This is a genomic window from Propioniferax innocua, from assembly GCF_006716235.1.
Taxonomy (GTDB): Bacteria; Actinomycetota; Actinomycetes; order Propionibacteriales; family Propionibacteriaceae; genus Propioniferax; species Propioniferax innocua.
The window spans coordinates 922,744-980,414 of sequence record NZ_VFOR01000002.1 but is presented as its reverse complement, the minus strand read 5'-3'; the positions used below and the strand labels follow the sequence as shown (position 1 = coordinate 980,414).

The following is a 57,671-nucleotide window of genomic DNA, read 5'->3' as shown; positions in this document are numbered from 1 at the left end:
GCCGAGTTCACCATGAGCAGCAGCAGGAAGATGACGACGAGGAACAGGTTACGTCCGCGTCCGCCGATGTAGCGGCCCGACAGGGTGCCGATGGACTGGCCCTTGTTACGGGCCGAGGCCCAGAGCGCACCGACGTCGTGTGCGCCGGCGAAGAAGATGGTGCCGAGCGTGACCCACAGGAAGGCCGGGAGCCAGCCCCAGATCACCGCGATCGCGGGGCCGACGATGGGTGCGGCACCGGCCACGGAGGTGAAATGGTGCCCCCACAGCACGTACTTGTTGGTCGGTACGTAGTCGACGCCGTCCTCGAATTCGTGTGCGGGGGTTTCGAAGTCCGGGTCCAGTCGGAAGACCCGGTTCGCGATGTAGTGCGAATACAGCAGGTATCCGAGCGCGACCATCGCGATGCCGATGAGGGTCAACATCACCGAGTTCATGGGTCCTCCGAGCGTCGTTGCAAAAATGTCTAGCCAATATCACCAGAGCCTCCGATTTTTGTCATCACCGTGGGGGAGTGCTGTCGGAGTCTGTTATGGAGTGGTGATCAACCCGGCCGCGAGAGACGCTGTGACGGGGCCGAGGGCGTTTCGGGTGGGACACCACTGCTGACGGGCTCGCGGGCGTGTGAGCGGCATCGGGCGGCTTGGTCGACTAAGATCGACACGTTGATCTTCGATGGGAGACGAATGAGCGAGCAGGCCGGTACTCCGGAGGTGCCTGAAGATCAGGTGCGTGAACCCAAGCATCCTGATGCGGACCCGGGTATCACCCCCGAGGCCTCTGCCGAGGTGGAGGCCAAGGCCGAGCAGACCAAGCAGCAGCTTGTGGAGGCGGGCGTGTACGACGCGTCGGCCATCACAGTGCTCGAGGGCCTGGAGGCGGTGCGCAAGCGCCCGGGCATGTATATCGGGTCCACCGGTGAACGGGGCCTGCACCATCTTGTCTACGAGATCGTCGACAATGCCGTGGATGAAGCCCTGGCCGGGTACTGCGACACGATCGATGTGCGCCTCCTTCCCGAGGGCGGGATCTCGGTATCGGACAACGGCCGCGGTATTCCGGTGGAGATGCATCCCACCAAGGGCATCCCGACCGTGACGCTGGTGCTCACCGAGCTCCACGCCGGCGGCAAGTTCGGCGATGGCGGCTACAAGGTCTCCGGTGGTCTGCACGGCGTCGGTGCCTCTGTGGTGAACGCCCTGTCGGAGCGGCTCGAGGTCCGTGTTCGTCGCGAGGGAAGCACGTGGGCTCAGGACTTCGTGCTCGGTGTCCCCGTGGAGGATCTCCGCGAGGTGGACGCCGAGGGGGTCGACGAGACCGGTACGCGCATCACGTTCTACGCGAGCCCGGATATCTTCGAGACCACCGAGTACTCCTACGAGACGCTTGCCACACGTTTTCGCGAGATGGCGTTCCTCAACAAGGGCCTCACGATCAAGATCACCGATGAGCGCCCCGATCGGCTCGACGAGGACGGCGAACAGCTCACCGACACCTTCCACTACGCCGAGGGCATCACCGACTATGTTCGGTACCTGACACGGGCCAAGGATCCGATCCACAGCACCATCATCGACGTGGAATCGGAGTGGGCCGATGAGGGCCTCAGCATCGAGATCGCGATGCAGTGGACCACCTCGTACGCCGAATCGGTGCATACCTTCGCCAACACCATCAACACCCATGAGGGTGGCACGCATGAGGAAGGGTTCCGTGCGGCGTTGACCACGACGGTCAACAAATGGGCCGAGGCATGGGGCATGGTCAAAAAGAAGGAAGAGCGCGTCTCGGGTGACGACATCCGGGAAGGGCTCACCGCGATCGTCTCGGTGAAACTGGCCGAGCCACAGTTCGAGGGCCAGACCAAGACGAAGCTCGGCAACACCGAGGCCCGTTCGTATGTGCAGAAGGTGACCTACGAGAAACTCTCGGACTGGTTCGAGCAGAACCCCGGGGACGGCAAGCAGATCGTGCGTAAGGCCCAGGCCGCCGCTCAGGCCCGCATCGCCGCCCGCAAGGCCCGCGACATGGCGCGTTCACGCAAGTCGCTGCTCGGGGGCAGCGGTGCCTACGGCAAACTCGTGGACTGCTCCTCCAACGAGCCGGAGGAGTGCGAGGTCTTCATCGTCGAGGGTGACTCGGCCGGCGGTTCGGCCAAGGGCGGACGTGACCCGCGCACCCAGGCGATCCTGCCGATCCGCGGCAAGATCCTGAACGTCGAGAAGGCCACGGTCGACCGGATCTTCGCGAACAAGGAGGTCGAGGCGATCATCAACGTCCTCGGCACCGGCGTCCAGGAGGACTTCAACGTCGAGGGTCTGCGCTATCACAAGATCGTGTTGATGGCTGACGCCGACGTGGACGGCGCCCACATTCGCACCCTGCTGCTGACGCTGCTGTTCCGTTACATGAAGCCGCTGCTCGACGGTGGGCACGTGTACCTGGCCCAGCCGCCGCTGTACCGCTTGAAGTGGACGAACTCCCCCCACGAGCTCGCCTACACCGATGCCGAACGTGACGTCCTCTACAAGGCCGGTCTGGAGGCGGGCAAGAAGCTGCCGAACGTCAACCCCATCCAGCGGTACAAGGGTCTGGGCGAGATGAACGCCGACGACCTGTGGGAAACCACCATGGACCCGGAGAACCGCATCCTCCTGCAGGTCCAGCTCGAGGACGCGGCACGGGCCGATGAGATGTTCTCCATCCTGATGGGCGAAGACGTCGAACAGCGCCGCACCTTCATCCAACGCAATGCCAAGGACGTCCGTTTCCTCGACATCTGACCCGGGCCGGACGCCTTCGCGCCGCCCATCATCCGTAGCAAGGAGCCATGACGCATGAGTGAGCAACCTCCCGAGAGCGAGAAGCTCAAATCCCCGGCCAAGGGCACGACGCAGCAGATCGATCTGCAGGCGGAGATCCAGAGCTCGTACCTCGACTATGCGATGAGCGTCATCGTCGGGCGCGCGCTGCCCGACGTGCGGGATGGTCTTAAGCCGGTGCATCGGCGCGTCATCTACGCCATGTACGACGGTGGATACCGCCCCGATCGTGGTTGGAACAAGTGCTCCCGCGTGGTCGGTGAGGTCATGGGTCTGTACCACCCTCACGGTGACTCGGCGATCTATGACACTCTCGTGCGCCTGGCCCAGCCTTGGGCGATGCGGCACCGGTTGGTTCAAGGGCAGGGGAACTTCGGTTCTCCGGGCAATGACAAGGCCGCAGCGATGCGGTACACCGAGTGCCGCATGGCGAATCTCGCGATGGAGATGGTGCGAGACATCGACGAGGACACCGTCGATTTCAAGCCCAACTACGACAACCGTGACACCGAACCGGTTGTGCTTCCGGCACGTTTCCCGAATCTCCTGGTCAACGGTTCCACCGGTATCGCGGTGGGTATGGCCACCAATATCCCGCCGCACAACATGCGAGAGGTGGCCGACGCCGTCCAGTGGTCGCTGGAGAATCCTGACGCCACCGACGAGGAGCTTCTCGAGGCGGCGATGGCTCGGGTCAAGGGCCCAGACTTCCCCAGTGGCGCTCTCATCGTGGGGCGGTCAGGTATCGAGGAGGCCTACCGCACCGGTCGTGGCTCGGTCACGATGCGCGCGGTCATCGACATGGAGGAGGACGCCAAGGGCCGCCAGATGCTGGTGGTCACCGAGCTTCCGTACATGTGCAATCCGGACAACCTTGCGATCAAGATCGCCGATCTGGTCAATACCGGACGTATCCAGGGGATTGCCGACATCCGTGACGAGTCCTCGGGCCGTACCGGTCAGCGTCTGGTGATCGTCCTCAAGCGTGACGCCCGCCCGCGTGTGGTGATGAACAACCTGTACAAGCACACGCCGCTGCAGGACACGTTCGGCTGCAACATGCTTGCACTGGTGGACGATGTGCCGCGGACGCTGCGTCTTGACCAGTTCATCTCCAACTGGGTCAAGCACCAGATCGAGGTCATCCAACGACGCACGGCCTTCCGCCTGCGCAAGGCCGAGGAACAGGCCCACATCTACCGGGGTCTGGTCAAGGCACTCGACGCGCTGGACGAGGTCATCGCTTTGATCCGACGCTCGCCGACCACCGAGGCCGCACGTGATGGCCTCAAGGAGCTCCTGGACATCGATGATGTGCAGGCCACCGCGATCCTGGACATGCAGCTCCGGCGTCTGGCGGCGCTCGAGCGTCAGAAGATCGTGGACACGCTGGCCGAGCTCGAGCGTCGCATCGCAGACCTCAAGGACATCCTCGCCAGCGATGAGCGTCAGCGTGAGATCATCTCCACCGAGCTGGCGGAGATCGTCGAGAAGTACGGCGATGATCGACGCACGCGCATCGTGGCCGCGGACGGGGACATGTCCGAGGAGGACTTCATCCCCAACGAGGAGATGGTGGTGACCATCACCCAGGGCGGCTATGCCAAGCGCACGCGCATGGACCAGTACCGCGTCCAGAAGCGTGGCGGCAAGGGTGTGCGCGGTGCTGCGCTGCGGGCCGATGATGAGGTGGCGCACCTGTTCGCCACATCGAACCATCAGTGGGTGCTGTTCTTCACGAACATGGGTCGGGTCTACCGAACCAAGGTGTGGCAGCTTCCCGAAGCCGGCCGTGATGCGCGTGGCTCGCACGTCGCGGGACTGCTGTCCTTCCTTCCCGATGAGCAGATCGCGCAGGTTCTGGCCATCGGTTCCTACGAGGACGAGCCGTATCTTCTGCTGGCCACGAAGAAGGGCATGGTCAAGAAGACCGAGCTCAGCGCTTACGACACCCCGCGTCAGGCAGGCGTCATCGCCCTGACGTTCCGAACCGAGGACGATGAGCTCATCGGTGCCGGTCTGGCCGGTCCGGAGGATGACGTGCTGTTGATCAGCAAGCATGGGCAGGCGATCCGGTTCAATGCCAGTGATGAGCAGCTGCGTCCCATGGGGCGTGCCACCTCGGGTGTGACCGGCATGAAGTTCCGTGGTGACGATGAGCTGCTGTCGATGGCGATGATCGACAATGATCTTCCCGAGGACGCATGGTATGTGTTCACGGTGACCGACGAGGGGTATGGCAAACGCACCCCGGTGTCGGATTACCGGGTGCAGGGACGCGGTGGCCTGGGCATCAAGGCCATGAAGCTCAACGCCAAACGCGGCGAGCTCGTGGGCGGGCTGATCTGCCGTGAATCGGATGAGATCATCGCGATCAAGCACAGCGGTCAGATCACTCGCAGTGGTGTCGATGAGGTGGATGTGCATGGTCGTGACACCATGGGCGTGCGATTCGTCGGCGTCAACGAGGATGATGCGGTCTCGCTGATCGCGTTGAACCCTGAAGCAAGTCTCGTGGACGAGGATGAATCGACGGAAGTTGATTCCATGGTGAATGATGGTTCGGCAGAAAACACGGGTGCCGAGCCGCAACCTGTCAACGACACCGCTAATGCGGAGGAGGACGAGCGTGAGTGACTCCAACAACGATGCTTCGGACGCCGAGCAGACGGTGATCCGCAAGCTCGACAAGAAGGGTGATCCTTCCGAGAGCACGCTCGCCGACCGGGTCATGGGCCGTGTGCGCGGCGGCAAGGACGATGGGAGCAAGGGCTCATCGAACAAGGACAAGCCTGGCTCCACACAGGGAGCCGGAGCGCCACAGGGTGGCGGGCAGAAGCCGCAGAACCCGGGCCCACAGACGCCGGGCGGACAGGACAAGTCCGGTGCTGCGCAGGTTGGTGGCCAGGGCGGTAAGCCCGGGTCCCAGAAACCGGGTGCACAGAAACCGGGAGCCCAGAAGCCGGGTGCTGTGCAGGGTGATACTTCGGCCGGTGGTCAGAAGGCGGGAGCTCAGGAGTCCGGCGCCCAGAAGAAGGACGCTCAGAAGCAGGGCGCTCAGGCGAACGCTGGTGGACAGGCGAACCCCGGCGGTCCGGGTGGCAAGCCCGGTGACGCCACCAAGCCCGGCGACGCCACCAAGCAGGGGCCCCAGCAGTCCGGTGGTCAGGGCGGTAAGGCCGCGACCGCTGGTGCTGCGGGCGCGGCCGGGGCTGGTGCTGCGGGCGCGGCTGCTGCAGGTGGTTCGGGCAGGCAGCAGACCCACTCCGGTCAGCAGGCTCAGGCCGGTCAGCAGGGTCAGGCCGGTCAGGTGCGCACCGGTGAGGCTGCTCAGGGGGTTCCGGCGCCGTCCAAGGGTGGCCAGCAGACTCAGCAGCCCGCCAAGGAGGCTGCTGCACAGCAGAATGCCTCACAGGGCGGCAAGCCACAGGAAGGACGGGGAGCAGCTGCCAAGGCCGGCCTCGCTGCCGCCGCAGGTGTGGCGACCGGGCGCGCTGCTGCGGACGGCTCCAAGGACGACGCTGACAAGGCTCGCCAGGTCGGACGCACCCGACGCACGCGCAAGGCACGGCTGCGGCTGTCGCAGATCGACCCCTGGTCGGTCATGAAGACATCGTTCCTGTTCTCCATCGCCGGGGCGGTCATCCTGATCGTGGCGACGCTGGTGGTCTACGGCGTCCTCGAGGCTTCGGGCCTGTTCAACCACATCAACACGATCGTGGCACCCTTCCTCGAGACTCCCGGTGACACCGAGAAATTCGACATCAAGCGATACATCGGATTCCAGCGGGTTCTGGGTGGGTCTGTGGTGTTGGCCGCGATCAACATCGCGATCATCACCGCTCTCGCCACCCTCGGCGCGTTTCTGTACAACCTCGCGTCCTCGCTCATCGGTGGCCTCGAGGTGACTCTCGCGGAGGACTGACCTCGATTTTGCGTGAACTGGTGATGTGTCGTAATCTAAGTCTTCGGTTCACGCCATGCGCCTATAGCTCAGACGGTTAGAGCGCAGTCCTGATAAGACTGAGGTCCCTGGTTCAAGTCCAGGTAGGCGCACTGATGAAACGCCGCAGCCCATGGGCTGCGGCGTTTCGTGTTTCCGGGCAGACCCTGCTTCGTTCCGGCGGTCGTCAGATCATCAAGAATCCACAGGGTTGTCCACACCTGTGGATGAATCACATCGATGTCATTATCCGGTTGCGAACAGAGCGCAGGGCTACCAGATCCGTATGACCATGTCGGGGCAGTGGGACGTCTCCGCCGTGTGCGGGAATGAGTATGGGGCCGGTCGACATGACCGGCCCCACGGTCGGGCCCTGTGATGCGCGTGGCCGAGGCCATGCGCAGGCAAGTCAGCTCTTGACCAGTCGAGTGATCGCAGCGTTGACCTCGTTGAGCTTCTCGTCGATCTCGTCCTTGCCCCCGTGTTCGGCGGCGTGGCGCACACAGTGATTGATGTGGTCGTCGAGCAGAGCGAGAGCGACGTTCTCCAGGGCGCTGGTGATCGCACTGATCTGGGTGAGCACATCGATGCAGTAGACGTCCTCGTCGATCATCCGGTGGATGCCTCGCGTCTGCCCCTCGATGCGCTTCAGGCGCGCCAGATAACGCTCCTTGTCACTCACATACCCGTGGGCCACGACGTTCTCCATTTCTGCAGGCGCTCCCGGCATGTGGCCGGAGCTTTCTCGTACTCAGATGATCTTCGCACGGAAACTCCATCACACCGACCGCGGCGTGAAGCTCTTCAGGCGAAGACTGTTACTCACGACGAACACACTCGAGAATGCCATGGCGGCCCCAGCGAGCATCGGATTCAACAGGCCCAGAGCCGCCAGCGGGATGGCCAGGCAGTTGTAGAAGAAGGCCCAGAACAGGTTGCCCTTGATGGTGCGAAGGGTGGCGCGCGATAGGCGTACGGCGTCGGCTGCCGCCTTCGGATCGCCACGCACCAAGGTGATGTCTGCCGCCTCGATGGCCACGTCGGTTCCGGTGCCCATGGCCAGCCCCAGGTCGGCCTGGGCCAATGCGGCCGCGTCGTTCACACCATCACCGACCATGGCCACGACGCGGCCCTCACGCTGCAACTCCTGGACCGTCTGGACCTTGTCCTCGGGCATCACCTCGGCCCGGACGCGTGTGATGCCCACGGTCCTGGCCACATGCTCGGCGACGATGCGGTTGTCACCGGTCAGCAGGACCGGTTCCAGACCCAACCTTCGGAATTCGTCGACCGCATCGACGCTGCTCTCCTTGATCTGATCGGCCACCGTGATGACGCCGCGAGCAGTACCATCCCAGCCCACGAGGACGGCAGTGTGGCCACGCGTCTCGGCGTCATCCATGGCAGTGGCCAGATGTTCGGGAATCAGCAGGTCGGCGTCGACCAACAGGCTGCGACGGCCCACCAGAACCACGACATCATCGACGCTGCCGCGTACCCCGCGTCCCTCGACGTTCTCGAACCCCGTGACCGGTGGCAGCGAACCGAGCGCTGCTCGTGCACCATCGGCGATCGCACGCGCGATCGGGTGTTCAGATGCGTGCTCCACGGCACCGGCACGGCGAAGCACCTCGTGCCGGTCCTCATCGGTGGTCACAACGTCCTGGAGGACCATCTCGCCGGTGGTGATGGTTCCGGTCTTGTCGAGCACGATGGTGTCGATGCGGCGCGTCGACTCCAACATCTCCGGGCCCTTTATCAGGATCCCCAGCCGCGCACCGCGGCCGGTTCCCACCAGGAGTGCGGTGGGTGTCGCGAGTCCGAGCGCGCATGGGCACGCGATGATGAGGACCGCCACCGCAGCGGTGAATGCCGATGCAACGGGGTGCCCGAGCAGCAGCCAGACTGCGAGGGTTCCCATGGCGATCAGGATCACCGCAGGCACGAAGATTGCCGACACCCGATCGGCCAGACGCTGCACCTCGGCCTTGCCCGATTGAGCCTCCTCCACCAGGCGCGCCATCTGCGCAAGGCTCGTGTCCGATCCGACGCGCGTGGCCTCTACGATCAGACGGCCGCCGGTGTTGACCGTGGCGCCGATGACGTCATCTCCGACACCGACCTCCACCGGGAGCGACTCCCCGGTGAGCATGGATGCGTCGACGGAGCTGCGACCTTCGACGATGCGGCCATCGGTGGCGATCTTCTCGCCGGGCCGGGCCACGAAGTGATCGCCGACCCGCAGCTCCGCGGCAAGAATGCGCGACTCCCGACCGTCTCGCAGCACCGAGACCTCATCGGGGCTCAGCTCCATGAGGGCCCGCAGGGCGTCGCCTGCTCGAAGTTTGGCGCGTGCCTCGAGGTATCGGCCGAGCAGCAGGAACATGACGACTCCTGCAGAGACCTCGAGGTAGATGTTGTTGAGCCCGTCCGCAGAGTCTCGCGAGATGCTCAGCTCGAAGGCGTGCTTCATTCCCGGTTCCCCGGCACCGCCGAAGAACAGGGCGATGATCGACCAGAGCAGGGCCGCGGTAGTTCCCAGCGTGATCAGGGTGTCCATGGTGGCCTGGCCCTGCCTCAGGTTCTTCCACGTCGCCCGGTGGAACGGCCAACCGCCCCAGACGACGACGGGTGCGGCGAGGACGAGTGAGGCGAACCCCCAGTGGTCGAACTGCAACGCCGGGATCATCGCCACGAGGATCACCGGGATCGAGAGTGCAGCAGAGATCAGGAGCCGCTGCCGCAGTGCTGTGAGCTCACGCTCCTTCTCAGACTCGACCGGCGTCGAGTCCCCCTCAGGGTTCTTTCTGGGTTCGGGGACCCGTGCGCCGTAGCCGATCTTCTCGACCACGGCGATGAGGTCGGCGGCATCGGTGCCGTTGTAGGTGTGCGCGGTGGCCTTCTCCGTCGCGTAGTTGACGCTGGCTTCCACGCCCTCCATGCGGTTGAGTTTCTTCTCGACACGAGCCGCGCAGGAGGCACAGGTCATGCCGGTGATCTCCAGTTCGATCCTGGTGGGTTCGGTGGTGACCGTCATGGCAGTTCCCTCCTGTGGTTGCTTTCCCCGGTGGGGATGGTTGCTGACACGAACCACTCTCCATACTTATACCCCCTAGGGGTATTTTCAAGTAGAAGGTAACGGTTTCATAACATGGTGTGATTTTGTGCGCGTTTTGGGGGGGCTGGATGAGAAAAATCACGAGCGCGCCCTCTGGTGGCATTTTCCGAGTTGGGCAGAGGGCGTGAACATGCTTTGATGTGCCACAGATGACGGTGTCGTGCGGGGGGACCTCACCGGAGCCGTCAGCTCACAACGAGAATTTCGAGCTCAGAATGCTCGACGGAAGGAAGCGAGAAACATGACAGCACGTCGTCTGCTGGCCGCTTTTGGTGCGGCGGCTCTTGGCGTCTCCATGGTGCCTGCGCTGGCCCATGCAGAGCCCACCGCAACGCCCACGCCGACTCCTTCGGTGACGGCCACGCCCACGCCTTCGGCTGAGGCAACCCCGACCGCTTCGGCCACACCCACCCCGGAGGCCACGCCCACCCCGGAGGCCACGCCTTCGGTCGAGGAAACCCCGACCGCTGAGCCGCAGGCCATCATTTCGACGGGCTTCCGTGGCGCGTCGTGCGCCGAGCCCATGCCGGTCACCTTCGAGGGATCCTCGGCGACGCTCACGCTGTGCGAGCAGACCGATGAGAACTACCAGTGGGCCCCGTCGACCCAGTTCGACGAGATCACCTTCTACGGTGGCGCTTCGAGCAATGCCGAAGATGTCATTGCCGAGGGCAACGTCGTTGGCACCGCTCCGGTGGCCGCTGACGGAACCTTCTCGTTCAACATCCCCGACAACGGCTACATCGTCGGCGTTCCGACCGGAGCCGAGGGCAACATGCCGCGCTTCATCGTCGGTGACAACCCGGACTCCGGTGGTACTCCGACCCCGGCCCCGTCGGAGACTCCTGCTCCGTCGGATACTCCTGCTCCGTCGGATACCCCGGCCCCGTCGCAGACTCCTGCTCCGTCGCAGACCCCGACCGTCGATCCGGCCACGGTTGTGGTCGATTTCGGCGTGAACGGTGAGTGCGGTGCACGTCCCGGCTCCTACGAGACCGGCAAGACCTACACCTTCACCGCGTGCAACGAGGCCGGTGAGCCCGTCACAGAGGGCGAGATCAAGATCTACACCACCGCCGATGGTGACATCGCCAAGCTGGAGAACGGTTCGCTGGTCGAGACCGTCAACCTCGCCGAGACCGGCGGTACCTTCCAGATGACCGTTCAGGATTCGGGCTACATCGGTGCGATCGCCGACAGCGGAACCGCCCTGCTCATCGGCCCCGATCCGCATCAGGGTGGCAAGCCCGGCGACGGTGGCTCGAAGGACGGCGGCTCGAAGGGCCAGACCGGTAAGAGCAATGGCAGCGCTGGCAAGAAGGGCCTGCCCAAGACCGGTAACTGATCGCTCGGTCACAGGATGACCCCTGAGCCGAATGACCCCTGGGCCGCATGACCTGGGGCTGACTGAGCAACAGATCGGCTGAACAACGAGGAGGGCCACCCCGTGCGGGGTGGCCCTCCTCGTTGTGTATCTCTTGTTTCTGTGCTGTCTTCTGTGCTGCGCCCGTGCGTGGCCGTCTGGTGGGCCAGAGGTTTTGGTGGGTCAGGTGTCAGTGGCGACGCAGGACTCTGCGTACCTCGGCGAGAGATTTCTTGTGGGCGAGGCTGTCGTTGCCGTCAACCGGGTTGACGCCGAACGTTCCCAGAGAAGTCCGCTTGGCTGCATCGATACGGCGTCGCTCTTCACGCTCAGCGCATTCGCCCTGGGCGCGCCCTTCGGCTTCGGCCCGCACCACGGCATCGAGACGTTGGAACACGTTCTCGGGCATCTTCTCGTGTGGTTCGTCGGCCAAGAGCTGGCGCACGAAACGATCGGCTTCTGTCTCTTCGTTCATGGCGCTCCTTCGCAGTGCTGCGGGTCGAGATGTGACTTGAGTATGGTCATGTGGCTTGAGTGCGGGTCAAGCGCTTGTGACGTCGCAAGGTCCTGGATGGTTCCCTCGCTGGCACGTGCCGTGAAAAGGATCACGTCGGGGAGGGGTCCATGCGCAAGTGCTTCAGAAGTGGCGCGAGTTTCGTTCGCCCCCGATGGCACCTGCTCTTGACCGTACCCGGGGCGCAGCCCAGGATCTCGGCTGCCTCCTGCACCGAATAATCCTCCATGTCGACCAGGACGATCGCGGCGCGTTGATCGCTGTTCAGCTGGCGCAGGGCAGCGAGTACCTCGGACCGCTGTTCTTCGATCTCCACGTGATCGGTGTGGCTCACCACGCCCATCTCCGGAGCCCGATCAGGATTCTCCGGCAGTGGTTCCGCTCGGCGGACCTTGTTGCGTCGGATCCGGTCAAGACATGCGTTGACCACGATTCGATGTAGCCACGTGGTCACCTGGGCCCCACCACGGAAGCTTCCTGCCCGACGAAAGGCCGAGATGTAAGCATCCTGCAGGGCGTCGGCGGCATCTTCACGGTTCCGCATCGTGCGCAGGGCAACGGCCCAGAGACGGTCTCGGTGGCGTGCCACGAGCACGGCGAAAGCTTCTGCGTCACCGTCCACATGAGCGGCGAGCAGTGCCTCATCCGAACGGACATCGTCCATACCGGGGGCCTGGTGGGTATCAGGTGCGGACATCGGATATCGAGTATACGGCTGTTCAGCGGTGCCCGAGAACCGAGATCTCCGCGATACCCCCGAGATAGCCACCCTGATCGCTCGACGGCAGCTCCTTGAGCCAGACCTGTACTTCGCCGGTACGGGTGGGGGGTACGTCGATGGTCACGTCACGGCCGGCATCGTCGGCACTGCCGATGGTGCGCCACTGGTCGCCGTCAGGAACGCGTATGTCCAGATCGGTGCCATCGCCGACCAACATCAGCTCCACCTTCGTGACCTCGATCTCCCCGTCCAACTGGATATTGACGCCCACGCCGTCCTTGGGAGCCATGTCCGGATTGCGGTAGACGACCGTTTCCCACGCCGTCTCGGGGTCTCCATCATGGGCCTGGGGCACCAGATCGGGGTTCTCCTGCTGGTCACTCCCTTGTGGATCGAAGTCGGTGGCACCGGTGATTCCGGCAGGAATCGGCTCGGTCGGCGCCGATGGTGAGTCCACCTGTGGTTCTGTCTCTTCCTGGCCGCGTCCGAAGACCGCGAACAGGCTGATGAGCGCGATCACCGCCACGATGGCCAACAGGACACCCAACCAGCGTCTGGACGGCTCCTCCTCCCGCACCGGGAGCCCGGCGTCGGGAGTGGGGTCGTCGTCGGTGAGCTCATTGCCAGCGTCACTGACGGCGAACATGCTGGTGGGTTCGGAATCGTCGTCGGAGGCATCGGCGAACAGGGAAGCCGGGATGGGGGCGTGATCGATCGCAACCGGCTGGGTGTGTTCGGTGTCCCAGTCGGTGTCGTCCTCGCCCCACGAGGTCGGCCCGGTCGTGGCGGGGTTGCGGAGACGTCGCTCCAGATCGGTCGACGCATCCGCGGTTCCGAGCACCCGGGTGAGCGCGCGCCCGATCTCGGGCATGGTCTGCAACGGAGCCCCACTACGTGGACGCTCGCTCAGGATCTGCTCACAGATCCGGTCCAGCGCCGGGGAGACGCCCGGACGCACGTCGCGTGGGGTGAGCCATGCACCATCGGCACCGACCGGCACGGCGGGCAGCCCGTGGGCGGGGCCACCGGGGTAGTGCGCAGCCAGCGTGGCGTAGAGGACGCGTCCGACGTCGTGGACATCGGCCTGCGCCGGGTCGGGGGAGCCATTGGTCGGGGGCTCCAGTACCGACTGGATCCCGAAACCGACGATCTTCACATTTCCGGTGGGTGTGATCACGATGCTCTCGGGGGAGATGCGCTCGTGATACATGCCCTGTGCATGCATGCCGGCAAGGGCGTCGGCGACCTCACGGGTCAGCCAGCCGGCCTCCAGCGCACTCATGGGGCCGTGGGCCAATATGCTGGCCAGGGTCTCACCGGCGGCGTATTCGCAGACGACGAACGGCCCGTCGGGGGCGTCGTCATCGGGCTGGGCCGGTTCGCCGCTGGCGTCGAGGACACGCAGGAATCGCGCATCGGTGGCGATGGCCGAGCGGCGGGCGGCCTCGAGGAGTTCGTCATTGCGTCCATCGCCACGCGGCAGGAGATACAGCATGACCGGACGCGAGAGCACCTGATCGGTCGCCACCCAGCTCTGCGTCTCGGGCTGTTCGGAAAGGATCTCCTCCAGCATGTAACGCCCGGCCAGGCTCTGGCCGGGCGATGCGTGAATGGATCGCCCGGAGGGTTGGTCGAAGACGTTCGGGTCGAACGCGGGTCGGATCACCGTGGACACCACCGACTCGTCGTCGGCGTCGTCGAAGTGGTCGGTGCCGTACAGTTCAGCGTCGTCCTCATCGAAGTCCTCGTCCGCGCCGTGCCACGCGCCCCCGGCAGGGTCGAGCAGGGCGTCCGGCAGTGATTCTTCGTCGTCCACCTGTGAGGTTACCGGCCGCGTCCCAACTTCGGCGTCAGCCACGGCTGTGCGCGTGCCGGGCGTCTCCGATTCGAGGCTTTCGTCGGGCTCGGCCGTGGCAGGGGTCCTGCCGCCTCGACGCAGGATGGTGCGAAGCACCTCGGTGACCTCGCCGATGCGCAGTACATGCGCACAGAGCAGATACAGCGCGACCGCCACCAAGCCCGTCACACCGAGGATGCCGAGCGTCATGACCTTGGACGCGTCCCAACGGCCGATGAGGACGCTCGCGCCCCACGCCAGCAGACCTGCGGGCAGGATCGCGGCGGTGACACGCACCACCTGTCGAGCCAGCTCGAGGAAGCGAAGATGCGGCAGGTGCCGGTGCAGGTGATGGAATGACACGAAGAAACCGACCGTGTAGGCGGATGCGAAGGCCACGGCCAGGGCCGGTGCCACCCAGCTCGGGTTGTGGAACGGCACCACGAGCGCGAGAGCGAGTGAAACCTGGACGCTGGCGATGAGCACCTGGATGTAGAAGGTGATCTTGGTGTTCTCGAGAGCATAGAACGCACGCAGACACACGTACTGCAACGTGAAGGGCAACAATCCGAGCGCGAAGGCGCGGAGCGTCCAACCGACGAATTGAGCATCGGCCGCGCCGAGACCGTTGCCGAACATGAGGCGGGTGATGGGGTCGCCGAGGGCCAGCAGGGCCACCGCTGCGGGTAGCAGGACGGCGGTCACCAGACGCAGCGTCCGCATGGTCTCGCGGGCCACACCACGCATGTCCCCGGAGGCCGCCAACCGCGATGCAGAGGGCAGCATGGCTGTTGCAAGGGAGACCGTCACCAGCGAGTGCGGGAGCACGAAGATCAGGTAGGCCTTGTTGTAGGCGGCGATACCGGCGCCCGCGCCGTCCACGGTGGCGGCCGTGGCCAGACGCGTCACCACCACCAAGGCGAGTTGGTTCACCAGGACGAAGCCCAGCGTCCACTTCGCCAACGAGAAGGTGTGACCCAGCCCGGTGCCCTTCAGATCGAAGCGAGGCTTGTAGCGGTACCCCGCGCGGCGAAGACAGATGAGCATCACCAGCGTCTGGCAGGCGATGCCGAATGTGGCGCCGCCACCGAGAAGGAGGCCCTGTGCGGGAGTGAACGGCGCGGCACCATCGGAGGTCCCGTAGATCCACAGGTAGATGCCCAGAACACCGATCTGCACGATGTTGTTCACCACCGGCGCCCACATCATGGGACCGAAGTGGTCGCGAGCGTTCAGGATCTGCCCGATCAGGAAGAACACGCCGTACAGGAAGATCTGTGGCAGGAACAGATAACCCAGGAAGAGCATCGATTCCAGGTGAGCGGCCATCTCCGGACGCAACCATTGGTCGGATGCATAGATCCGGCCCACGATGATCGGGGTGCCCAGCGTGGAGATGAGCGCGATCGCGGCGACGATCAGCCCGAAGGCTGTCATGATGCGGTTGGTGTAGGCCTCACCGTTGTCATCGTCGTTCTTCACCGCCCGCACAAGTTGTGGCACCAGCACGGTGTTGAGAGCACCACCGGCGAACAGGATGTAAAGACTCGTGGGCACCATCGACGCGATGTCATATATATCGGCCTGGCGCGTGCCGTTTCCGATGAGAAATGCCAGCAGCGCGACGCGGACGAAGCCGAGGACGCGGGATGTCATGGTCCCGGCGGCCATCAACGCACCGGCCGAGACGAGTCGACGTGTGCTTCCCGACTCGCCGGCTTCGGGGCGTTCTGTCAGTTCGTCCTGAGATGCGTCGTCTGCTGCGGGCTGGATGCTGGTGTGCTGGATGCGAGTGTCGTCATCGGCGTCGCCGATGTCGTGGACGATCGTTTCGTCATCGGTCTGATCACCGGTCCTCTTGGCCTCGGCCACCGAGTACCTCCAGTTCATCATTCAGCACGGCCCCGGAAGCGTGCGGGGGAAGGGCAGCGGGGGCGTCCTCGGCTCGTGCTCGTTCGCGCCGGACCTGACGGATTCGCAGAGCGGTGGTGAGCACCAGCACGATTCCCGAGGCAACCACGATGATCCACCCGATGGCCCCCAGATTGGTGGCATTCACAAGGATCGGCGTGGTGTTTCCCAAGGGCGTTCCGTTCTGCGTGGCCAATTGGGCCTTGACCTGCACCGGCCCATTGGCGTTGGCCTCGGGGCGGACCGTGACGGTGGTGGTGCCCTGTGGGGGGATCTCGATGTTGGTCATCGACGGCACATCCAGACGCTGCGGTTGGGCGGATTCGAAGTGGAGGGCCACCACGATGGGCACGTCCAGGTGGTTCTGGACCGATGCGGGGAACGAACTCCCGTCACGGGCCAGCATGGTCACCGAGGGGGAGACGGCCAAGGACACCGATTGCGGGCCGAGGATGTGCGCCACGCCATCGCGCAGGGTGCCGCTGTAGGAACCGAGCGCGTCGGGGCGTCCGCGCCACCAACTGCTCGACATGTTCGCCATGGCGCGATCACCCTGCCCGTCCACCGATTCATCGGCGGACATCAGTGACGCCACCGCGGCATAGTCGGCCTGGAGCTCGCCCAGTCCGTTGTCGGTGGTGTTGAGGGCTTCACGCTCGGCGTCGGTCTTGGAGTAGTCGAAGGTCTGCGACCATTCGAAACGTTGACCGCTGAGCAGATCACGGAAGGTGATGTGTTCCTGCCATGGTGCATCGGCGGCCAGCACCGCGCGTGCGTCGACGCCGGTGGTGATGACCCGGACGGTCGGTTCGGTCTCGCCGTTCGTGGCCTGTACCCAGCTCTCGGCGAGCAGACGTTGGCGTCGGTGGAGCTCCGATGCCGCCGGCGCTGGGCCGGGGCCACCGGTGAACAGGTCGGGGTCGAAACGCACGATCGGCTGTTTGCCGACGGGTTCCAGGAGTGTGTGTTCCGATTCAGCGGTGCTCGACAGCACCGCTATCGGCTCGCCCTGCTCCAAGAGCCCCACCGCTGCATCGTCCACCCGGCCACCTCCGGAGAGGTCGAGTCGGGGCAGGTGTTCCAGATCGGGCACGGCCTGGTCGGCTGCGTCGATGCGGTCCCACAGGTCGACATGGCCGCCGTGGGCGACCGCAGCGGCATCGGGCAGTCCATAGGTGGCACGGAATCCGTTGGCGGGGTCGAGTCTTTGGAAATCCTCGAGCCAGGCTGCGGCGACGCGTTGTCCCTGTGGGTCACCGCCGCCGTGGAGTTCATAGCCCTCGGCCATCTGTTTCACGGCCGAATACAGCGCGGGGTCGATGATCCATGAGGACTGTGGCGCGCTGGCGGTCTGCAGCAGTGTGTGCAGGCGGCCACCGTCGGCCAACTCCTCGGTCAGTGAATCGTCGATGAAGGTGCCGCTTCCGGTCCGCTTCGGCTGGGTGGAGAGGACGACGAGGTCAACGCTGGGCGTCGTGGGTGATGACGCGGGTTCTCCTTCGGCCGGGAGCGGCATGAACATACGGTTCCGGCCAAGCGTCTCGACCCCGCCGCCACCGATCTGGCCCAGGGCGTGGGCGCCGATCAGGTAGACACCTCCGGTGCTCGGCAGTTCGAGTTCGGACACGTCCGCAGTCACTTCGAAGGGGGCTGCCTCGCCGGGGGCCAGCGAGGGCATGCGGTCATCGGTGAGGGTCTGGAAAGCCCCTTCGGTGACCATGCGGGAGCCGTACGGCGTGGTGGCCGGGCTTTCGACGGCAGCGGTGAATCCTTCCTCGGCAGTGATCGGTGACTGGTCTCGCCACATGAGCACCTGAAGATTGCTGATCGGTTCCGATGTCGTGTTGCGCACGTGCCCGGTCAGCGTGATCCGCCCCTCCCGCGTCGGCATCGACGGCGTCATGGTGTCGAACACGATCTCGGCGCGTTGCTGTTCGGTGTCCGGCTTCACCGCATGGGCTGGTGCCGATGGCGTGGAGAGCGACGCCGACAACAGCATCGGGAACACCAGCAGGAGCGCGAGGAGAACGTGGACGCCATGCGTCCACCTCACCTGTCGCCTGCTGCTCGTCATCACCCGTTCATGGTACGGGCTCGGGTGACGACGAGCAGGGGACTCGGGTCAGTTGCGTCGGAGATGCACTGGGTCAGACGTTGCGTCGGAGATGCACTGCTCAGACGTTGCGTCGGAGATGCACTGGGTCAGACGTTGCGTCGGTATTGGCCGCCGACTTCGAAGAATGCTTCGGTCACCTGTTGCAGTGAGCAGACCCGTGCGGCCTCCATCAGGACGGCGAAGACGTTGTCGCCGGCCATCGCGGCGTCCTTGAGCCTGGCGAGGGCGGCCTCGGCCTCGGAGCGGTGCTCGGTGCGGTACTCCTGCACACGGTTGAGCTGTGACTCCTTCTCCTCCTCGGTGGCACGTGCAAGTTCGATGGTCTGTGGGGTGGCGTCGGGTGCTTCTTCCTTGAGGAATGTGTTGACGCCGATGATCGGCAGACTGCCGTCGTGCTTGCGGTGCTCGTAGAGCATCGACTGGTCCTGGATCCGGCCACGCTGGTAGCCGGTCTCCATGGCGCCCAGGACGCCACCGCGCTGGGTGATGGCATCGAACTCCTGCAGGACCGCCTCTTCCACCAGGTCGGTGAGTTCGTCGATGATGAACGCGCCCTGCAGCGGGTTCTCGTTCATCGCCAGGCCCCACTCGCGGTTGATGATGAGCTGGATGGCCAGCGCGCGTCGCACCGACTCCTCCGTGGGCGTGGTGACGGCCTCGTCGTAGGCGTTGGTGTGCAGCGAGTTCGCGTTGTCGTAGATGGCGATGAGTGCCTGCAGCGTGGTGCGGATGTCGTTGAAATCCATCTCCTGCGCGTGCAGGGAGCGACCCGAGGTCTGCACGTGGTACTTGAGCTTCTGCGAACGCTCGTTCGCTCCGTACTTCTCCTTCATCGTGACCGCCCAGATGCGCCGTGCGACGCGGCCGATCACCGAGTACTCCGGATCCATGCCGTTGGAGAAGAAGAACGACAGGTTCGGGGCGAAGTCGTCGATGTTCATGCCACGGGCCAGATAGGCCTCCACGTAGGTGAAACCGTTGGCGAGGGTGAACGCGAGCTGGCTGATGGGATTCGCCCCGGCCTCGGCGATGTGGTAGCCCGAGATGGACACCGAGTAGAAGTTCCGCACGCCCTTCTCGATGAACCATTCCTGGATGTCGGCCATCATCCGCAGCGAGAACTCGGTGGAGAACAGGCAGGTGTTCTGGCCCTGATCCTCCTTGAGGATGTCGGCCTGCACGGTGCCACGAACCTGTGAGAGCGCGAACGCGGTGAGTTCCTCACGCTCGGCCTCGTCGGGTTCGCGGTCGTGCTCGGCGCGGAACTTGTCGATCTGTTGGTCGATGGCGGTGTTCAGGAAGAACGCCAGCACCGTCGGTGCCGGGCCGTTGATCGTCATCGACACCGACGTCGTGGGCGAGACCAGATCGAACCCGTCGTACAACGCCTTCATGTCGTCCAAGGTCGCCACCGAGACGCCCGAGGTGCCGACCTTGCCGTAGATGTCGGGGCGTCGATCCGGGTCGCGGCCGTAGAGCGTCACCGAGTCGAAGGCCGTGGACAGGCGGGTGGCCTCGCTGTCCTTCGACAGGTACTTGAACCGACGGTTGGTGCGGAACGGATCGCCCTCACCGGCGAACATGCGGGCCGGGTCCTCCCCGTCTCGCTTGAATTTGAACACGCCAGCGGTGAATGGGAAGTACCCCGGGAGGTTCTCGCGTCGCCAGAATGAGACGAGCTCGCCGTTGTCCTCGAAGCGGGGGAGCGCGACGCGCGGGACGCGGCTGCCGCTCAACGATTCACGGGTGAGCCGGGTGACGATCTCCTTGTCGCGGACCTTCACCACCTGCTCGGTGCCGGAGTAGGCCTCGACGACGTTCGGCCATTCGGCGATCTGCTCCTGGATCTCGGCCGGAAGCTGTTTGCGGTGTTTCTCGGCGAGTTCGAGGACGCTGGTGCCGTCTTCGAGTTGGGAGGCGACCCATTCGGCCCGCTGGAGATCGCGGGCGTGCTCGGCGAAGCGTCTGGTCTCGGCGTGGTAGCCGCGGACGGTCTCACTGATTTCGCTGAGATAGCGGACGCGATCGGCCGGTAGCACCTGCGCGATGCGGCTGGAATGACGCACATCCACCTTGGGGAGCGTTCCCTCATCCACCGGGAGTCCCTGCTCGTCGAGCAGGCTGCGCAGATGCTGGTAGAGCGCGGTGACGCCGTCGTCATTGAACGTGGCCGCCGATGTGCCGTACACCGGCATGTCCTCGGGTTTGGCGCCGAAGGCCTCACGGTTGCGGATGAGCTGACGGCTGACGTCGCGGAGGGCGTCCTCGGCGCCTCGGCGTTCGAACTTGTTGATTGCCACGACATCGGCGAAATCGAGCATGTCGATCTTCTCGAGCTGACTGGCCGCGCCGAACTCCGGGGTCATCACGTAGAGGGAGGTGTCGACGAATGGCACGATGCCGGCGCTTCCCTGACCGATGCCGGGGGTCTCGACGATCACCAGGTCGCAGCCGGAGGCCTTGAGCACGTCGATGATCTCGGGCAGGTACGGCGGCACCTCCTGCTCGCCGCGTGTTGCGATGGAGCGGAAGTAGATCTGGTCGCCGAGGGCGTTGGCGCGGATGCGGTCACCGAGCAGCGCGCCGCCACCCTTGCGACGGGTGGGGTCGATGGCGATGATGCCGACGCGGAGCTTGTCCTGCTGGTCGACGCGGAGGCGTCGCACGAGTTCGTCGGTGAGGGATGACTTGCCCGAACCACCGGTGCCGGTGATGCCGAGAACGGGGACCTGGCGTGTGGCGGCGGCCTCGCGGAATGTGGCGATCAGGTCGCCGAGCTGACCCTGCTCGGCTCCGGTGATGGCGCGGGCCACCTGGGTGCGGTCGCCGGCCAGGACACCCTCGGCGCTTGCCGGACGCTGCGCCCAGACGTCGAAGTCACAGGAGGTCACGACCTCATTGATCATGCCCGGCAGGCCCAGGCGCTGCCCGTCTTCGGGAGAGAAGATCGTGACGCCGGCCTTGCGGAGCCGCTGGATCTCGTCGTGGACGATGACGCCGCCGCCACCGCCGACAATCTTGACGTGGCCGGCCCCCGCCTCGGTCAATGACTCGGCGAGGTACTCGAAGTACTCGACGTGACCGCCTTGGTAGGACGAGACTGCGACGCCCTGGGCGTCCTCGTCGAGTACCGCATCGACGACTTCCTGCACCGAACGGTTGTGGCCGAGGTGGATGACCTCACAACCTTGGGCTTGGAAGATGCGCCGCATGATGTTGATCGAGGCGTCATGGCCATCGAACAGACTGGCGGCGGTGACGATGCGGACGTTGTGCTCGGGCTTGTGCAGGTCGGCCATGGCTCCCTCATTGGAATGTGGTCCGGTGGAACGCGGTCAGGTCCTGCACGGATAGTAGGACATCCAAGCATCGGTCGTCCACATGTTCTAGCATGCTGTGCATGCCCGAGCCAGATCCGATCCGCGAAGCCCGGCGCCAGTGGGTCGCCCATGGATGGGAGGACTCCGCCGACGGAATGGCGTTGGTCACCTCGCTCATGCGTGCACAGCAACTGCTGGCCGAGCGGATCGATGCCGAACTGCGCCCGCTGAACCTCACCTTCGCCCGTTACGAGGTACTGCGGTTGCTGGCGTTCACCAAACAGGGCTGTATGCGCATGACCCGGCTGGGCTCCCTGTTGCAGGTGCATCCCACGAGCGTCACCAGCGCGGTGGACCGTCTCGTGCGGCAGGGATTCGTCGAGCGTGCACGTCGGGAGGGCGACCGCCGAGTGGTCCTGGCTGCCATCACTCCCGCTGGACGTGTCGTGGTGGAAGAGGCCACCGAACGGCTCAATGCTGCGGTGTTCTCCCGGCCCGGGTTGCCTGCTGCCGAGGTCACGGAGCTGACCGGCCTGCTGGGGCGCCTGCGCGCCGAGGCCGGGGATGTGGTGACGACCTGAGGTCACCGGACCTCTCGAGCGCTGCGGTGTGCAGCGTTTCATCCATGATCGATTCGCCTGTGTGCGCGTGGGGCCGTGAAACGCTGCACACCGCAGGCCTCAGAAGAGCGCCTGTGGCAATGCCCGGGCGGCTTCGACGAGCGAGGGGCCGTACCAGGTGAGGAGCCGCCCCTCGACCAGCACGGTGCGGTGGTCGGGGAATGCCTCGGGGCCGTCATCGGCGGTGAAGGTGTACGGCTCGTCCGGCAGTAGCACCACATCGGGGTCGGCGGCGTGGATCTCGGTGAGCTCCATGTGGGGATAGCGGCCTGTGTGGTCGTCGAAGGCGTTGACGACGCCGAGTCTGCGCACAAGATCACCGGTGAAGGTGGATGATCCGACGACCATCCACGGGTCGCGCCAGATCGGGATCACCGTTCGGGCCCGTGCCGGTGGCATGGGTCCGCCCCAGAGCTCATGGGCTTCGGTGAGCCAGTCAGGGATGTCCCACCGCAGGCATTCGGCGAACATGCGGGTGAGGGACTCGAGGGCCTCGGGTACCGATTCGGTCACCGTCACCCAGACGGCGACTCCCGAATCGCGCAGGCGACGGACGTCGATCTCCCGGTTCTCCTCCTTGTTGGCCAGCACCACGTCCGGGCGCAGGTCTCGGATCGCGGCGAGGTCGGGGTTCTTGGTGCCTCGGACGCGCGGTACATCGAGGCTGGCCGGATGTGTGCACCATTCGGTGGCGCCGACGAGGACATCGGGGCGAGTGGCGGCGACTGACTCGGTCAATGAGGGCACCAACGACACCACGCGTTCGATGGAGCCCACCTCCATGGGGGTTCCCAGGTCATCTTTGATTCCCATGTGGGCATCGTCTCGCATGACCCCATCGTGGCATGTGTGTTGGTACCCCCTCGGCCGCTGCGGGTGTGGGCAGTCTCGGGGAACTGCAGACAGGGTGCACTGGTCGCTGGGCGCGAGCGTCTACACTTCCGCCCGTGTCTGATCGAAACCCGGCTGCTTCCGCCGACCCCACGACGCTCTCCGCGGTGCAACGCAACGCGGTGGCCGAACTGCTGCGCATAGCACCGGTGGCCGACCGTCTGGCGGAACTCTTCGACGAGGCCGGGCACCAGCTTCATCTGGTGGGCGGGTCGGTACGTGACGCCTTGATGGGGCGCTTGGGGGAGGACCTCGATTTCACCACCTCGGCCCGCCCTGACGAGATCGAGCGCCTGCTGCGGCGTCTGACCCCGGCGGTGTGGGACGTGGGCAAGGCCTTCGGGACGATCGGTGCCCGCGTGTCCCGTGACGACGGCCCGGACTGGATCATCGAGATCACCACGTACCGGGCCGACACCTATCGGGATGACTCGCGCAAGCCCGAGGTTGCGTTCGGCGACACGCTTGAGGGCGATCTGATCCGTCGTGACTTCACCGTCAACGCCATGGCGATCACTTTGGGCAGCCGCACCTTCGTCGACCCCCATCATGGGCTGGGCGATCTCGCGGCCGGTGTGCTGCGCACACCCTCGGCGCCCGAGGTCTCCTTCAGCGATGATCCGCTGCGCATGATGCGGGCCGCGCGGTTCACTTCTCAGCTCAGCTCGGGTGAGCAGCGTTTCGCGCCCGACGCCGCCGCCGTCGCTGCGATGGTGAACATGGCCGAACGCATCGAGATCATTTCGGCCGAACGCGTCCGTGACGAGCTGTGCAAACTTCTTCTCACCGATTCCCCGCGTCCGGGCATCAACCTGTTGGTCGAGACCGGCATCGCCGAACGCGTTTTGCCGGAGCTACCTGCGATGCGTCTGGAACGCGACGAACACCACCGACACAAGGATGTCTACGAGCATTCGTTGACCGTGCTCGATCAGGCCATCGACATCGAGCGGGCCCGTGGGCACGAGCCCGATCTGGTGAGCCGACTGGCTGCGCTGCTGCACGACATCGGCAAACCGGCGACGCGGAAGTTCGAGCCGGGCGGCAAGGTGTCGTTCCACCATCACGATGTGGTGGGGGCCAAGATGACCCGCAAACGGATGAAGGCGCTGCGGTTCTCGTCCGAGGAGATCGCGCAGGTCTCCAAACTGGTCGAGCTCCATCTCCGTTTCCACGGGTACGGGGAGGCCAAGTGGACCGATTCGGCGGTGCGTCGGTATGTGCGTGACGCCGGCGACCAGCTCGAGCGTCTGCACATCCTCACCCGGGCCGACTGCACCACACGAAACAATCGCAAGGCCGCGCGCCTGCGTCGGGCCTATGACGATCTGGAGGCCCGGATCGACGAGCTCGCCGCCCAAGAGGAACTGGATGCCATGCGTCCGGATCTGAATGGTGAGGAGATCATGGAGATCCTCGACATCAAGCCCTCCAAGACCGTGGGGGAGGCGTACCGGCACCTGCTCGACCTGCGCATGGAGCACGGCCCGTTGGGGCGTGAGCGTGCCGAGGAGGAGCTGCGGCGTTGGTGGGCCGAGCAGCCCTGACGCCGTTGGGGTGAATGCCCCGGGGCGGCGGGATGGCCCCGATGGTGCAATGATCGATCCCATGATGGTGACCAGCAATGGCCTGCCCGGGTATCGGATCGACGCGGTGGTCGGCGAGGTGTTCGCATCGACGATCCGACCAGGCGCTGGAAGTGGCCTTCTTCGCGGGATCAGTGGCGGTGATGAAGCGGGGCAACTGCGTCTGGCGCATGAATCACGCCAGCATGTGCTCAACGAACTCCACGAGGCGATGCAGCGTGCCGGTGGCAATGCCGTGATCGGTCTGCGCTTCGATTCGTGTGCGCTCGGCAACGGCAGCGAGGTCTGCGCCTACGGAACCGCGGTGCGGATCGTGCCCTTGGGTGAGGGTGAGCCCGGTGCGACCACCCAGTCGATCGCCGACGCCAACGGTCAAGGTGGCCCGGCGACTCCGCAGCAGACGTGGCCGACGATGGGCGGCATGGGGAACACGCCGTACGAGACGGGGGAGCGTCCCGGTGCGACATCGCGAGCCGAGGCACCATCGGCTCCCCGGACTCCCTCGGCCGAACCGCGCCCGGCCCCGCAGCCGCCGCATCGGAACGAGGCTCCGGAATCGGTGCAGCCAGAACCCCGACAGCAGGTGTCGCAGGGCGGGGAGCAGCACGACGATCAACGACCGCGCAGCCCGGAACAGCAGCGTCCCAATCAAGATGGGTCGTGGCTGGACCTCTGATCGTTTGAGGCAGGGGAGTTGCGCTCTGTCCGGTGATCGCGCGCACGGGCCGCAGTCGGCGGATAGTGAGGTCACCCGCGCGCGGTCTCGAACTCCGAACCGCGGTCGAAGATCGCCGAGCCCAACGGTGCTGAAGCACGCCAGAAGGCCAGCCCGGTGACGATGAGACATGCACCGAGCGTGATGAATCCCACCAGCGTGTGACCGTCGGCGGGCAGTAACGCCCAGGTGAGCAGTGCCGCGCCGACGAAGCATGCGTTGAAGATCATGTCGTAGAGCGTGAACACGCGGCCCTTGAAGTCGTCATCCACGTGGGCCTGCACGAGGGTGTCGACGCAGATCTTGAGCGACTGCGAGCCGATGCCCAGCAGGAAGCCGGCCACCACGAGCGTCGGCAGCGTGAAGATCGATCCCGGGACGATCTGGAGGACGCCGGCTCCCACCACGAGGGCGACGATCGCGTAGCGGACGCCGATCCGGCGGGCGAGTGGTGGCACCACGATCGCCGAGACGATGAATCCGACGCCCGTGGCGCCGGCCCACAGGCCGAGGTCCCGCATCGCGGGCTCGATCTGGTCGACCTCGTGGAACCAGTTGCGGAACAGCAGGATGGTGGCCACCTGCGTCATGCCGTAGAAGATGCGCTGGAAACCGATGACGATGAGGCCCAGACCCGCCGGACGGCGCTCGCGGAGATGCCCGAAGGCATGCCACAGGCCGCGGGCCACATCGCTGGCTTTGGTGCTGCGGGCCTCGTCGGTGATCAGCATGGGCCCCAGGGCGCGTCGGGGGATCGCCATCGCCAGGAACGCGGTGAGGATGAATCCGGCACCGGCCACCCCGAAGATGATGGCGTCGGCCTGATTGATGGGGAGGAATTGGCCGAACGTGAGACGGATGCCGAAGGCGACCCCGGCACCGACGATGACGCCCGCTGGGCCGATCGTGGGCATCACCGAGGACGCCATCAGGTACTCGTCCTCGTCGACGGTGTGCTGCAGCGCGGCGGAGAGCCCCGCCATCAGATAGCGGTTGAGGCTCATCGCCACCAGCACCGAGGCGTAGAACAGGAACATCGACCAGTGGTGACGCAGGTCGGGATTCAGCACCAGCACCACCAGCAGGAATGCCAGTACTGCGCGGAGCACATTGGTGACCACGGACACCTGGCGTCTGTCCCAACGGTCAAGCGTGGTGGAGACGAAGGGTCCGATGATCGAGAACGGCAGGAGCGTGATCGCCAGCACCGCTGCGATCGAGCCGGCGTCGGGTTGGTCCTGGGGGGAGAACAGCACATACGCCGCCGTGCCCACCTGGAGCAGCCCATCGGCTGCCTGGGTCCCGATGCGGACGAACACCAGTTGACGGAACAACCTGTGTCGCCACAGTCGCCGCAGACGCGCGAAGAACCCCATGCGTTCCTTTCGATCGAGCGGCCTGTGGCGCACCACCGATGCAACCGGGTGTGCGCCGCGGGTCAGGCTACCCGGTCACATGGAACGAGCCGCTCTCCCCGGTGAACGCGGTGATCCGGCCACTGCCGTCCTTGGCGTCGCCGTGGTAGATGAACCGGTATTCCCCCGTGCTGCCTGCCGGGGGCGTCCACGAGAGGGTCACCTTCGACTGCGCGGCGAGGTGGCGTGTCCATCTGAACGAGGTCGAGAAGTCCGCGTCATCGGCGACGGTCACCCATCCATCGCCCTCCTTGCGCTGCACCTCGAGATAGGTGTCTTCGTGGTGCAGGTCATTGTTCGGGTGGGCGCCCTTGAACTCGGCACTGGCCGTCTCACCCACGGCTGTGTCGGTGGGCTGACGCAGCACCGTCCCATAACCCTCGGGGCCAGGGAGGTCGTAGAGCACTTTGCCCACAGCAGAATCGACGGGGTCTCGTCTGGTGGGCTTGTCTCCCAACGGGGTCTCCTGGCCGGACGCCATGTCGGAGCCGAGGGAGGCCAGCGTTCCCTCGAGCGTCGGCACCGTCCAGCGTCCGAACAATGTCGCCCCGCCCTCGTACTGCTGCTCGCCGTATTCCTCGGGGGTGGTGAAGTAGTGGCCGTAGGCGTTCGCGGTCTGCTGGATGATCACATTGGCCGGATCGACGCCCACCGCTTCGGCGACGGCTGAACGGAACCGGACGCCCGCTGCTCCGGTCACCTCACCGGGCAGCGCTGCGATGTAGTGGTCGCCGATCCGCAACAGCTGGACCGGCAGCTTCGTCTGGACGGCGTCCAGAGCCCCCACGTGGAACAGCGTGCCCTTGGGCGACTGACAGCGCTCCAACTCCGGATCGTTCCGGTACTGCGTCTCGCTGATCTTCTCGAAGAAGGGGTTGTTGTCGACGCCCTCGTGCAGGAAGGCCGGTCCGCCCCCGCCGTCCTCGACCGAGCCGGCCCCGAAACTGGCGCCCAGTGCTGCCTCACAGGTGTGCTCGTCGTGGCCGCTGCCGGTGAATCGTGCGGGAGCGGTGGCGTTCTCCATGTCGATGTAGACGATGCGGGAATCGACTCCACCGGGCAGAGGCGCGGAGGCCGCTTCACCTGCACGGGCGGCGTCGAACTGGCGCTCGCCCAGAATCCGCATGTTCTCGAATTCGTCCTCGGTGGGTCCCGATCCGGGACGCAGGTTGAGGTTCGGGGAGACATCGGCCCCGTTCGACATCATGAACGACGCCACCATGGCGGGATCGGCGTCACTGCGATGATCGACGCCGGCCTCCGTCTCCCACAGGTACTGGGCGTAACCCTTGTTGTCGCCGGAGATGAGCGTGTTGTCGGCGGTGAGGCTCGTGGGGTGGGTGGCGAACCAGTTCACGGCCCCCACCGTTTCGCCTCCGCGTCCGAAGGTGAGCGTGACGGAGGTGGGGTCGTGACCGTCGGGAAGCTGGTCGCGGATCTCGGCCGGATTCTTCTCGAACGCCGCCGCGGATCGCTGGACCCCGGCATCATCACGGGTGCTCGTGCCGAGCGCGACCTCGGTGGGGGAGAGGTCCGCTTCGGCACGACGGACGGACTCGACGATTCCGGAGACCTGCGCTTCGAACGTCTCAGGATGGAATCCCATCGTGGTGACGTTGTACAGCGGATATTCGGTGACGCCACCCGGCGTCGCGTGGGTGTGCGTCCCGGCGACCATCACATTGCGCTCATTCCAACGTTCGCCGTACTCGGCGGCCAGACGGCGCAGGGCCTCGTCACGCACCGCGTTGGTTCCGGTGAGCGCATCCAGCGTCACCAGCAGAACACGTTCGCCACCGGATTCGATGATGTACGAGCGGGCATATTGACGCATGTGCAACCCGGACGTCTTCTGGGATCCGGAGCCGTAACCCATCATCCCGACCTCAGCCACCTCACCGGTGATGTCGGCGACGCCACGTCCGACGAGATGATCGCCGGAGGCGGTGGAGCCCGCGTCGGATGCCGTGACGGGGGTGGCTTCCGTCTGGGGCGCCTGGGCCACGGGAGCTGCGGAGGCTGGGAGCGCGGTGATGAAGGGCAGCGTCAGTGCACAGATGGCCGTGGTGATCGTTGTGGCTGAAGTCATGGGTGGGGGATCCCTTTCCACGGAGTGCGACGTCGATGGCGTCTCCGCTTCGGTGGTGGTCGCCTACTCTCAATAGGTATCCAGCACTTTAGAGCACGATGTGACTGGCGTCACCCTGTGCCTGTTCTGGGCAGGGGTATTGCACCCTGCGAGCGAACGGTGGAGCGTGGGGCACGGTGGCCTCGACCAGACGGCTGCGTACCTCCGGGCACCCCAGACAATCCGGGGCATCCCGGATACCCCAGACATTCCGGACGCCCCGGACATTCCGGACGCCTCGGACATTGCGGACACCCCAGACACTTGGAAAAACGTTGCGGTCAGAAGCTGTCCGCAGCTGCACGCGATGAAGGCAGCATGGGCACAATTGTGGCCAGAATCTGACCTCAATGTTTTTCCATGCATGGTGCCCAAAACCCTGCGGCGGCCTCCACCACAGCAGGGCTGCGGTCACCTGACTCAACAACGACCAGCCACTCAACCACGCGCTCCTGACAGGAGCATGGGAAACCCCACGGGCGGCGATCACATCTCCTCGGAGTTCGACCCCTCGTCGAGCCCGCAGAACTGCATGTACTCGGAGATGACCTCGTCGGGTTCGCCCCGCATCATGAGTTCGCCCTGGTGCAGCCAGATGCAGTCGTCGCAGAGCTCACGGACGCTGTCCATGCCGTGGCTGACGAAGAACATGGCCTGCGACTGCTGACGCAGCTCCTCCAGGGCCTTGGCCGCACGGGTGCGGAAACCGGCATCACCGGTGGAGAGGGCCTCGTCGACCATCAGGATGTCGGGCTGCATGTGGATGCCCACCGAGAAACCGACGCGGACCGCCTGCCCGGAGGAGTAGGTGCGCATCGGGCGGTCGATGAAGGAATTGCTGCCCTCCTCGGCCCAGCGTCCGATCTCGTCGGCGCGCTCCTGCACCTCGTGCTTCGACAGGCCCGACGCCAGACCGCCCAACACGATGTTCTCGCGTCCGGTGAGAGCGTTGTTGAACCCGACGCCGAGCGCCAACATCGTCGATGCGTGCCCCCACGTCTCCACGTGCCCCTCGGTGGGCGGGAGGATCCCCGCGAGGGTGCGCAGCAGCGTCGACTTCCCGGCACCGTTGGCCCCGATGACGCCGAGCGTCGTGCCTTTCCTCACCTCGAAGGAGAGGTTCTTGATGGCCTCGACGCGGCGCACCGAGCGGGTGCCGCGGCCGAGTCGGATCACGGCCTGTTTGAGGGTCGGGCGCTTCTCGAATGTCGTCTTGTAGGTCACCGACAGGTTGGTGACCCGCACGGCGAGATCGGTGCGGTCGGGCTCGGGAACGAAGCCGTCCCGTCGGCGTCGCGCGGGCCGACGTTCGGTCGGCTGATGTTCGGTCGACTGATGTTCGGTCGGCTGGGGCTCAGAAGATGCGGACAGCGAACTCACGCTCCCTCGACATGAAGAACAGACTCCCGATGAGCAGGGTGCCGATGCTCCAAGCACCCGCGACCCACCACAGCGTCGGCTCGGGGATCCGTCCCTCCAGAAGTGCTTCGGAGTATCCGCCGAGCATCGCGTAGGCCGGGTTCAGGACGGCCCACTCGGACAGGGCGTGGTCGGAGACGTCCTGCACCGTCCACAGCACCGGCGAGAGATACATCCAGATGCGGGTGAGGAACGGCAGGAAGTTGTTGGTGTCACGGAAGTACACCTGCGCCGTGGCGAAGAACGCGGCCAGGCCCGCGCCGAAGGCCAGCATGAACAACAGGAACACGACCGCCACGAGCATGGACACCGACCACCCGATGCCCGGCGTCACGATCAACAGGATGACGGTGACGATCAGCGTCGGAAGGAACCGGAAGAACGCCGTGTGCACCGCGCCCAAGGGGATCAGGAGCCTCGGGAAGGCAGTGTTGAGGATGAGCTTGCCGGCCGTCGTCACTGAGGTGGCACCAAGGTTCGCGCACGTGGTGATGAACGTGAACACGAACAGGTTCGTGGTCAGGTGCAGGAAGTACTGCGGATCGTTGCGACCCCGGTTGGTGAGGATGTTGACGAGCAGGAAGTACACCCCGGCCATGAGGATCGGGTTGAGCACCAGCCAGAGCTGGCCGAAGAAGGTGTCCGAATCCGACGAACGCATGTTGGAGCGCGAGAGCTCGAACGCGAACTCGCGGCGCTGCCACAACTCGGTGAAGTACTTGCGCAGCGGAGGAAGCCCGTTGTGATGCGGGCCGAAGTGGTGGTAGACGGGCGAACCCTGCCGTGTGGTCACGCATCCTCCGCGCGGACCAGCACCGAGACCAGGAAATCCGACTCAGGGGTGAAGGGGTGCAGCTCCCACGTGCTGTAACCGGCCTGGAGCTGCAGGCCCGTGTGAGCGGCGTCGTCGAGAAACTCCTGGAAGTCGTACCCGCGGTTGGCGCCGAAACCGATCACGACGCGGGACGCATGCTCGTTTCCGGTGGCGAGCTGATCGTAGAAGTTCGCCAGGACGGTGCGACGCGTCCCAGGGTGCAGGAACGTCATGACGTTGCCTGCACAGACGATCACGTCGTAGGCACCGAAGCGTGGATCAGCCAGATCGCCGACGGTGAACTCGGCGTCGGGAAAGTCAGCGCGGGCCTGTTCGATGAGGACCTTGTCGATGTCCACGCCGTAGGCATGGTGTCCGCGGGCGGCGAGATATCCGGCGATGCGCCCCGCGCCACAGCCGGCGTCGAGGATGTTGGCGCCGCGTGGAGCCATCGCGTCGATCAGGCGGGCCTCACCGTCGATGTCGGCACCCGAGGCCGCGAGATCCTTGAAGCGACGCGCATACCGGTACGAATGCTCCGGGTCGGCGTCGATCTTGTCCTGCCACTGGCTACGCATGTTCATCGCGCGTCAGTGTAGGCCGTGACGCCACGTAAAGCGGATTCCGCGGGCGGTGTTGCGGCGGTGGGCGCATCACACCGGTCAGGCCTCGAGGAGCTCGGGGGCATGTTCACGCAGGCGCCGGATCGCCTGCGAGCACCGTTTGCGGACCAACGCACGCGAGATCCCGAGCCGGTCGGCGGCATCCTGGCCACCGATCCCGTGGTGATACACGGTGCTCAACAACTGGTCGGTGGCCGCATCGATCAACCCGAGCTCACGTGCGGTGACCAGGATCCGCCGCGCGGTCACCTCGTCGCCGATGGGCTGGTCGGTGTCTCGCAGCTCGAAGGCGCCGGGGCCACGCACCTGCTCGGTCTTGACGGCCTTCAACGTGTCGAGGGCAAGGTTCGCCGCGATCCGGTGCGGTCGTGCTGCCAACGGATAGGTACACAGACGCAGCCACAGGTGCCCGGTGTAGTCCTCGAAGGACGCCTGGGGGTCGCGTCGTGTCATGGCTCGCATCTTGGGGAGCATCGAGTGCCACACGATGCGTCCGGCATGGGGGTGCTCCGAGAGATGCTCGGCGATGAGGAAACCCAGGATCGGGTCGGGTGCGGCCCGGATGGCAGACAGCACGTCGTCGGCGCTGCGGCAGCCGCCGAACAGATCGGGGCGGGCGCGACGCCAGCGCCGGATGTCCAAGGTGGTGGACGAGAGCACGTCATGCCAATCGGCGGTGAGGGATGCGGCGGAGGTCATGGCCACGAGTCTCACCGTGGCCCGGTGCACCGAGCGTTGTCCACGACGCCGAGGTGTTGTCCGTCGATTGTGCGGATGTGGAGCCCCGTTGGTGGTGTTCGGGCAGTCGGTGATGCCACGGGCCCCGTTCACCGGGGGAGCGTCAACCGCGTCCGGTGAGATCCTCCGGGCCGGTGAGACCGGTCTCGTAGGCGAACAGGACCAGTCCGACGCGATCGCGGCAGTTGAGCTTGGAGAGCAACCGACCGATGTGCGTCTTGACCGTTCCCTCGGCCATGTAGAGGCTCGTGCAGATCTCGGCGTTCGTGGCTCCACGGGCGATCTCGATCAGCACCTCGCGCTCGCGGTCGGTCAGCACATCCAGACGCGGATCCGGCCCTGCTGTGGCGGGGCTCGCGGGCAGCGTCGGCACGATGTGGTCGAGAAGACGCCGGGTGGCGCTGGGGGCGACAACCGCGTCACCGGCGGCCACATCGCGGATGGCCACCAGGAGATCCTCGGGCCGCGAATCCTTCAACATGAAGCCACTTGCGCCGGCCTTGAGCGCGGCGAACACGTACTCGTCCAGATCGAACGTGGTGAGAACCAACACACGCGGGGGGTCGTCGTGGGCGAGTAGCTGACGTGTCGCCTCGACGCCATCGACCTGCGGCATACGGATGTCCATCAGAACCACATCGGCCTCGATGTGTGTCAGTGCGGCGAGTGCCTTCTCGCCGTCGGTGGCCTCGCCGACCACGCTCATGTCGTCCTCTGCCTCGATGAGCATGCGGAACCCGCTGCGCACCAAAGCCTGATCGTCAACCAGAAAGACTCGAATCATGCTGTTCTCCTCGCTGTGAGAGGCAATCTAGCCCGCACCTGGAAACCACCATTGGCACGGGGCCCCGCTGAGAGACTGCCGCCCATGGCCGTCACTCGCTCGGACATGCCCTGCAGACCGTGCCCACCGGTCGAGGTGCCACCCGGTGCGCCCAATCCGTCATCGGTGACCCGCACCTCGATCTCGTCGCGGTGGAACAACAATTGCACCTCGCACGTGGCGTCGGGGCCGGCGTGCTTGAGGAAGTTCGTCAGCGCCTCCTGAACCACTCGGAACACCGTGAGTTGGAGACCCTGGGAGGCGTGGGGCTCCTCCCCCTCGGTGGTCAGGGTGACGCGGCCGCCGGTGCGTTCGATCATGTCGGCGATGTCGCCCAGGCTCGGCATCGGGGTGAACTCATCATCGTCGACGCTCCGCAGGACGCCGACGATCCGGCGGATGTCGGTGAGTGCCTCACGACCGGTATCGGCGATCGTCTCCAGAACCTCGGCGGCCTTCTCGGGCTTCTTCGTCGCCAGGGCACGGCCACCCTCGGCCTGCACCACCATCACCGAGAGCGAGTGGGCCACGATGTCGTGCAGCTCGCGGGCGATCTGGTTCCGGCTGTTGATCTCGGCCATGCGGGTCTCACGTGCCTGCTCCTCGAGCTGTGCCTCATAACGTTCGGCCTGCGCGGTGTGCTCCCAGAGCTTCGCACGTGCGGTCTCCCGCACGCGGCGTCCCACCACGTAGGGCGTCAGGACCATGCCCATACACACCAGCATGGCCAGCACCATCGAGTTGAAATCCCAGGTGCGGCCGCTCGTGGCCCAGGTCAATGGACCCAAAAACGATCCGACACCGCCGATGGCCACCACCAGACGCGACCGCTGGTTGTCCACCCAGCGCGCCACCGAATAGACCATCACCGGCACGACGATCAGGCAGGGCAGCGGCGAGCTCAAAAACAGCAGGTGGGCCAACCCGCCGACCGTGGCCAGCGCCACCATCGTCAGAGGATGGTGCGAGCGCAGCGCCAGAGGCGTCACGATCATCGTGCCCACCACCACCGAGAGCCAACTCCCGGAGCCGTAATACCCGTAGGTGAGGATCAGGAAGTACGGGAAGACGGTGGTGAGCAGGAAGAACGCCGTCAATGCGATGTCGGCGGTCCAGCCATGTGGCTCATCCACTTCGGTGCGGCCATCGCTGCTCATGCGTTCAGCCTATGCGCGACTCTTCGCAGGTCGCTTCGTGCGAGGTCTGAATGTCGGGGTCGACAAGTGGCCCGGTCACCAGTCGGAGAGATCCGAGACGCCCGGCTCCCCGGTGTGCGTCACCTTGCCGGGGTTGAGGTTCTTGCCCGGATCCACGGCGTCGAACAGTGAATCGATCATGCCCGAACCAGCCGGTGAGACGTCCTGTTCCATCCACGGACTGTGCTCCATACCCACACCGTGGTGGTGCGACAGGGTGCCGCCGTTGTCGATGAAGCTCTGCTGCACCGCGCGTTTGACCATGTCGTAGGCCTGGAGCTGTTCCTCGGGCTTCTCGACCACGGCGAACGTGAAGTACAGGCAGGCACCGGAGTGATAGTTGTGCGACAGGTGACACATGATGTAGCCCGGAACCCCGGCCTCGGTCATGGCCTCCTCGGCCGCGGTGATCGTGTTGTCGTAAAGCTCCTTGATCTGTGAATACGGCACCGCGGTCTCGGAGACATCGGCGGTGGCTCCGCGGTCCAGCAGGAAGTCCCGGAGGTACGGGGTGTCGAACTTCTTCTGGTCGTACATCTGGCCGGGACCCTTGCCGACGAACACACCGTCGTATTTGCCCACGATGTCCTTGACCAAGGATTTCTGGTGGGTCACGTGTGATTTCGACCCCTCGAAGCCGATGAATGCCATACACATCTTGTCGAGGTCCCAGCCGCGTCGCTCCAACATCTTGAACAGGCCGTCTGTGACCAGCTTCTTGACGCCCTTCTGCTTCTTCTGCGTCGCGAAGGAGAAAGCGGTCTCTCGGTGGTCGGAGCAACGGGCCACGAGCACGTTCACCTCGGACTGCGAGATGTCCTGCATCGCCTTCAGCCCACGCTCGAAGTCGGGGAAGAACCACGCCAGCACGACGCGCTCCTCCGGCAGCTGATGCACATTGACCGTCACCTCGGTGATGACCCCCAGACGCCCCTCCGACCCGAGGATCATCTCGCGCACGCTCGGGCCGGTGGATGTCGACGGCAGCGGACGCAGAACCACGGTGTCCACGCCGGGGCCGTTCTCGGACTCGGTGCGCGTCACCATGCGCAGGCCGCGGGTGATGTCGGCGATGTCGCCGTATTTGTCGGACTGCATGCCCGACGAGCGCGTGGCCACCCAGCCACCGAGCGTCGAGTGGGTGAAGGAATCGGGGAAGTGGCCGAGCGTCCAGCCACGGCGGTTGAGTTGTTCCTCCAGCGCGGGTCCGAGGGCGCCAGCCTGGATACGGGCGAGTCCGGCTTCGGTGTCGAGGTCGAGGACCCGGTTCATCCGGCCCATGTCCATGGAGACCACCGGTCGTGTCTCACCGGTCAGCGGCTCGAGTGACCCGGCGATGTTCGAACCGCCGCCGAAGGGAATGAGGACGGCGTCGGCGTCGAGAACGGCCTGCATGACGGCGCTGACCTGGGATTCGTCGCCGGGGTAGACCACGGCGTCGGGGACGCGCTTGAGCTGATTGCGACGCAACCGCACCAGATCGCGGACGGACTTGCCGAAGGTGTGGACGACACGATCGAGATCTTCGGTTATCACGTGTTTGTCACCGACAGCGCGAGCGAGGGCTGCGGCGAGTTCATCGGGCAGCAGTGATTCGGGTACGTCGATCTCGTCGAAACCGGGTGCCGCAGTGCCGGGTTCGGAGAGGTCGAGACCAACCTTCTCCTTGACGAACGGAGCGAAGCGCGGCTTGTCCTCGTGATGGAAACCGACGCCTTCGACGCCCCATCCCCACCACTTCATGTGCTTGACTCCGAACATCAGTCCTCCTTGGTTCTGGATGTTTCCCCGGTGTCGGGGGTGGTTTCCTCGAGAGCGGCAGCGGCCTCGAGCTCAGCGAAGGTGGGCATGCCCACGGCCTTGGCGGTCTCCTCATGCATCTGACGCACGGTGTCCTCGAGCCGCTGGGTGAAGGCACCTGCGGTCTCATCCGGCAATGGAAGCATCGGGGTCCCGAAATCGACGTGGATCGGTGGGCGTCCCTTGACCGGCCATGAGCTGTCCTTCGGCATCGCGGCACCGCAGCCGATGAGCGCGATCGGCAGCACCGGCACCTTGCGAGACATCGACAACCGCGCGACGCCTGGCTTGAAACGTCGCATCGCCTTGGTCTTGGAGCGCGTCCCCTCGGGGAAGATCAAGAGCGGGACACCGGCTTCGAGCAGATGCCCGGACATGCCACGACGCTTCCCGGTGCGCTTGCGATCCACGGGGAAGGCATTGAAGAACAGGGACGTTCCGACGGCCTTGGCCTTGTTCTTGAAGAAGTAGTCCTGCGCGGCACCGGCGGCGAGGTAACGCGAGAGACGACGTGGCAGCGCACCCATGATCACCGGGGTGTCGAGATGACTGGTGTGGTTGGCCACCACGACCATCGGTGGACGGGCACCATCGAGCCGATCAGCGTGGTGCACGGTGACATCGGTCACCGACCACACGAGACGCTTCATCAGCCCCTGCTGGGCCACGAAGCGGGCCGCGGCGAGGGTGCGCGATGTGTAGCGGCTCGTTTCGTTCACGGGGTGAGGCTATCGCTCGGGGCCGACCGAGTCCTAGTCAGCCGTACCCTGTCGGGTTCTGAGGTGTCGGTTTCCGGGGGGATCATGATGTCACTGACGCTTGGAGGTGAGTTTGCGGGAGACCGCGCGGATGGCGCCGCGGGGCGCGATGCGGGCGAGCGTCACCGCGATCTTCCACGGCACCGACGCCACTGAGATGACGCGACCGGTGGCTGCGGCACGGAGGCCATCGCGGACCACCTCGTCCACGTCGATCCACGCCCAGTCGGGGATGGAGCCCTGGTTGATCCCGGCGCGGTCATGGAACTCGGTGTGCACCCATCCCGGGCAGATCGCCACGACGCTGACCCCGGTGCCCTTGAGCTGGGTGGCCAGTGACTCGGCCCAGACGGTGACCCACGCCTTGATGGCCGAATAATTGCCCATCGTGACGTAACCCGAAGACGATGAGGTGGTGATGATCGTGCCGCGGCCCCGGTTCTTCATGACGCGTGCCGCGGTCCCGCCGAGCAGGTAGACCGCGCGGATCATGACGTCGAACGCGCGCTCATCGGTCGAGGTGTCCTCGACGAGGAGGTCCTTGTGGAGGCCGAACCCGGCGTTGTTGATGAACATCTCGATCGGCTGATCAGGGCTCTCGAGACGCTGCTGAACCCGGACCACCTCGTCACGATCGGCGAGGTCGGCGGGGAATGTCTCCACCTCGACGCCGTACTGGGTGCTCAACTCGTCGGCGAAGGTCGTGAGGCGCTCGGGGTTGCGGGCCACGAGGACGAGGTCGGTTCCGCTCGCTGCGAGGTGACGCGCGAAGGCCGCGCCGATGCCGGAAGTTCCACCGGTGATCAAAGCCGTCATGGGAAGAACCGTATCGAGATGCTCGCGGTCAGGCGAGACATGGTCTGGACATCGGCGTGGCCACGGTGTCATGTTCCGGGCGTGGCGGGGCATGATGGTGCTCATGTTGCCCCTCGCCCCTCTGATGACCGAGGCGTCGGTGCTGGGCCTGCCGGTGCTGACGCTGTTGGGCCTGGTGCTGGCGGCCTTCGTGGCCGGCTGGGTCGATTCGGTGGTCGGCGGTGGTGGGTTGATCCAGCTCCCCTCTCTGGTGATCGGACTGCCGGACGACACCCCCACCCCCACCGTTCTGGGGACCAACAAGCTCTCGTCGGTGGCCGGCACGCTGGTGGCGTCGGTCACCTATGTACGCAAGGTCCGCGTGGAGGCCTGGACCGTCATTCCCCTCGTACTCGCCGCGTTCGCCGGGTCGGCGTTCGGCTCTTTGCTGGCGCGGTTCATCCCCAAATCATGGTTGACGCCGATCGTCCTTGTGGCACTCATCGCCGTGGGGGCCTACACCTTCCTCAAGCCGCAGATGGGTCTGGAGCATCGACCATCGCATCGGGGCATCCATGCGCTGGGACGGGTTGTGGGCATCGGCCTGCTCGTCGGGTTCTACGACGGGATCCTTGGGCCCGGGACGGGTTCGTTCTTCGTCATCGGGATGGTCGCGGTTCTGGGCTACGGGTTCCTCGAAGCCACCGTCAATGCGAAGATCGCGAACCTGACCACCAACGTGGCCTCGATCCTCGTCTTCGGAGCCCACGGGGAACTGCTGGTGGCCGTGGGCTTGGTGATGGCCATGGCGAACCTGACCGGCGGAGCGCTCGGGGCCCGCATGGCCCTGCAGCGGGGCAGCGCGTTCATCCGCCGTATCTTCCTGGTGGTGCTCGGCATCCTGGTGGTCAAACTCGCGTGGGACACCGCGTCCATGTGGTTCTGATCCATGTGGTTCTGATTCGTGTGGTTCTGATTCGGGGGACCCCGCTGCGGACGGGAAGCGTCGATGCCCGGGAGCTGCGTCCCAGGAACGTGTGAGGCAGCCGTCAGGCGACAGCCTCGCGCACCCAGGCGAGGTCTTCTGCCAGCGTCGCCGGGGGCGTTTCGAGGATGATGGGAGCCCCGGCCTCACGCAGAACGGCACGGATGCCGTTGGGGTCGGCCTGGCCGGTGCCGAGCGTCGCATGACGGTCGGCACCCGATCCGAAGGCGTCACGTGAGTCATTGCAGTGGATGAGGTCGATCCGCCCGGTGATCTCCCGGATCCGCCCCACGACTCCGTCGAGCTCCTCGCCCGCCGCATGCGCGTGGCAGGTATCGAGGCAGAAGCCGACGTTCTCGGCTCCCGACGCGGCCTGTACGGCCTGCCACACCCGTTCGATCCGGTCCAGATGGCGTGCCATCGCATTGGCGCCTCCGGCAGTGTTCTCGATCAGCACCGGGACCTTGAGGTCGAGGCCGTCGATGCACTTGAACCAGTTCTCGAAGCCTGCTTCCGGGTCGTCGTCCTTGGTGACATGGCCACCGTGCACGATGACCCCCTTCGCGTCGATCCGGGCGGCGGCATCCACGTTCTTCTGCAGGAGCTTGCGACTGGGGATCCGCACGCGGTTGTTCGTGGTGGCCACGTTGATGATGTACGGCGAATGCACGTAGATGTGCACGTCGGCCTCCTCGGCCTCGGCACGCAGTTCCTCTGCGACACCCGGCTCGAACACCGGGCCCTTCCAGCTCCGGGGGTCGCCGATCATGATCTGGACCGCCTCCAACCCGGAGGTGCGGGCGCTTCCGATGGGGTCGGTCTGGTCGACGTGGGCTCCGATTCGCATGGACCGAGCCTAGCCCGAGTGTCCGGTGAGGGCAGTGACCAGATCGGTGCTCTCCATGGCATCGGCCAGGCGCTCGAGCATGTCCTCACGGCGGGCCCCGTAACCGGGGGCATCGAGATCGGGCAGCCATCGGCTTCCGGTCGCTGTGGCCACATGCGTCAGGAACCGACGGCGGAACACATCGCCCTCCAGTGCACCGTGCCACAGGGTGCCGAAGACCTCTCCGACACGAACCCCGCCGGGGAACGGCTCACCTCCGGTGACATCGACACGCCCGTGATGGATCTCGTAACCGGAGACTTCAACACCCTCCCAGGATCCCTGCGGCCTGGCGAGCGTCTTCTCCTCCTCGAACGTGACCCGGTGCGGGAGGAGCCCCAGCCCGGCGGTGGGAGGGGAGCCGGTCAATTCGACTCCATCGGTGATCTGCTCCCCGAGCATCTGGTGTCCGCCGCAGATGCCCAGTACCGGACGTTTTTCAACGGCGCGCCGGGCCACCACCTGGGAGATGCCGCGTTCGTGCAGCCACGCCAGATCATGCAGGGTGGCGCGTGTTCCGGGTAGCACCAGCAGGTCGGCAGCGGCACAGGTGTCCGGGTCGGTGGTCACCACGACGTGCACCCCCGGTTCGGCGGCCAGGGCGTCGACATCGGTGGTGTTCGAGATGCGGGGAAACCGGACCACGGCCACGGTGAGAGAGTCCTCCCGGGTGTGGCCGGTGCGCCAGCGTCCCACCTCCAGGGCGTCCTCGCCGTCGAACCAGACGTCTTGGAGCCAGCCGACCGTGCCTGCATGGCGCATGCCCGTTCTGCGTGTGATCTCCTGCAGCCCCGGCTCCAAGATGTTCGCATCGCCGCGGAACTTATTTATCACATAGGAATCCAGAAGCGCCCGATCTGCGGCATCGAGCAGGCCCCAGGTGCCGTACAGGGATGCCAGGGCGCCCCCACGATCGATGTCGGCCACGAGGGCGACGGGGATGTCGACGGCGCGGGCCAGCCCCATGTTCGTGTAGTCGCCGTTGCGCAGATTGATCTCGGCCGGGGAGCCGGCACCTTCGCAGACGACCACATCGAACCGGGCCGCCAGCTCGGCGTGGGCGGCGAACGCCACCTCGGCGAGATGGGCGCGTCCGGTGGTGTACTCGCCCGCACGCAGCACCCCGGCCGGGCGACCGCGCAGGACCACGTGGGAGGAACGGTCGCTCCCGGGCTTCAGCAGCACGGGGTTCATGGCCGACTCGGCCTCGACACCGGCGGCCTGGGCCTGTAGGAACTGTGCCCGACCGATCTCCGAGCCATCGGCGCAGACCATCGAGTTGTTCGACATGTTCTGGGCCTTGAATGGCGCCACCCGTACACCTCGCCGGGCCAACGCCCGGCACAGGCCCGCGCTCAGAAGGGATTTTCCTGCATCCGAACAGGTGCCGGCCATGAGGATTCCGCGCATGATTCCTCCCTGAGTGGTGGGGTGCGCCGCCATGTGCAGATTCTCACAGCCCTTCGAGCACGTGAGCGAAACGATCATGGATGAAACGCTGCATTCGGTTGGCGCATTAGCGGCTTAGGCTGACCTAAGTTAGGATTGAGGTGTGGCCGAGGGAGGTGACCATGCTTGACGCCATCCGTGCGTTGCCGATCGGCTGGACCATCGCGGTGCTCTACGTGATCGTCTTCCTGCGCGCCAATGCCACGTACTGGATCGGGCGGGCCATTCGGCACCAAGGTGGTCGGATGCAGTGGGCCAGGCGATACCTCGAATCGGGAGCGATGTGTACCGCCGAACGGTTCAGCGCGCGGTTCGGTGTGTATGCGATTGCGCTGTCATTCCTGACCATCGGGATCCAGACCGCCGTGAACATGTCGGCCGGGGCCCTGCGAATGCCGTACCGGCGGTACCTTCCGGGTCTGTGTGTGGGATGCCTGGCGTGGGCGATCCTCTACGGAACCATTGGTCTGGCGGTGTTCCAAGCCATCGTCCTGGGCATGCTCGGCTCCCCGTACGTGTTCGTGCCCCTGGGGATCGTGGCAGTGATCGCCGGTGCATGGTGGGGCGGCCGACGCCGACTGCGCCCGATGACATCACCTGACGGCGTCGACGAGGGCCTTGGCCGAACGGATGACGCTGGGCAGGCCGAGCCCATCCACCGAACCGGCGCCCACGAAGAGTCCGGTGCCCTGGAGCGCTGAACGCGCGCGAGCCATGCGGTCGAGGTGTCCCACCTGTAACTGCGGGTAGGCATCGGGCCAGCGGGTCACTCGGGTGGCGACCGGTCTCGAGGTGAGATCGGTGAGTTCGGCCAGTTCACGATGCACACGCTTGGCGAGGTGGTCGTCGTCGGTGATGTCGAGTACATCGGAGCCGGCGCGGCCCACTGAAGCGCGGATCACGAACACGTCATCACCGTCGAGGTGCTCCCACTTCTGGCTGGAGAACGTTGCGGCCTTCACCAGCCGTCCGCTCGTGGAGTTCAACAGCAGGCCATTGGCGTCTCGCACGAGGCGGCCGATGGTTTCCCGGGGGTAGGCGAGCAGGATCGTGGCGACCGTGGCCCGCTCGGTGGAGGCGAGCAGGTCAGCTGCCTCGGGGACGTGGGGGCGCACCAGTTCCTCGATGGCCGGGGACCCGGCGGTGAGCACGATGCGGTCGGTGTACTGGTAGCCCGAGGTTGCGTGGACGCACCATCGGTCGTTCTCGCGGGTGAGGTGCGTGACGCGGCTGTTGGCATGGACGCCGACGCCCCGGCGCTCGAGATCGGACACGAGGGAATCGATCAGCAGCTGGAGGCCTTGGGGAAATGTCGCGAACATCGGCAGGCCACCTGCGCCACCCGAAGGTCGTGCCGCGCGGAGGATGGAACGTCCCTCGGCTGCTGCCGGACGCAACTGGGGCGCGGTGGCGTGCAGGCTGAGGCGGTGGATGTCACCGGCGTGCAGGTTGCCGAGCAGGGGATCGACGAAGGTGTCGGCCACCGCACGGCCGAAGCGTCGCGCGACGAAGTCACCGACGGAGATGTCCTGGGAGATCTTTCGGGCCATGAGCGGTTCGAGCCCGGCACGTGCCAGGGCGAACGGGCCGAGCAGTCCGGATTTCAGCACCGGCATGATCTTCGTCGGACCGGTTGGTCCGACTCCCTCGGGAAGTTTGGTCATGCGGCGACCGCGATGCAGCCATGATGTGCCGGCCCGGGGCCCGACGACGGCGTCGAGAAGCCCGAGTTCGGTCACCAATTCCTTCAGCGGTGGCGCGCCGAGGAACATGGCCTCGGCGCCGATATCCACAGGTAGGCCGCAGAACTCGACGGTCTGGATCTGGCCGCCGAACCGCTCGGCTGCCTCCACCACGGTGACGTCATGGCCGATCGCATTCAGGCCACGGGCCGCGACGAGACCGCCGAGGCCGCCGCCGATGACGATGGTGCTGGTCACGTCAGTTCTTCTTGCGGCGGCCGAGAATGAGGAATATGCCGCCGGCCAGCAGGAGGACCACCACCAGTCCGATGAGCCACGGAGCCAGCTGGGCGCCGGCCCGGGCCAGATGTGGCCCTTCGGATTCGGGCGCGAGAGCGCCGCCGAACAGCAGTGCGGTCAGGGTGAGGGAGAGGACGGCAAAGACTGCGGAGACACGAGCGAACCGGTGTGTGAGCATGTTCCGAGCGTACCGATTCGGGAGCATCTGCGTGACGCGTGGGGCTCAGCTGACGATCTGCTGGATGGTTCGGGCTGTCAGGTCGGGATCGTACTCGGGGAGGCGGGGCTCGAAAAACAGGTGCCCCGGGCCCTCGGTGGGTACGTGTTCGAACCGAGCACCGCTTGCGGTCACGGCCTGGCCCAGCGTAGCCACGAGGGCGGGGTCGACGAAGGTGTCCTGCGTGAAGTGATGCACCTGCGTATCAACGCCGGGCCAAGGACGTTCGGGCTTGTGTGGGTTCACGTTGCCGATGAGCACCAGGCGTGCTGGCTTGGCCCCCTGAGTCACCATGCGCTGGGCGAATGACGCGCCAAGGGAAGTGCCCACCAGAATCTGGTCGGTGACGTCGAGTCCGTCGAGGCGGCTGTAGAGCTCCATGTAGCCGACCTTCTCCAGATGACCCATGGCGGAATCCTGATCGGTGAAGATCTCGCCGCGGTAGAAGTCGGGCATCGTGAGCTCGCCGCCCGAGGCGGCGGCGATCTGTTCGGCGAATGCGCGGGTTCCCGGCGTCAGTCCGTAGGCGGTGTGCAGGAGCGTCACGTTCATGCGGGATCAGGCCTTTCGTGATGGTTGTGCGCGGTTTCCCGGGTGCGTGGACGACGCTTCGTGACGCGGCTGACCAAACTGGCGGCCCGCGCCTTCCAGACCGCGCGGTTCATGTAGAGATCGAAGGCCCGGTAGAGCACGGGGTTGAGGGGCTTGTCCCATTCACCGGGGTACTGGACGGCGCCGCCGCCGGTTCCGACCTTGAACCGGATCAGGCCCAGGTGCGGATCGTCGCTGGCCACCGAATCGGTGATGCCACGCAGGTCGTAGACCTTCGCGCCCGCCTCCAGGGCATCCTGCATCATCTGCCACTGGATGGCGTTGGAGCCGCGCACATCACGTTTGGCGTTGGTCGATGCGCCGTACGAGTACCAGGCGTGTTCGCCGACGCGCACCCACGTGGTCGCGGCCACGAGGTCACCCTCATGGTGCGCGAGGTAGAGGCGCAGTCGGTCGGGGTCCTCGGCGGTCATGGCGTCGAACATCGACTCGAAGTATGTGAGCGGACGCGGTGTGAAGTCGTCGCGTTCGGCGGTCTCGACGTAGATGCGGTGGAACTCGGCGAGATCGTCCCGTCCGCCGAGTGTCACCTCCACGCCGGACTTCGCGGCCTTCTTGATGTTGCGACGCCACTGCTGGTTCATGCCCTTGAGGATCTCGTCGGGCGTCTTGGCGGTGCCATCGGGATGGGCCAGCGGCAGCCAGAAGTTGAAGGCGGGCTGTCCGGCCGCGAACCCTTCACCCTCGGGCTTGGGTGGAAGCCAGCCGAGGCGGTCGAGCTGGTTCTGCAGGCGGACCGCATCGGTGTCGAGGAAGTCCGGCTCGACCTCGAGCAGGCTCCGTACCGTGTCGTCGGCGATGGCGTCTTTGATCGTGTCGGTGTCCCAACGGCGCAGCACGATCGTCGGGCCGATGCGGATGCCGAACGCACGGCGGCTCTTGGCATGGGCCACCAGCGGCGTGAGCCAGGGTTCGAGGTCGTCCGAACCCACACCGACCGCGCGGCCCCAGTCCAGGACCGGGCCCTCGGGCAGGTAGGCGAGGCAGTTTTTCAACTTCGGGAGCCGCCGATACAGGACCAGGGCAGCGCCGATGAGTTCACCGTCGACGAACCAGCCCACGCTCTCGGAATCCCACTCGGCCTTCACCCGGGCCCAGGCGGGAGTCTGCAGGAAGCTTGCGCTTGGTTGGGCCTCGATGAACGCGCGGTGCTCCTCGGCGCTGATCGGACGAACGCTGATGTCAGAGGTGCTCACGGCGCCGAACCTACCCGGCCGTGCCGCCGGGATGAAACACCCCGCGGTCGATCCGAGGGGGATCGACCGCGGGGCATGGGACTTCTCATTCGGTTCCCGGTCGTGCTCCACGATCCAAAGTGGGCTGGGCCTGCACCGGTTCGAGCGACACCGAGCTGGTGCAGGGATGCCGGTCCGCTGTACGGCGGATCAGTACTGGCTGGATCAGTATTGAGGGATCTGTGGCGCCGGATACTGCGGCCCGGGGTGACCCTGGATGGGCGGCCAGCCACCGGGAACGGCGTGCGGCTGCGCTTGGCCGAGGACCTGATCGACCACCGAGCGCTGTTCGTGGAGCAGGGCGGCGAGATCGGCGTGATTCTCCAACAGCCCCTGGCTCGGGGGGATCTTCATCTGGTCCAGACGTGTGCGCAGGTGGGCGAGCTCGGTCGCGTTCTGGATGAAGTCCTTCAGCACCTGTTCGTGGGGTCCTGCCTGCTTGAGGATCTGCTTGCGTGCCTGCATGTTCGCCAACCAGCCGGCTTCGCGGGGCGTCACCCAGCCGAAGTGCACCATGGACGGAAGCTGCATCTCCAGGTTCTTCCGCTCGCCGATGCTCGAACGGATCGCGATCACGATGCCGACGACGAAGATGACGAATTCCAGCAGGAGCACGATGACCAGGGCGCCGATCCCGAACTGGGAGACACCATTGTGGATCATGTGCAGGGCCACCGCGCCCAAGTAGCCGAGGATGCCGAAGATCCACGCCGACGCCCCACCGCGGCGGATACCGGCCCACAGACCCACGGCGAAGATCGACTGGTAGAGCGAATGCCCGAAGGCGCCGAGGCCGATCCGGACGAAGACGATGAACGCGAGTTCCTCGGGCGTCTGGCCGACGCGGATGATGTAGATGATGTCCTCGAGGAAGGTGAAACCCAAGCCGACGATACCGGCGTAGATGAGGGTGTCGGTGAGGCTGTTGAGCTCACGACGGCCCCGCGTGCTGGTGAACAGCACAAGGACCAGGAACAGGCTCTTGAAGAACTCCTCGCCGAAGGGCGCCGAGACCACGGCAGCGAACCCGTCGCCGAACAGCGCCGCGTTGAAGTCGTTGACCAGGCTGCCGAAGAATGTCGCGACGCCGGCTCCCCACAGGAACGCGATGATCAACAGGAATGGTGGTTCGGGTTCCCATCGGTCGAGCCAGCGATAGAAGATGAGGCCGATCGCGGCGACGATCCCGGTCACCACGAAGGCGACGAGTTTGCTGTAGGTGGGACTGTCGGTGAGGAAGATGAGGATCAGCATCAGGATGAGACCGACCACGCCGAGGAGAGCGCCGATGACCGGCCCGACGATGGGGTTCTTCTTCACCCGTGCCCCTGATGCCCCGAACTGCTGATGCGGCATCGGTTGCTGCCCGGGAAATTGCTGATTGGGCATCTGCTGGCCGGGGAACTGACCGCCACCGGGCGTGGGCTGGCCACCCATCTGCTGACCGGGGTGTTGTCCACCGGGGAACTGCTGGCCGCCCTGCATGGGTTGGCCACCGGCGTGATGGGGCTGCTGGGGATCGGGGTATTGGCCCTGCGGCGGATACGACATGGGCCCGACGTTACTGTGTGAACCGTTCGATCGCCTGCTCGATGGCGATAACGGATGTATCAAGTCTGTCCACGCGCCAAGCGGCCTTGCCGCCGCCACAGATCACCATCGGCGGGTCCACGCTGTCGTCGACCCAGAATTTCGCGTCCTCCCACGCCACGATCCTGCCATTGACCCACACGCCATCGGGGTCCAGGGCGAACGCGACGGGCGGATTCGCCAGACGGGCGAGCGCGAGGCGTCGGATCCCCATCCCCGACGATGCCGCGAACACGCCACTGCCGATCACGATCGCGCCGAAGAAGTAGCTCGCCGGATCATCTGCATACAGCAAGGTCATGGTGATGCCCAGCATGATCATCACGATGCCGGGAGCCAGCAGGATCGGTGTTCCCCAGCGTCCGCTCAACAGGGGGTGCGCGCCGGGGTGAAGATGCGCCACCAGGGCATCTGGGTGGGCATCCACGGCATGGTCGGAGGTCTCCATCGACGCCGACCCTACCGGTCGCGACCGCAACCGGATGATCGTCGGAGGATGATGTGGGGCAGGCTTGATGGAAGTCCGCGATGTGGGCGGATCGTGCTCAGATGTCGGTCTCGGAGTGGCGCCGGGCGAGTGGCCCCCCGAAACATGGGGGCGCGCTTTCGATTTTTGGACACGATTGCATCACGAGATTCCGCATGGTGGACGCTGGGGGTTACCGTGTCCGTGCATTGCCTGTGGAGAATGGGCTCCACGGGTGACAACGCGATGGTCCGGCTCCACCGATGGGGCCTGGCCGCGCAACATGTTGGAGAAAGGACCGAGCGTGGCCGATCCCGCACACGAGATGGTGCAGCTTCTCACCCCCGAAGGCGAGCGAGTCGAGCACCCGGATTTCACATTCGACGGATCTGATGAGGACGTCGCCGGATACCTGCGGGACATGGTGATGACGCGTCGGCTCGACAACGAGGCCACGGCGCTGCAGCGTCAAGGTGAGCTGGGCCTCTGGGCGCCGTGCCTGGGGCAGGAGGCCGCCCAGGTCGGTTCGGGGCGAGCCACCCGGGCACAGGACGTGGTGTTTCCCTCCTACCGTGAGCACGGGGTCGCATGGACGCGTGGCGTCAAGCCCGTCACATTGCTCGGGCTCTTCCGTGGCGTCAGCCTCGGTGGCTGGGACCCCCACGCCAACTACTTCGCGCCGTACGCCATCGTCATCGGCACCCAGGCCCTCCACGGGACCGGTTACGCCATGGGCGTCCTCAACGATGGCGCCGTCGGCACCGGGGACCCCGACCGCGATACCGCGGTGGTGACCTACTTCGGTGACGGAGCGACCTCCCAGGGTGACGTGAACGAGGCGTTCGTCTTCGCCAACTCGTACACCGCCCCGGTGGTGTTCTTCTGCCAGAACAACCAATGGGCGATCTCCGAGCCGATCACACGGCAGTCGAAGATCCCCCTCTACCGGCGTGCCGACGGGTTCGGGTTCCCCGGTATCCAGGTGGACGGCAACGACGTCCTCGCGGTGCACGCGGTCACCACATGGGCGCTGAACCGGGCACGCAACGGTGAGGGCCCGGCGCTGATCGAGGCATTCACCTACCGGATGGGTGCGCACACCACCAGCGATGACCCCACCAAGTACCGGTTGGCCGAAGAGCTCGAGACGTGGAAGCTCAAGGACCCGATCGAGCGCGTCAAGGCATATCTGGCGCGGCGCGGAGTCATCGATCAGGCCTGGCTCGACGACCTCCAGGCCGAGGCCGACGACATGGCCGCCGAGATGCGCGCCGGATGCCTCGCCCTGCCCGACCCCGACATGGGTGATCTGTTCGACCTGGTGTACGCCGAACAGACCGAGCATCTGCGCGAACAGCAGGCCGAGTACCGCGCCTACGCGGCGTCCTTCGAGGAGGAGAACTGATGGCTGTGGAGAAGCTGACGCTGGGCAAGGCGCTCAACGCCGGGTTGCGGCGGGCCATGGAGGCCGATCCCAAGGTCGTGCTGGCCGGTGAGGACATCGGTGCGCTGGGCGGCGTGTTCCGCATCACCGAGGGCCTGCAGAAGGATTTCGGTGAGTCGCGCGTGATCGATTCGCCGCTCGCGGAGTCCGGCATCCTCGGCACGGCCGTGGGCATGGCGATGCGCGGCTACCGTCCGGTGTGCGAGGTGCAGTTCGACGGATTCGTCTTCCCGGCGTTCGACCAGATCGTCACCCAGTGGGCCAAGATGCACAACCGCACCCTCGGGGCGGTCAAGATGCCGATCGTGCTGCGTCTGCCGTTTGGCGGTGGCATCGGTGCGGTGGAGCATCACTCCGAGTCGCCGGAGGCCTACTTCGCGCACACGCCGGGCCTCAAGGTTGTCTCGCCGAGCAATCCGGTGGATGCGTACTGGATGATCCAGCAGGCCATCGCGTCGGAGGACCCGGTGGTCTTCTTGGAGCCCAAGCGTCGCTACCACGAGAAGGCCGAGGTGGATGTCGAGGCGTCTCCGCGCCCGTTGCACGAGGCCGTGGTGGCGCGTCCGGGCAAGGATCTGACGCTGCTGGCCTACGGCCCCATGATGAAGACGTGCCTGCAGGCTGCGGACGCGGCCGCCGAGGAGGGTGTGGACATCGAGGTGGTCGACCTGCGGACGCTCGCGCCGCTGGACATGCCGACGATCATCGAGTCGGTGCGTCGCACGACCCGGGCCGTCGTCGTCCACGAGGCGCCCCTCAGCGGTGGCCTCGGTGGCGAGATCGCCGCGCGTCTGCACGAGACGCTTTTCTACGACATGGAGGCGCCGGTGCTTCGCGTCGGCGGTTACGACCTGCCCTACCCGCCGAGCCGCGCGGAAGATGAGTACCTGCCCGATCTCGACCGAGTGCTGGACGCCGTCGACCGCTCACTCGCCCACTGAGGCTGCTCGCCAGCACCTTCGCAGAAAGGACGCACATGAAGAGGTTCAACCTGCCCGATCCAGGTGAAGGCCTGGTCGAGGCCGAGATCATCACGTGGCATGTGAAGCCGGGCGATGAGGTCAAGGTCAACGATGTGTTGGTGGAGATCGAGACCTCCAAGTCACTCGTCGAACTTCCCAGCCCGTGGGCTGGACGGGTCACCGAACTGCTCGTTCCCGAGGGAGAGACCGTCGAGGTGGGCACCCCGATCATCGAGATCGATGACGGTTCGGGTGAGGCGGCACCGTCGAAGGGTGACGCCGATGAATCCGGCCAGCAGGCGGGTGATGACGAGAGTGCGGACGCGGGCGAGAAGCGCGTTCCGGTGCTCGTGGGCTACGGCGCTTCGGCGGGACGGACGCGCCGTCGCGCACGCAAGCGTCCGGCTGACCCCGAGGCCGCCGAGGTGACCCGTGAGGCATCGCGGGCCATGGACACCAGCGAACCGGTCGGCTTCCATTCCGACACCGCCCAGGTTCTCGACAGCCACCGCAAGCCATCGCACCCGCGTGGCCGACTCCCAAGCCCCGGTCAGGCGAGTTCGTCCACCACGTCGATGCCGACCGCTCCGCAGCATGTGCGGGCCAAGCCACCGGTGCGCAAACTCGCCAAGGACTTGGGGGTGGACCTCGCATCGATCACTCCGTCGGGTGCGGGAGGCATCGTCACCCGTGACGATGTGCACGCCGCAGCTCAAGGTTCTTCGGGCGCGCAGGGAGCAGGGGAGACCCCGGCCGCCGCGCCCCGACGTGCTGCATCGCTGGGCGGTGAGGAAGTGCGTGTCCCGATCAAGGGCGTGCGCAAACACACCGCGGCGGCGATGGTGGCCAGCGCGTTCACCGCACCGCATGTGACCGAATGGGTCGAGGTGGACGTGACCGCCGGCATGGAGCTCCTGGCACGTCTGCGCGAGCGTCGTGAATTCCGAGACATCAAGCTGTCCCCGACCGTTCTGGTGGCGCGTGCGGTGTGCCTCGCCGCGCAGGCCACCCCGGAGGTGAACGCGAGCTGGGATGAGGACGCACAGGAGATCGTGCTGCATCCGCACGTGAACCTCGGCATCGCGGCGGCCACACCGCGTGGGCTCGTGGTGCCGAACATCAAGGGCGCCGAGACCCTCGGGCTCAAGGAATTGGCGGAGGAGCTCGCCGAGCTCGTCACCACCGCCCGAGCGGGGCGGACACAGCCGGCCGACATGTCGGGAGGCACCATGACGATCACCAACATCGGTGTCTTCGACGTCGATGGTGGGACGCCGATCCTCAACCCCGGCGAGGCCATGATCGTGGCCACTGGGCGGATCATGCGACGCCCCTGGGTGGTGGGATCCGGAGCGGACGAACGCATCGAAGCCCGCGACGTCATGACCCTGTCGTGCAGCTTCGATCATCGCCTCGTGGACGGCGAACAGGGCTCACGCTTCCTGGCCCGCGTCGCCGCACTGCTCTGCGATCCCGCGCTCGCGATGATCTGAGCACGCGTCGGCACCGCTGGCCTTCGAGCCGTTCTGTGACCGCGTGGTCGTCTGGGCCGGGCTTGGCTGGGGCGTGGTCGCTTGGGTCAGTTGGAGCCCCGAAGCAACACTCGCTGTTGCTTCGGGGCTCCAGCTCTACGTCCCACCTCTACCTCAGAGTCCCACCTCTACCTTGGGCCGGGTAGTCACGGCGCAAGGTAGAGGTGGGGCTGCGGGTTGGTGTGTGGAGGGTTCTATCTCTGTGTTGGGCCGGGTGGTCGCGGCGTAACGTCGAGGTGGGGCTTCGAGGTGGGGCTGCGGGTTGGTGTGTGGAGGGTTCTATCTCTGTGTTGGGCCGGGTGGTTGCGGCGCAAGGTTGAGGTGGGGCTGCGGGTTGGTGTGTGGAGGGTTCTATCTCTGTGTTGGGCCGGGTGGTCGCGGCGTAACGTCGAGGTGGGGCTTCGAGGTGGGGCTGCGGGTTGGTGTGTGGAGGGTTCTGCCTCTGCGTTGGGCCGGGTAGTCACGGCGCAAGGTAGAGGTGGGGCTGCGGGTTGGTGTGTGGAGGGTTCTGCCTCTGCGTTGGGCCGGGTGGTCGCGGCGCAAGGTTGAGGTGGGGCTGCGGGTTGGTGTGTGGAGGGTTCTGCCTCTGCGTTGGGCCGGGTGGTCGCGGCGTAACGTCGAGGTGGGGCTTCGAGGTGGGGCTGCGGGTTGGTGTGTGGAGGGTTCTGCCTCTGCGTTGGGCCGGGTAGTCACGGCGCAAGGTCGAGGTGGAGCCGCAGATTGGTCCGAGGCAGGGGTCGGCTCTGATCTCTGGCTTTCGATGAGATACCCCCGACGCGGCTGCCCGCGATGAGATACCTCCGGTGCGACTGCCCCCGACGCGGCTGCCCGCGATGAGATACCTCCGACGCGACAGCCTCCGACGCGACTGCTCCCGATGAGACAGCCCCCGAAGTGACAGGTGCCCGGCCCCTCGAGGGGCCGGGCACCTGCGGTGTTCAGTTGTTCATCAGCTGATCAGAGGCCGGTCTTGGGCAGACCGCCCTTGCTGGGGCCTCCGGGCTTACCGGGCTTGCCGGGCTTGTCACCTGCACCGGGTTCACCGGGCTTCACGGGGTCCTCGGTGATGGGCTCGCCGGTGGTGGGGTTCTGGCCGACGATGACGCGGACCTCGGGGGTGACAGTCGAGACTGCACCGATGTAGCCGGCCTCGGGGATGGTCATCTGGAACTCACCCTTGTCGTTGGTGGTGAGGGTGTCGACCAGGTTGCCCTGCTCGAGGTTCGCGGCGTTGTTGTCAGCGGTCTCGAACACCTTGAACTCGGTGTTTGCGACCGGCTCGCCGAAGGCGTTGCAGGCGACCCAGGTGTAGGTCTCACCGGGGGTGTACTCGCGGCTGCCATCGGCCGGCGTGCACGAGGTGTCGTAGGAGAGGTGCGTCACCATGTTGGGATCGACCTGCTCCTCGGCGGCCTCGATCACCATCGGAACGCGGATCACGGTGCCGTTGGGATCGACGGTGAACTCGATCACGTGCATACCGGGCTCGACCTCGGCCGGCACGATGAGCTCCATGTCGGTGATCATGTTGTCGGTCACGGTGCCCTCACCGATGACGACATCGCCGATGCGAGCGGTCACGGTGGCCGGGTCCGGCACATCGGTGCTGGCGGTGGTCAGGGTGTCGGGGGCGACGCCACCGTCGACGGGAACGCCGAGCGAGATGGTGCCGGGCTCATCGTGGACGAGCACCTCGGGAACATCGGTGACGCTGACGCCACGACGAGCGAAGTCGGGGTTCAGCGGCGAGTTGCTCTCGAGCCACTCGGTCCAGGCCTCGAGGTCGACGCGGCCGGTGTCGGTGCGGTTGGCGCCGTTGGCCAGCTCGTAGAACTGGTCGCCACCGTCGATCAGGAAGTTGCCCGAACCCACGGTGTAGGTGGCCTCCGGGTCGATCGGCTCGCCGTTGATCCAGATGCCGGTGATGCGGTCATCCATCTCGCGCGACTCGTCGTAGGTGTAGGTCACGTTGTCCGACAGGCCCAGAGCGAGGAAGGGACGGCCCTCGGCGAGGGGCTCGCCGTTCTCGTCACGCTGCCACTGCTGCTCGAGCACGGTCTTGAACTGTGCACCGGTCAGCTCGGTGGTCATCAGCGAGTTGGCGAAAGGCAGCACCTTGGCGGCCTCTTCGTACGTGATCTCACCGGCGTCGATGTCATCACGGGTACCGCCGGGGTTCTGGATGCCGATGAAGTTCGCGTCCTCGTTGCCCAGCACCTCCTTGAACTGCTGCGCGACCATGTTGGTGAGGGTCGACTCGGCGAGACGGTTCTCGCTGCCGTCGGCACCGGTGGCGCGGGTGATCGGGGCCGTGGCCTCACCGACGACCTGCGAGCCGATGACCGAGGCCTCGTTCAGCGTGCGCTCCAGGATCTGGGCGGCCGCTGCGGCGCGCGGATACTGGTCGGCGGCCTCGTCGGCGGTCATGGTGCTCTCGATGTTCTCGGCGGTGTACGAGCAGACGTTGCCCTCGGCGTCGATCTCGAGCTGCACGTGGCCCAGCGCCTCGAAGTAGGACTTGGCCTGGAGCACCGGGCGGGTGCGGTCGGTGCCCTCGATCGGGGCGTCGTAGGCGTACTCCTGATGCGTGTGGCCCTGGAAGATCGCATCAACCTCGGGGGAGGTCTGGGTGCTCATCTTCTCGAAGTTGGCGTTGGCCATGTTGGAGTCGAGATCACCGGAGGAGGGACCACCGTCGTGGTACTCGGCGATGATGATGTCGGCCTCGCCGTTGGACTCGTCACCATCGGAGAGCTGCGCGGCAACGCGGTTGACGGCCTCGACCGGGTCGCCGAACTCGATGTCCTCGATGCCGGCGGGAGAGACCATGCCGGCGGTCGCGCCGGTCACCGCACCGATGACGGCCACCTGGACGCCGGCCTTCTCGAAGGTCGCGTATTCCTCGAGCACGGGATCCTGCGTGCCGGCGCCGTACACATTCGCGCCGAGGTAGGGGAATCCGGCCTGGGTGCGTTCGCCGCCACCGTCGATGCGCTCGCGCAGATCGGCGTAGCCACGGTCGAACTCGTGGTTGCCGACCGCTGCCGCGTCGAGCTCGATGGCGTTGAGGAACTCGATGGCGGGGTCGTCATCCTGCGAGAACGACGGGAACAGCGAGCCGCCGATGTTGTCGCCGGCCGAGAGCAGGAGCGAGTTCTCCTCGCCCGCCTCGGCGCGCAGCTTCTCGATGTCACCGACGACACCGATGGTGTCGGGGTACTCCGGGGCGAGACGTCCGTGGAAGTCGTTGAAGTTGATCAGCGACAGGGTCTCGGCGGGGGTGCAGGCCTGCGGCGTCACCTCGGGGGTGGCGTCGGGCGTCGGCGTCGCCTCGGGCGTGGCCGCGGCCTCGGGGGTGGTGGAGGTGGACGGCGTGGGCGTGGGGGACGGGGTGGCTGCCGAGGCGTTCGCCGCGACGGTCACACCGGTCAACCCGAGGGCGCAGATGGCTGCGGCACCCCGGATCCAGCGGTTGGACATGAGTACTCCTCGCGAAACTTGGTATCGCCCGGGTGGGCGTTTGGTCGGTTACGCCCGGGTGGGCGTTTTGTCGGTTACGCCCGGGTGGGCGTGAATGGCCAAGTCCAACCTGAGGGTTCGAGTACGCGCGGAGCAAGGTCTGTCGACAGGAGTTTTCCGAGGGTTCATCTTGTCGACGGCGGGTTTGCGTCGACCCTCTCGCACCAGATATAAGTCGATTCACATCTGTGTGCGAGAGGGTCTCGGCGTCTCCCCGTTCGGGGTGGGTTGTCTCAGAAGGCGCTCTCAGGCAGCTCCATGATGTCGGGCGTCTGTGCCTGCGCGATCTTGAGCTCGGAGATCACCTTCGGCAGGTGCGTCTGCGCGAACCACTTGGCCGCTGCGACCTTGCCGCTGTAGAAATCGGTCTCCGTGGTGCCTTCGGCGAGCCGGGCCGACGCCACTTCGCCCGCCCGGAGCATCAGATAGGAGCACACGACGTCGCCGAGGACCATCAGCAGGCGCGAGGTGTTGAGCCCCACCGTGTAGAGGGCCTTGGGGTTGCTGCCCTGGGATTCCTGCAGGTGTCCGAACATCACGCCGAGCATGCCCTGCACGGCCTCGAGTGCCTTCGCCAGCAGCGCCTGCTCGGCCTTGAGTTCTCCGCCCGCCTGCAGGAACGCCTCGATCTCCTCGGCGACTGCGCCGATGGCGACGCCCTGATCCTTCACGATCTTGCGGAAGAAGAGATCCTGGCCCTGGATGGCGGTGGTGCCCTCGTACAGCGTGTCGATCTTCGCGTCGCGCACGTACTGCTCGAGGGGGTAGTCCTGCAGGAAGCCCGAGCCGCCGAAGGTCTGCAGGCTCTCGGTGCCCAGCAGCGTCCACGCCTTCTCGGAGCAGTAGCCCTTGACCACCGGCAGCAGCAGATCGTTGATCTTCTCGGCGAGAGTGTCGTGTTCGGCGCCGGTCTCCTCGGCCCACCAGACGCGGTCCTGGAAGCTCGCGGTGTAGAGCACGAGCATGCGCAGGGCCTCGGCGGTGGCTTTCTGCGTCATGAGTGAGCGGCGCACATCGGGGTGGTGGGTGATCGTGACGCGGGGGGCGTCCTTGCCGGGCGTGAGCAGGTCAGCGCCCTGCACACGCGTCTTGGCGTACTCGAGTGCATTCAGGTAGCCGGTCGACGCCGTGGCCATCGCCTTGGTGCCCACCATCATGCGGGCGTGCTCGATCACCTGGAACATCTGGGCGATGCCGTCGTGGCTCTCCCCCAGGAGATATCCGACGGCGGGCTGACCGTCGCCGAAGGTCACCTCGCATGTGGAGGAGACCTTCAGGCCCATCTTCTTCTCGAGGTTGGTGACGTAGACGCCGTTGCGCTCCTTGAGGTCGCCGGTCTCGAGATCGAACATGTACTTCGGCACGAGGAACAAGGACAGCCCCTTGGTGCCCGGGCCGCCGACTCCCTCGACGCCGACAGGACGAGCGAGCACCAGGTGCATGATGTTCTCGGTCATGTCCTGATCACCCGAGGTGATGAAGCGCTTGACGCCTTCGAGATGCCAGGTGCCGTCCTCCTGCAGGAACGCCTTGGTGCGTCCGGCTCCGACGTCGGAGCCGGCGTCCGGCTCGGTCAGGACCATCGTGGCACCCCACTGGCGGTCGACCATGTGCTGGGCGATCTTCTTGTCCCGCTCGGTGCCGTTGCGGTGCACGACCTGGCCGAACTTGGGGCCGGCGGAGTACATGTAGACCGCCGGGTTGGCGGCCAGGACGAGTTCGATGAGGCCCCAGCGCAGCGACGGCGGGGCGTTCAGGCCTTCCAGCTCGGTGGGCAGCTCGACGCGCCACCACTCGGAGTCCATGTAGGACTTGAAGGCCTTCTTCGTGGAATCGGGGACCGTGATGCTCTTGCTGTCGGGGTCGTATGTCGGGGGGACGCGGTCATCGTCTTCGAATCCGAGTGACACCTTCTCGGTGCAGAGCGTGTCCAGCTCCTTCAGTGCGGTCTCGGCGGTGTCGCGGTCCATGTCTTCTGCGGGACCTGTGCCGAGCAGTTCATCGCGGCCGAGTACTTCGAACAGGTTGAATTCGATATCGCGGACGTTCGACTTGTAGTGGCTCATCTTCACCTCTGCTGACTGGAGCGGATTGACGCTCTGCTGAGTAAGGGGGGCCGCGGCCCCGGCGCATCGGAGCACTGCGTTGTTACCCACTGGTAGCACAGTACGTGTGTCTCGGGGTATCACGCAAGAGGGCCGTCGCAGATGGCCTGGCGGAGACGTCTGGAGATGCACGACGCCCGGCCCCTTCGGGCTTGGATCACAGGGGTGATCCGGTCCGCGAAGAGGCCGGGCGTGCTGGAGTGTGGGTCAGGAGAGCTGACGCTCGGTCGCGCCCTCCTCGGCGTTGGCGACGACGACCGGTTCGGCCGGAGGGGCGGGTGCCTCGGGCGGAGGCCCGGGGACGTTGAACCGGTAGAGGTCGTGTTCGCGCATGGTGCCGATGATGATGTCGGCGTAGGCGGGGTCGGTGGCATAGCCGGCGGCATGCACCTCACGGATGAACTGGTCCGGATCGTGCGAGAAGTTGAACGCATTGGCGTACAGCGGCACGGTGCGCAGGAACTCGCCGTGATCCAGGAACGATGCCTCGGCGGTGGGGTAGGTGCGGAACCCGTCGGTGATCTGCGTCGGCTGGCCGTCGTACACCTCCTGGGTGGGCAGGTGCACACAGCCGGTGGCGTGGTTCGACTCGGAGCACTTGATGCCGAAGTACGCGTTGCCCTGCGTCGTGAGGCCGGAGGTTCCCCAGCCGCTTTCGATGATCGCCTGGGCGATCGTGACCGACGCCGGGACGCCGTACT

General features: G+C 65.7%; 42 protein-coding genes, 1 tRNA gene and 1 pseudogene (2 of these 44 only partly in view). 13 read left to right on the top strand and 31 right to left on the bottom strand.

Annotated elements, in window-relative coordinates; all coding sequences use genetic code 11:
- Positions 1-437, bottom strand: the beginning of a protein-coding gene (locus FB460_RS11200) for a carbon starvation CstA family protein (protein WP_142094193.1). It extends 1,261 nt beyond the left edge of the window; only the first 437 of its 1,698 coding nucleotides appear in the window; the start codon lies at positions 435-437; its stop codon lies off the left edge, out of view.
- 249 nt (positions 438-686) lie between these two features.
- Between FB460_RS11200 and gyrB the strand changes: the two genes are divergently transcribed.
- The 4 genes from gyrB to FB460_RS11180 all read left to right on the top strand — a co-directional run bounded on the left by gyrB (position 687) and on the right by FB460_RS11180 (position 6,878).
- Positions 687-2,783: a DNA topoisomerase (ATP-hydrolyzing) subunit B gene (gene gyrB / locus FB460_RS11195; protein ID WP_142094192.1), complete on the top strand. Its 2,097-nt coding sequence runs from the start codon at positions 687-689 to the stop codon at positions 2,781-2,783.
- Between the two features lie 54 nt (positions 2,784-2,837).
- Entirely contained in the window at positions 2,838-5,459 is a 2,622-nt protein-coding gene (gyrA, locus tag FB460_RS11190; RefSeq protein ID WP_142094191.1) for a DNA gyrase subunit A, read from the top strand.
- Positions 5,452-6,747, top strand: coding sequence for a DUF3566 domain-containing protein (locus FB460_RS11185; protein ID WP_142094190.1), 1,296 nt, complete (start codon positions 5,452-5,454; stop codon positions 6,745-6,747). The genes gyrA and FB460_RS11185 overlap by 8 nt, the downstream gene beginning before the upstream one ends.
- A 57-nt stretch (positions 6,748-6,804) precedes the next feature.
- Positions 6,805-6,878 (top strand) — tRNA-Ile (locus FB460_RS11180).
- Positions 6,879-7,174: 296 nt separating this feature from the next.
- On the opposite strand, the gene FB460_RS11175 is transcribed toward FB460_RS11180, so the two are convergent.
- Both FB460_RS11175 and FB460_RS11170 read right to left on the bottom strand, forming a co-directional pair.
- Positions 7,175-7,474 carry a metal-sensitive transcriptional regulator gene (locus tag FB460_RS11175; protein WP_142094189.1) on the bottom strand — a complete coding sequence of 100 codons (300 nt, stop codon included), beginning with the start codon at positions 7,472-7,474 and terminating at the stop codon, positions 7,175-7,177.
- 69 nt (positions 7,475-7,543) lie between these two features.
- Positions 7,544-9,802: a heavy metal translocating P-type ATPase gene (locus FB460_RS11170; protein WP_142094188.1), complete on the bottom strand. Its 2,259-nt coding sequence runs from the start codon at positions 9,800-9,802 to the stop codon at positions 7,544-7,546.
- A gap of 322 nt (positions 9,803-10,124) precedes the next feature.
- Here FB460_RS11170 and FB460_RS13435 point away from each other — a divergent pair, with 322 nt between their 5' ends.
- Positions 10,125-11,228 (top strand): hypothetical protein, encoded by a 1,104-nt coding sequence (locus tag FB460_RS13435; RefSeq protein ID WP_142094187.1) that lies wholly within the window; start codon positions 10,125-10,127, stop codon positions 11,226-11,228.
- A 208-nt stretch (positions 11,229-11,436) separates the two neighbouring features.
- Here the strand turns inward: FB460_RS13435 and FB460_RS11160 are convergent, their stop codons facing one another.
- The 5 genes from FB460_RS11160 to icmF all read right to left on the bottom strand — a co-directional run bounded on the left by FB460_RS11160 (position 11,437) and on the right by icmF (position 21,644).
- Positions 11,437-11,721, bottom strand: coding sequence for a hypothetical protein (locus FB460_RS11160; RefSeq protein WP_142094186.1), 285 nt, complete (start codon positions 11,719-11,721; stop codon positions 11,437-11,439).
- Positions 11,722-11,851: 130 nt separating this feature from the next.
- Positions 11,852-12,457 carry an RNA polymerase sigma factor SigM gene (gene sigM / locus FB460_RS11155; protein WP_246044372.1) on the bottom strand — a complete coding sequence of 202 codons (606 nt, stop codon included), beginning with the start codon at positions 12,455-12,457 and terminating at the stop codon, positions 11,852-11,854.
- Positions 12,458-12,479: 22 nt separating this feature from the next.
- Positions 12,480-16,190 carry a murein biosynthesis integral membrane protein MurJ gene (gene murJ / locus FB460_RS11150; RefSeq protein ID WP_170210066.1) on the bottom strand — a complete coding sequence of 1,237 codons (3,711 nt, stop codon included), beginning with the start codon at positions 16,188-16,190 and terminating at the stop codon, positions 12,480-12,482.
- Complete coding sequence (locus FB460_RS11145) at positions 16,165-18,303, bottom strand: DUF6049 family protein (protein WP_142094184.1); 2,139 nt, start codon at positions 18,301-18,303, stop codon at positions 16,165-16,167. Before FB460_RS11145 ends, murJ begins: the two co-directional genes overlap by 26 nt.
- A gap of 128 nt (positions 18,304-18,431) precedes the next feature.
- Positions 18,432-21,644, bottom strand: coding sequence for a fused isobutyryl-CoA mutase/GTPase IcmF (icmF, locus tag FB460_RS11140; RefSeq protein WP_142094183.1), 3,213 nt, complete (start codon positions 21,642-21,644; stop codon positions 18,432-18,434).
- A 101-nt stretch (positions 21,645-21,745) separates the two neighbouring features.
- Here icmF and FB460_RS11135 point away from each other — a divergent pair, with 101 nt between their 5' ends.
- Positions 21,746-22,246 carry a MarR family winged helix-turn-helix transcriptional regulator gene (locus FB460_RS11135; protein WP_142094182.1) on the top strand — a complete coding sequence of 167 codons (501 nt, stop codon included), beginning with the start codon at positions 21,746-21,748 and terminating at the stop codon, positions 22,244-22,246.
- A gap of 99 nt (positions 22,247-22,345) precedes the next feature.
- On the opposite strand, the gene FB460_RS11130 is transcribed toward FB460_RS11135, so the two are convergent.
- On the bottom strand, positions 22,346-23,098 hold the full coding sequence (locus FB460_RS11130; protein WP_142094181.1) for a helical backbone metal receptor: 753 nt from the start codon (positions 23,096-23,098) through the stop codon (positions 22,346-22,348).
- 134 nt (positions 23,099-23,232) lie between these two features.
- Here FB460_RS11130 and FB460_RS11125 point away from each other — a divergent pair, with 134 nt between their 5' ends.
- Positions 23,233-24,723 (top strand): CCA tRNA nucleotidyltransferase, encoded by a 1,491-nt coding sequence (locus tag FB460_RS11125; RefSeq protein WP_425466992.1) that lies wholly within the window; start codon positions 23,233-23,235, stop codon positions 24,721-24,723.
- A gap of 49 nt (positions 24,724-24,772) precedes the next feature.
- The gene (locus FB460_RS11120; RefSeq protein WP_211345949.1) at positions 24,773-25,438 is read left to right on the top strand and encodes a heavy metal-binding domain-containing protein; all 666 of its coding nucleotides are present in this window, start codon (positions 24,773-24,775) and stop codon (positions 25,436-25,438) included.
- Positions 25,439-25,509: 71 nt separating this feature from the next.
- On the opposite strand, the gene FB460_RS11115 is transcribed toward FB460_RS11120, so the two are convergent.
- The 11 genes and pseudogenes from FB460_RS11115 to FB460_RS11065 form a co-directional block, all read right to left on the bottom strand.
- Positions 25,510-26,853 carry an MFS transporter gene (locus tag FB460_RS11115; RefSeq protein WP_142094179.1) on the bottom strand — a complete coding sequence of 448 codons (1,344 nt, stop codon included), beginning with the start codon at positions 26,851-26,853 and terminating at the stop codon, positions 25,510-25,512.
- 67 nt (positions 26,854-26,920) lie between these two features.
- Positions 26,921-28,981 (bottom strand): neutral/alkaline non-lysosomal ceramidase N-terminal domain-containing protein, encoded by a 2,061-nt coding sequence (locus FB460_RS11110; protein WP_142094178.1) that lies wholly within the window; start codon positions 28,979-28,981, stop codon positions 26,921-26,923.
- 525 nt (positions 28,982-29,506) lie between these two features.
- Complete coding sequence (locus tag FB460_RS11105) at positions 29,507-30,400, bottom strand: ABC transporter ATP-binding protein (protein ID WP_142094177.1); 894 nt, start codon at positions 30,398-30,400, stop codon at positions 29,507-29,509.
- Positions 30,375-31,232: an ABC transporter permease gene (locus tag FB460_RS11100; protein WP_142094176.1), complete on the bottom strand. Its 858-nt coding sequence runs from the start codon at positions 31,230-31,232 to the stop codon at positions 30,375-30,377. The genes FB460_RS11105 and FB460_RS11100 overlap by 26 nt, the downstream gene beginning before the upstream one ends.
- Positions 31,229-31,837: a class I SAM-dependent methyltransferase gene (locus FB460_RS11095; RefSeq protein ID WP_142094175.1), complete on the bottom strand. Its 609-nt coding sequence runs from the start codon at positions 31,835-31,837 to the stop codon at positions 31,229-31,231. The genes FB460_RS11100 and FB460_RS11095 overlap by 4 nt, the downstream gene beginning before the upstream one ends.
- A 78-nt stretch (positions 31,838-31,915) precedes the next feature.
- Positions 31,916-32,575, bottom strand: a complete 660-nt coding sequence (locus tag FB460_RS11090; protein ID WP_142094174.1) for an RNA polymerase sigma factor — start codon at positions 32,573-32,575, stop codon at positions 31,916-31,918.
- A 142-nt stretch (positions 32,576-32,717) separates the two neighbouring features.
- Complete coding sequence (locus FB460_RS11085; protein WP_142094173.1) at positions 32,718-33,398, bottom strand: response regulator; 681 nt, start codon at positions 33,396-33,398, stop codon at positions 32,718-32,720.
- Positions 33,395-34,546, bottom strand: a pseudogene (locus FB460_RS11080) (sensor histidine kinase); the annotation flags it as partial. The gene FB460_RS11085 and the pseudogene FB460_RS11080, both read right to left, overlap by 4 nt.
- 123 nt (positions 34,547-34,669) lie before the next feature.
- Positions 34,670-36,394: an FAD-binding oxidoreductase gene (locus tag FB460_RS11075; RefSeq protein ID WP_142094171.1), complete on the bottom strand. Its 1,725-nt coding sequence runs from the start codon at positions 36,392-36,394 to the stop codon at positions 34,670-34,672.
- Positions 36,394-37,152: a lysophospholipid acyltransferase family protein gene (locus tag FB460_RS11070; RefSeq protein ID WP_211345948.1), complete on the bottom strand. Its 759-nt coding sequence runs from the start codon at positions 37,150-37,152 to the stop codon at positions 36,394-36,396. Before FB460_RS11070 ends, FB460_RS11075 begins: the two co-directional genes overlap by 1 nt.
- Before the next feature lie 90 nt (positions 37,153-37,242).
- Positions 37,243-38,007: an SDR family NAD(P)-dependent oxidoreductase gene (locus tag FB460_RS11065; protein ID WP_142094170.1), complete on the bottom strand. Its 765-nt coding sequence runs from the start codon at positions 38,005-38,007 to the stop codon at positions 37,243-37,245.
- Positions 38,008-38,110: 103 nt separating this feature from the next.
- Here FB460_RS11065 and FB460_RS11060 point away from each other — a divergent pair, with 103 nt between their 5' ends.
- Positions 38,111-38,932 carry a TSUP family transporter gene (locus FB460_RS11060; protein WP_142094169.1) on the top strand — a complete coding sequence of 274 codons (822 nt, stop codon included), beginning with the start codon at positions 38,111-38,113 and terminating at the stop codon, positions 38,930-38,932.
- Between the two features lie 103 nt (positions 38,933-39,035).
- Here the strand turns inward: FB460_RS11060 and FB460_RS11055 are convergent, their stop codons facing one another.
- Together FB460_RS11055 and FB460_RS11050 are read right to left on the bottom strand one after the other, a co-directional pair.
- Positions 39,036-39,818: a deoxyribonuclease IV gene (locus FB460_RS11055; RefSeq protein WP_142094168.1), complete on the bottom strand. Its 783-nt coding sequence runs from the start codon at positions 39,816-39,818 to the stop codon at positions 39,036-39,038.
- Positions 39,819-39,827: 9 nt separating this feature from the next.
- Positions 39,828-41,267 carry a cobyric acid synthase gene (locus FB460_RS11050; RefSeq protein WP_142094336.1) on the bottom strand — a complete coding sequence of 480 codons (1,440 nt, stop codon included), beginning with the start codon at positions 41,265-41,267 and terminating at the stop codon, positions 39,828-39,830.
- A gap of 140 nt (positions 41,268-41,407) precedes the next feature.
- Here FB460_RS11050 and FB460_RS11045 point away from each other — a divergent pair, with 140 nt between their 5' ends.
- Positions 41,408-42,007, top strand: coding sequence for a DedA family protein (locus FB460_RS11045; RefSeq protein ID WP_342775222.1), 600 nt, complete (start codon positions 41,408-41,410; stop codon positions 42,005-42,007).
- On the opposite strand, the gene hemG is transcribed toward FB460_RS11045, so the two are convergent.
- The 6 genes from hemG to FB460_RS11015 form a co-directional block, all read right to left on the bottom strand.
- Positions 41,900-43,246 carry a protoporphyrinogen oxidase gene (hemG, locus tag FB460_RS11040; protein ID WP_170210065.1) on the bottom strand — a complete coding sequence of 449 codons (1,347 nt, stop codon included), beginning with the start codon at positions 43,244-43,246 and terminating at the stop codon, positions 41,900-41,902. The genes FB460_RS11045 and hemG overlap by 108 nt on opposite strands.
- A gap of 1 nt (position 43,247) precedes the next feature.
- Positions 43,248-43,466 (bottom strand): LPXTG cell wall anchor domain-containing protein, encoded by a 219-nt coding sequence (locus FB460_RS11035; protein ID WP_170210064.1) that lies wholly within the window; start codon positions 43,464-43,466, stop codon positions 43,248-43,250.
- Positions 43,467-43,511: 45 nt separating this feature from the next.
- Positions 43,512-44,057 carry a dienelactone hydrolase family protein gene (locus FB460_RS11030; protein ID WP_142094164.1) on the bottom strand — a complete coding sequence of 182 codons (546 nt, stop codon included), beginning with the start codon at positions 44,055-44,057 and terminating at the stop codon, positions 43,512-43,514.
- Positions 44,054-45,313 carry a lipid II:glycine glycyltransferase FemX gene (locus FB460_RS11025; protein WP_342775221.1) on the bottom strand — a complete coding sequence of 420 codons (1,260 nt, stop codon included), beginning with the start codon at positions 45,311-45,313 and terminating at the stop codon, positions 44,054-44,056. Before FB460_RS11025 ends, FB460_RS11030 begins: the two co-directional genes overlap by 4 nt.
- Before the next feature lie 204 nt (positions 45,314-45,517).
- Positions 45,518-46,903 carry a PrsW family intramembrane metalloprotease gene (locus tag FB460_RS11020; protein WP_142094163.1) on the bottom strand — a complete coding sequence of 462 codons (1,386 nt, stop codon included), beginning with the start codon at positions 46,901-46,903 and terminating at the stop codon, positions 45,518-45,520.
- Positions 46,904-46,913: 10 nt separating this feature from the next.
- Positions 46,914-47,390, bottom strand: a complete 477-nt coding sequence (locus tag FB460_RS11015) for a hypothetical protein (protein WP_142094162.1) — start codon at positions 47,388-47,390, stop codon at positions 46,914-46,916.
- 322 nt (positions 47,391-47,712) lie between these two features.
- On the opposite strand from FB460_RS11015, the gene pdhA reads away from it, so the two are divergent.
- From pdhA to FB460_RS11000, 3 genes are read left to right on the top strand one after another with little or no spacing between them, the layout of a single operon-like run.
- Positions 47,713-48,813, top strand: a complete 1,101-nt coding sequence (pdhA, locus tag FB460_RS11010; protein WP_425466990.1) for a pyruvate dehydrogenase (acetyl-transferring) E1 component subunit alpha — start codon at positions 47,713-47,715, stop codon at positions 48,811-48,813.
- Entirely contained in the window at positions 48,813-49,793 is a 981-nt protein-coding gene (locus FB460_RS11005; protein ID WP_142094161.1) for an alpha-ketoacid dehydrogenase subunit beta, read from the top strand. The genes pdhA and FB460_RS11005 overlap by 1 nt, the downstream gene beginning before the upstream one ends.
- Positions 49,794-49,828: 35 nt before the next feature.
- Positions 49,829-51,307, top strand: coding sequence for a dihydrolipoamide acetyltransferase family protein (locus tag FB460_RS11000; protein WP_142094160.1), 1,479 nt, complete (start codon positions 49,829-49,831; stop codon positions 51,305-51,307).
- Positions 51,308-52,303: 996 nt separating this feature from the next.
- On the opposite strand, the gene FB460_RS10995 is transcribed toward FB460_RS11000, so the two are convergent.
- From FB460_RS10995 to FB460_RS10985, 3 genes are all read right to left on the bottom strand, one after another.
- The gene (locus tag FB460_RS10995) at positions 52,304-54,826 is read right to left on the bottom strand and encodes a bifunctional metallophosphatase/5'-nucleotidase (protein WP_142094159.1); all 2,523 of its coding nucleotides are present in this window, start codon (positions 54,824-54,826) and stop codon (positions 52,304-52,306) included.
- A 272-nt stretch (positions 54,827-55,098) separates the two neighbouring features.
- Positions 55,099-56,931, bottom strand: a complete 1,833-nt coding sequence (locus FB460_RS10990) for an acyl-CoA dehydrogenase (RefSeq protein WP_142094158.1) — start codon at positions 56,929-56,931, stop codon at positions 55,099-55,101.
- Between the two features lie 246 nt (positions 56,932-57,177).
- Positions 57,178-57,671, bottom strand: the 3' portion of a protein-coding gene (locus FB460_RS10985; protein WP_142094157.1) for a glucosaminidase domain-containing protein. 202 nt of this gene lie beyond the right edge of the window; only the last 494 of its 696 coding nucleotides appear in the window; the start codon falls outside the window, past its right edge; its stop codon occupies positions 57,178-57,180.

Bases quoted from the DNA above. Each gene is read 5' to 3' on its own strand.
- gyrB (WP_142094192.1), top strand. From the start codon at position 687: ATGAGCGAGCAGGCCGGTACTCCGGAGGTGCCTGAAGATCAGGTGCGT.
- FB460_RS11000 (WP_142094160.1), top strand. From the start codon at position 49,829: ATGAAGAGGTTCAACCTGCCCGATCCAGGTGAAGGCCTGGTCGAGGCC.
- icmF (WP_142094183.1), bottom strand. From the start codon at position 21,644: ATGGCCGACCTGCACAAGCCCGAGCACAACGTCCGCATCGTCACCGCC.
- FB460_RS11130 (WP_142094181.1), bottom strand. From the start codon at position 23,098: ATGGGAATCAAAGATGACCTGGGAACCCCCATGGAGGTGGGCTCCATC.
- FB460_RS11090 (WP_142094174.1), bottom strand. From the start codon at position 32,575: ATGACCTCCGCCGCATCCCTCACCGCCGATTGGCATGACGTGCTCTCG.
- FB460_RS11065 (WP_142094170.1), bottom strand. From the start codon at position 38,007: ATGACGGCTTTGATCACCGGTGGAACTTCCGGCATCGGCGCGGCCTTC.
- FB460_RS11120 (WP_211345949.1), top strand. From the start codon at position 24,773: ATGATCGATCCCATGATGGTGACCAGCAATGGCCTGCCCGGGTATCGG.
- FB460_RS11095 (WP_142094175.1), bottom strand. From the start codon at position 31,837: ATGAACATGCGTAGCCAGTGGCAGGACAAGATCGACGCCGACCCGGAG.
- FB460_RS11135 (WP_142094182.1), top strand. From the start codon at position 21,746: ATGCCCGAGCCAGATCCGATCCGCGAAGCCCGGCGCCAGTGGGTCGCC.
- FB460_RS10990 (WP_142094158.1), bottom strand. From the start codon at position 56,931: ATGAGCCACTACAAGTCGAACGTCCGCGATATCGAATTCAACCTGTTC.
- FB460_RS11160 (WP_142094186.1), bottom strand. From the start codon at position 11,721: ATGAACGAAGAGACAGAAGCCGATCGTTTCGTGCGCCAGCTCTTGGCC.
- FB460_RS11020 (WP_142094163.1), bottom strand. From the start codon at position 46,903: ATGTCGTATCCGCCGCAGGGCCAATACCCCGATCCCCAGCAGCCCCAT.
- FB460_RS11015 (WP_142094162.1), bottom strand. From the start codon at position 47,390: ATGGAGACCTCCGACCATGCCGTGGATGCCCACCCAGATGCCCTGGTG.
- FB460_RS11175 (WP_142094189.1), bottom strand. From the start codon at position 7,474: ATGGAGAACGTCGTGGCCCACGGGTATGTGAGTGACAAGGAGCGTTAT.
- FB460_RS13435 (WP_142094187.1), top strand. From the start codon at position 10,125: ATGACAGCACGTCGTCTGCTGGCCGCTTTTGGTGCGGCGGCTCTTGGC.
- FB460_RS11110 (WP_142094178.1), bottom strand. From the start codon at position 28,981: ATGACTTCAGCCACAACGATCACCACGGCCATCTGTGCACTGACGCTG.
- FB460_RS11035 (WP_170210064.1), bottom strand. From the start codon at position 43,466: ATGCTCACACACCGGTTCGCTCGTGTCTCCGCAGTCTTTGCCGTCCTC.
- sigM (WP_246044372.1), bottom strand. From the start codon at position 12,457: ATGTCCGCACCTGATACCCACCAGGCCCCCGGTATGGACGATGTCCGT.
- FB460_RS11005 (WP_142094161.1), top strand. From the start codon at position 48,813: ATGGCTGTGGAGAAGCTGACGCTGGGCAAGGCGCTCAACGCCGGGTTG.
- FB460_RS11030 (WP_142094164.1), bottom strand. From the start codon at position 44,057: ATGAACGTGACGCTCCTGCACACCGCCTACGGACTGACGCCGGGAACC.
- FB460_RS10995 (WP_142094159.1), bottom strand. From the start codon at position 54,826: ATGTCCAACCGCTGGATCCGGGGTGCCGCAGCCATCTGCGCCCTCGGG.
- FB460_RS11115 (WP_142094179.1), bottom strand. From the start codon at position 26,853: ATGGGGTTCTTCGCGCGTCTGCGGCGACTGTGGCGACACAGGTTGTTC.
- FB460_RS11170 (WP_142094188.1), bottom strand. From the start codon at position 9,802: ATGACGGTCACCACCGAACCCACCAGGATCGAACTGGAGATCACCGGC.
- FB460_RS11050 (WP_142094336.1), bottom strand. From the start codon at position 41,267: ATGCGCGGAATCCTCATGGCCGGCACCTGTTCGGATGCAGGAAAATCC.
- FB460_RS11085 (WP_142094173.1), bottom strand. From the start codon at position 33,398: ATGATTCGAGTCTTTCTGGTTGACGATCAGGCTTTGGTGCGCAGCGGG.
- FB460_RS11145 (WP_142094184.1), bottom strand. From the start codon at position 18,303: ATGACGAGCAGCAGGCGACAGGTGAGGTGGACGCATGGCGTCCACGTT.
- FB460_RS11055 (WP_142094168.1), bottom strand. From the start codon at position 39,818: ATGCGAATCGGAGCCCACGTCGACCAGACCGACCCCATCGGAAGCGCC.
- FB460_RS11075 (WP_142094171.1), bottom strand. From the start codon at position 36,394: ATGTTCGGAGTCAAGCACATGAAGTGGTGGGGATGGGGCGTCGAAGGC.
- gyrA (WP_142094191.1), top strand. From the start codon at position 2,838: ATGAGTGAGCAACCTCCCGAGAGCGAGAAGCTCAAATCCCCGGCCAAG.
- FB460_RS11060 (WP_142094169.1), top strand. From the start codon at position 38,111: ATGTTGCCCCTCGCCCCTCTGATGACCGAGGCGTCGGTGCTGGGCCTG.